Raw genomic sequence first — 57671 nt, 5'->3', positions numbered from 1 at the left:
AAATCTCCCTGGGGGTTGAGCAGAGGCTTGGACATGCGGTACAGCTCCGAAAGGCGAAGCCGATATTCTACGGGCAAAAAAAAGCCCCTGCACTTGGCAGGGGCTTTCTTTAGTCAGGCGTGGATCAACCCGCGACCTGAACCTTGTCTGCCTGCATGCCTTTTTGGCCTTGCACGGCTTCGAAGGTGACCTTCTGGCCTTCTTTCAGGCTCTTGAAGCCGTTACCTTCGATGGCGCGGAAGTGCACGAACAGATCCGGACCGCTCTCTGGGGTGATGAAGCCGTAACCTTTCTCGTCATTGAACCACTTGACGGTACCGTTCTGACGCTCAGCCATTTTCTTATTTCCTATGAAGCTTGATTTTGGTGACAGTTTCTTTCACATCGAATTGTAGGTGAAAGATTACTGGGCTGGGTTGCAGGAAAGTAAGAGACGTCGAACGGGTTGTAGCAGATTGCGGCTACTGGCCCAGGTCACGAACTGTTGCGACCCATGCAAACACAGTAGAGTGACTCTACGCTAACTCCTTCGGCAAAAACAAGCCCTGCGCAGCGCCTTGAATCAGGCTTTTTCAAGCCACCCCGCAAACGGGTGGAAACGGCATGGCGCCTGGCCTGGCGCCATGTTCAAAAGTTATTGCGCAGGTTCGAAATCGAATATGCCAATGGAGCCTGCGCACTCATTCAGCCACGGTAGTAACGCTGTGCCACGAAAGGCATTTTGCTGACTTTAAGGGCAACTTGCTTGCCGCGCACCACGGCAAACAGCGACGTATCCAGCGCCGCATGCTCGCTCTCGACATACCCCATCGCCACGGGCCCACCCAGTGTCGGGCCAAAGCCTCCGCTGCACACTTTGCCGACCGCCTTGCCGCTGGCATCGATGATGTCTGCGCCTTCGCGTACCGGCGTGCGTTCCTGAGGCAGCAGACCCACGCGTTTGCGTGGCACGCCCTGTTGCTGTTGGGCGAATACCTGTTGGGCGCCGGGGAAGCCGCCAGCGCGTGCACCGTCGGCACGCCGCACCTTGGAAATCGCCCACAGCAGGCTGGCCTCGATCGGCGTTGTGCCGCTGTCCATATCATGGCCATACAGGCACAGACCGGCTTCCAGGCGCAGCGAGTCGCGTGCGCCCAGGCCGATGGGCTGCACTTCGGGTTCGGCCAGCAGGCGGCGGGCCAGGGATTCTGCGGCGGCGGCCGGCACCGAGATCTCGTAGCCGTCCTCGCCGGTGTAGCCTGAGCGGCTGACGAAGCATTCCTGGCCCAGCAACTGCACCGGGCGCAACTGCATGAAGGTCATATGGGCGACTTCCGGTGCCAGGCGTTGCAGCACCTTGACCGCTGCCGGGCCTTGCAGGGCCAGCAGGGCGCGTTCCTCGAACAGGTCAAGGACCTCGCAGCGCGTACCGATGTGTTGGCGCAGGTGAGCCAGGTCCTGGTCCTTGCATGCGGCGTTGACCACCAGGAACAGCGTGTCGTCACCCAGGTTGGCGACCATCAGGTCGTCTAGGATGCCGCCCTGTTCGTTGGTGAACATCGCATAGCGCTGCATGCCCACCGGCAGGTCGACGATATCCACCGGCACCAAGGTTTCCAGGGCGCTGGCTGCGTCGCTGCCGCGCAGGAGGATCTGACCCATGTGCGAGACGTCGAACAGGCCTGCCTGGTCGCGGGTGTGCAGGTGTTCCTTGAGTACGCCCAGCGGGTACTGCACGGGCATGTCATAGCCTGCGAACGGCACCATGCGCGCGCCCAGTTCAAGATGCAGGGCGTGCAGTGGGGTCTTGTGCAGTGTTTCGGACATCGGGGACTCCTTGGTTTTGGTTCGGGTCAGCATTCGATGATGTTGACGGCCAGACCGCCTCGGGCGGTCTCCTTGTATTTGCTTTTCATATCGGCGCCGGTCTGGCGCATGGTACGGATGACCTTGTCGAGCGAGACGTAGTGTTGCCCGTCGCCGCGCAAGGCCATGCGCACCGCGTTGATCGCCTTGACCGAGCCCATGGCGTTGCGTTCGATGCAGGGCACCTGGACCAGACCGCCAATGGGATCGCAGGTCAGGCCCAGGTTGTGTTCCATGCCGATCTCGGCGGCGTTCTCGACCTGCTGGGGTGTACCGCCCATCACTTCGCAGAGCGCCCCGGCGGCCATCGAGCAGGCCACTCCCACTTCGCCCTGGCAGCCCACTTCGGCGCCGCTGATCGAGGCGTTTTCCTTGTAGAGAATGCCGATGGCGGCAGCGGTCAGCAGAAAACGCACCACGCCATCCTCGTTGGCGCCGGGGACGAAGCGTATGTAGTAGTGCAGTACCGCCGGCACGATGCCCGCCGCACCGTTGGTAGGGGCAGTGACCACACGTCCGCCATGGGCGTTTTCCTCGTTCACCGCCAAGGCGTAGAGGTTCACCCAGTCCAGGACCGACAACGCATCGCGCAGGTTGGCCTCGGGGTGGCGGCTGAGTTGTCGGTACAGGGCCGGGGCCCGGCGCTTGACCTTAAGCCCGCCGGGCAGGATGCCCTCGTGGCGACAGCCGGCCTCGACGCAGTCCTGCATCACCTGCCAGATCTGCAAGAGGCCCGCGCGGGTCTGGGCTTGCGGTCGCCAGGCCGCTTCGTTGGCCAGCATCACCTGGCTGAACGACAGTTGCTGGGCGACGCAGTGTTTGAGCAGTTGCTTGCCGGTCTTGAACGGGTAGGGCAGGACGGTGCTGTCTTCGACGATACGGTCTTGGCCAGCGGCGTCCTCGTCGACCACGAAGCCGCCGCCCACCGAGTAGTACTCGCGGCTGCGGATCTGCAGGCCGGCTGCGTCGAAGGCGCGAAAGATCATGCCGTTGGGATGGTACTCCAGCGGCTTGCGGATCATCGCCAGGTGCTGTTTTTCGATGAACGTGATGGGGTGCTCGCCAAGCAGGCGCAGTTGGCCGCTGTCGCGGATCGCTTGCAGGCGCGTGGGGATGGCATCGGTGTCGACGCTGTCGGGGTGCTCGCCTTCGAGGCCTAGTAGCACGGCCTTGTCACTGCCGTGGCCCTTGCCGGTGGCGCCGAGCGAGCCGTACAACTCGACCTTGACGCCCGCCGTACCGGCCAGCAGGCCGTCACGCCGCAAGCCTTCGGCGAAGCGCGCGGCGGCGCGCATCGGCCCAACCGTGTGGGAGCTGGAGGGGCCGATGCCAATCTTGAACAGGTCGAAGACGCTCAAAGACATGCTGACCTCCTGCCAGGTTGGTTGGGCAGATGCTGAACCCTGTGGGAGCGGGCTTGCCCGCGAATGCGTCGGTGTGGCTTACATCGCATTCGCGGGCAATCCCGCTCCCACAGAGGGACACACCTCAATCAGGGTGCGTGCCGCAGGCTATCAGACGTCCTGATAGCTCTCGATCGACGGGCACGCACAGACCAGGTTGCGGTCGCCGTACACGTTGTCGACGCGGCCGACCGGTGGCCAGTACTTGGCGTCCACCAGGCTCGGCAGCGGGTAAACCGCCTGCTCCCGGCTGTAGCCGTGGGTCCACTCGCCCGCCAGTTCCGCCGCGGTGTGCGGGGCGTTCTTCAGCGGGTTGTCGTCCTTGTCCAGGCTGCCGTTCTCCACCGCACGAATCTCTTGGCGGATCTGGATCATGGCGTCGCAGAAACGGTCCAGTTCCTCTTTCGACTCGCTTTCGGTCGGTTCGATCATCAGCGTGCCAGCCACCGGGAAAGACATGGTCGGGGCGTGGAAGCCGAAATCGATCAGACGCTTGGCCACGTCATCGACACTGATACCGCTGGTGTCCTTGAGCGGACGCAGGTCGAGGATGCACTCGTGGGCCACCAGTCCGTTGCCACCGGTGTACAGCACAGGATAGTGCTCTTCCAGGCGCCGGGCGATGTAGTTGGCGTTGAGGATCGCCATCTGCGACGCACGCTTGAGGCCCGCGCCACCCATCATGCGAATGTACATCCAGGTGATCGGCAGGATGCTGGCGCTGCCGAACGGTGCGGCGCATACCGCGCCAGCCGTATTCTCCAGTGCCGCGTGACCCGGCAGGAACGGCGCCAGGTGTGCCTTGACGCCGATCGGGCCGACGCCTGGGCCACCACCGCCATGCGGGATGCAGAAGGTCTTGTGCAGGTTCAGGTGCGACACGTCGCCGCCGAACTTGCCCGGTGCGCACAGGCCGACCATGGCGTTCATGTTGGCGCCGTCGATATATACCTGGCCGCCGTTGTCGTGGATGATCGCGCAGATCTCGCCAATCGCTTCCTCGAATACGCCGTGGGTCGATGGGTAAGTGATCATGATCGCCGCCAGGCGCTCGCGGTGCTCGATGGCCTTGGCGCGCAGGTCGTCGATATCGACGTTGCCACGTGCGTCACAGGCGGTGACCACCACGCGCATGCCGGCCATGTGCGCGGTCGCAGGGTTGGTGCCGTGCGCCGAAGATGGGATCAGGCAGATATCACGGTGGCTGTCACCACGGCTGCGGTGATAGGCGCGGATCGCCAGCAGACCTGCGTACTCGCCCTGGGAGCCGGCGTTGGGCTGCAGCGACACGGCGTCGTAGCCGGTGGCGGCGCAGAGCATGGCTTCCAGCTCCTGGGTCATCTGCAGGTAGCCTTGGCTTTGCGCCGCTGGGGCGAATGGGTGCAGGTTGCCGAATTCGGCCCAGGTCACCGGGATCATCTCGCTGGCGGCGTTGAGCTTCATGGTGCACGAGCCCAGTGGGATCATGCTGCGGTCCAGCGCCAGGTCCTTGTCGGCCAGGCGGCGCAGGTAGCGCATCAGTTCGGTTTCGCTGTGGTAGCGGTTGAATACCGGGTGTTGAAGGATCGCTGACTGACGTTGCAGTGCCGCGGGCAGTTGTACGCAGGTGGCGGCGGCGAGGTCTGCGAAATCCGGGGTGGCGTCGGCGAACAGCGCCCACAAGGTTTCGACATCTGCCTGGCTGCTGGTTTCGTCCAGCGACAGGCCCAGATGCGTGGCGTCGATCTGGCGCAGGTTGATGCCTTGCGCACGGGCCTTGTCGTGCAGGCTGGCAGTGGCGGCGCCGGTGGCCAGGGTGAGGGTGTCGAAGAACGCCTCGGTGACGACCTTGACGCCCTGTTGTTCAAGGCCAGCCTTGAGGATCGCGGTCAGCGCGTGGGTGCGCTGGGCGATGCGCTTGAGGCCGTCCGGGCCATGATAGACGGCGTACATGCTGGCGATGTTGGCCAGCAGTACCTGGGCGGTGCAGATGTTGCTGGTGGCCTTTTCGCGGCGGATATGCTGCTCGCGGGTCTGCATGGCCAGGCGCAGGGCACTCTTGCCGAAGCGGTCGATCGACACACCGACCAGGCGGCCCGGCATGTCGCGCTTGAACGCATCGCGGGTGGCGAAGTAGGCCGCGTGCGGGCCACCGAAGCCCAATGGCACGCCGAAGCGCTGCGCGCTGCCGATGGCGACATCGGCGTCGAATTCGCCGGGCGGGGTCAGCATGGTCAGCGCCAGCAAGTCGGCCGCCACCGCCACCAGGGCGTTGGCGGCGTGCAAGCGCTGGACCACTTCACGGTAGTCGAACACGTCACCGTTGCTAGCTGGGTATTGCAGCAGGGCGCCGAAGAATGCGCTGACATCGCTCAGTTCGCGCTCATCGCCGACCACCACATCGATGCCCAAGGGCTCGGCACGGGTGCGCAGCACGTCGAGGGTCTGTGGGTGGCAATGGACGGAGGCGAAGAACGCGTGGCTGGCTTTGTTTTTCGACAGGCGCTTGCAGAAGGTCATGGCCTCGGCGGCGGCGGTGGCTTCGTCCAGCAGCGAGGCGTTGGCGATCGGTAGGCCGGTGAGGTCGCTGATCAGGGTTTGGAAGTTCAGCAGCGCTTCCAGGCGGCCTTGGGAGATTTCTGGCTGGTAAGGGGTGTAGGCGGTGTACCAGGCCGGGTTTTCCAGCAGGTTGCGCAGGATCGGCGCCGGTGTGTGGGTGTTGTAGTAGCCCTGGCCGATGTAGTTCTTGAACAGTTGGTTCTTGCTGGCGATGGCTTTGAGCGCGGCGAGCGCGTCAGCCTCGCTCTGGCCGTCCTGGCTGCCGAGCACGCTGGTGCCTTTGATGCTGTCGGGGATGACGGCGGCGCTCATGGCTTCGAGCGAGTCGAAACCCAGGGTGGTGAGCATGGCCTCTTCATCAACGGCGCGCGGGCCGATGTGGCGGGCGATGAATTCGTTGGCGGTGCCGAGGTTGCTGGTCATCGGAAGGTTCCTCAGGCGTCGTCGTTGGCTTTGATCAGGCGGTCGTAGGCGTCCTGGTCGAGCAGGGCGGTCACTTCATTGGCATCGGCGGGGATGAAGCGGAAGAACCAACCTTCGCCCAGTGGGTCTTCGTTGACCTGCTCGGGGCTGTCGTTCAGGCCGTCGTTGACCGCGACCACTTCACCGTTCAGGGGCATGTAAACGCCGCTGGCGGCCTTGACCGACTCCACGGTGGAGGCTTCGGCGCCTTTGTCGTAATGCTGCAGTTCCGGCAGTTGCACGTAGACCACATCGCCCAAGGCGTTCTGGGCATAGGCGGTGATGCCCACGGTGACACTGCCGTCGGCTTCGACGCGCAGCCATTCGTGATCTTCGGTGAAACGCAACTCGCTCATGGGAAATCCTCGGGATGCAGGGCGTGTGGCGCGGTTGCGCCGCGCGCTTGGTTCGGATTTCTCTAGCAAGAACGTGGCCAGCCTTATTAATTCCTTTTAAATCAGACAGTTAACGTTTTTTTCGGGCGGGCGTGATTTTGTTTTGGAACGAAATCGCTACAGATGATGCAGGGACAAAAAAAGATGGGGGATCAAACCCTTGCGCAGGCGCCTGCATACGCGCATGTATTGATTTCGATACGGTGTATTTAAATCAATACATGTGCGAGGGCAAAACGCTCAGCCGTGAGTTAATTGGTTGAAAGAAATAGAGGCCGTTATCAGGAATAAAAAGGCAGGCTCACTCACGATCAGTGATCCTGCCCCAGGCTACTTCTGAATCGGTACCAAAAGGTCAAAGCTGAAACTTGGCCACCAGCAAGTTGAACGATGTGGCCAGACGCGAAAGCTCCTGACTCGATGCACTGGTCTGGTTGGCACCCGCTGCGCTTTGGGTCGAGAGGTCCTGGATGTTCAGCAGGTTACGGTCCACTTCGCGAGCTACCTGGGCCTGCTCTTCGGACGCCGAAGCAATCACCAGATTGCGCTCGTTGATGGTCGCGACACCCTCGGTAATCTTGACTAGCGCCGAACCTGCACGCTCTGCCTGCTCCTGAGTCTGGGTGGCCAGCAACAGGCTCTTGCCCATGGCCGCAACGGCATCGTCGGCACCGGCCTGGACAGAACCGATCATGTCTTCGACTTCTACAGTCGACGCCTGGGTACGATGGGCCAGGGCCCTTACCTCATCGGCCACCACGGCAAAACCGCGTCCCTGCTCACCAGCACGGGCCGCTTCAATGGCCGCGTTCAGCGCCAGCAGGTTGGTCTGTTCGGCGATGCTGCGTATCACTTCCAGCACCTTGCTGATATCCCGCACATTACCGGCCAGTTGCGCAACCGCCTCGGTCGACTGGGTTATCCCATCGACCATGGTCGTGATGCCCTTGACGGTCTGCTCCACCTGGCCACGACCTTGAACTGCATCGTTGGTAGCGGTTTTCGAGGCTTCGGAGGTCGAAACGGCATTGCGCGCGACTTCCTCCACCGCGGCGGTCATCTGATTGACGGCCGTGGCAGCCTGCTGGATCTCGTCATTCTGGCGCGTCAACCCGCGCGTGCTTTCGTCGGTGACAGCGCTCAGCTCCTCGGCAGCCGAAGCCAATTGTCCCGAAGCACTGGCGATTTCCTGAATGGTGTACTTGAGACCGCCCTGCATATCGGACAGCGCATTGAGCAGTTGGCCTGCTTCGTCAGCACGCTCGGAAACGATCGATTGAGTCAGGTCGCCCTTGGCGATGCGCTGGGCACTGGCCACAGCAATGGCCAGGGGACCGGTAATCATCCGGGTAATCAGGATGCCCAGGATGATGGCGACGATAAACGCGATAATCACGCCCGTTGCCAGTATCACAACGGAACTGGACTTGAGTTCGGCAGCTGCAATCGCGCCTTCCTTGATCTGGCGATTGTTGGAGTCGATCATGACCCGCAACAGGCTGCGGGCCTTGGCGAAGTCCTCGCTAGCGAGCAGGTTGAGGCGATTGCGTGCCTCGGTTAGATCACCTGCCGCCATGAGTTCTGCGACCTTGCTGGCACCTGCGATGTAGCCAGGAATGAGCTTCTCGAATTCATCTCCGGCAGCTCGCTCATCCTCCTCCAGAGGTGTTGCGCGATACGTTGCAAACACCTGCTGCATCCGCTCCAGGTCTGACGCGACTGCCAAGCTAAGCCGCTGCTTGTCTGCCTCCGAGACACCACCATCGCGTGCATCGAGCAATCGGTAAAGCCCGCGGTTGTGGGCCGTCAGGCTGGTCAGGGTTTCACTGGTGTTGGACACCGAAACCAGATTGTTGGAAAAGGTCAACGCCAGCGCATCGGCCAATCGACTGATGCCCACCATACCCAGGCTGCCTACAGCCAGGGTAATCAGGGCACAGAAGGTAAAAGCCGCCAGCAACTTGGTGGAAAACTTGGACTGATTCAGAATATTCATGTCGCGAACTCGCAGGCAAGGGAGGGACCCGGATGAAGAAAATTTCAGGAAGCGCTCCTGTGACATCAAATGGCCTTCATTAATTCGCAAAAATTTCACACATTCTGATTGCTTCAGCGTTTTCTGCCTGTGCTAGGTGGATCAGGCTGCGCCGAAGAGCGGTGAGGCAAGCGCGGCCAGGCCCCGCAGCTTGAGCGACATCAGTGCGATCGTCAGGAACAGCGACAGGCTGACATTGCTCAGTACCAAGACCTCGCGTTCGAACAAGTAGTACACGCCAAAGGCAGAAACGCCATTGCGCAGCACGACGCTGGCGGACAGCACGCAAACGAATGTCGGCAGTTCGAATGCAGGCCATTGAGCTGGGGCCCGAGCAATAGGCTGACGGCAATCAGCGCCAACGTTTCGATAAAGGAAAACGGCGTGATCAGCCGCTCAGCAGCCCCATCAGTGAATCCAGTTCCAGCGCCGTGGCTTGGCCGATGCCCATGGCGTTCTGCATCGGCAGCAGCTCGGTCACTGCGACCAGGAAGGTGAAGACCGCGCTCACGTCGATGGTGGCGAAGAAGGCCAGTACCAACTGGTATGTTTTTTTGTGCGGGTATTGTCAAATTTCAATAATCTTAAAGAATCAACTGGTTTCTGTGTAGGCTTTTTCTCTTTTCTGGATTAGTTATCCCTGTCTTAGCGCGATGTATATATTCTTGTCGTGTCAGTGTGCATGAGAAATCCTGCCATCTGGAGCGCCTTTATCTTCTTCGTTCAGAGTTCGAGTTGGCCGTGCGCATGCCCTGATTGGTGTTTGTATATTAGTGTTGGGCAAGCATTTAAGTTGCAAAATCAAGGCATGTCGCGCGAATCCATAAGTTGGACTTGAGGGGGAGTTTATGTCCAGGAAACGCCGGCAAGTATATCTGCCACCCACATATGTAGGTGCGCAACCTCCACCTGGTCCCGGCTCAGGCCCTGCTCTGGTCTGGCCTGCGGGTGATTTGGGGCCGAGAGAGCTTGACATGTTTTATATGAACTTGACCCGCGGACTGATCAGCATTCAGGGCGCGGCCTTGGACGAGTACAACAAGAAACTATCAACGCTGGGGGTAGATCTGGACTCGGAAATAGCGCGAATTCAAAAGCTGGAACTCAGCAGCTCGAAACCACTTGAGATGATGAAGTCGGGTGTGAGGGTACGCGCCCGCCTGATTGAGCTCAAACGATCGGACATGGACAAGCAGCGGGCGGAGGCAGCGCGCTTTTATGGGGTCAGCCCATTCGACAAAGAGCTGCGGCATTTCATCCCCTTCGTTAACAGCAAGAAATATAAAGGCACTGATCCACTACGAGAGTTCGGCACCTCTTGGCATGCCGCTTATCAGGTGAAGCTGAGAGAGGCTGAGATAGCAAGGCTTGAAGAGCAGATATCGGTGCTTGAGCAAAAAATCCAGCAGGCCGAGATCGAGTCACTTGAGGAGAACGCCCGGCAAGCCATTCGTGCTGCCAACACATACAGGCACGCCCTGTCTGTAGCCTCTATCGCACCACTGATCGTTGCCGCCGCAGGCGCATCGGTAGCGGTGCAGACGGCTGCGCTTAGGGGCTCGATCCGCGCAGGCATTGCGGGCTTGGGCGGTAGCTTGGCGGCACCTCTTGTCGCAGGTGTCGCGGCGCTGTTGTACCCATCCAGCCTTGGCAACGGTGAGCGGCAGGAAAAGTACCTGCTAAGCATGCCGCTGGCGGACCTGAAGCTTGAACTCGACGGCCCGGCTCAGGCTGCCGCTTTGGTCCGGGGAGCGGTTGACCTGCCGTTGCGGATGGGTTTCAGGAGCGAAGTCGATGGTCAGGCCGAGCTGTTCGTTACGCAGTTCGCCGGGTTCAGTCCGAGCGTAAGGGTATTGGCTGCGCAGTTCGATGCCGGGATTGGGGGCTACAGTGTAGCGGTCGGTGATGATGTTTCCAGTACTCTGGTGTGGACGCCGGCTGTCACGCCACCAGGCAATTCGACCACCTCGCCGGTAACGCCGCCTTCGCCGAGCGTTCTCGCAGGCCCGACGCTTGAGGCCATTGAAGGGCGGCTGGATGAGTATCCGGAGCTTGCGGATGTCGGGTTCGATGATTACGTCATCATCTTCCCGGCGGATTCGGGGTTGCCGCCGCTTTATGTGGTGTTCAAGAATCTCCGGTATTTACCGGGAGTTGGGAGTGGTAACGGCTCGGTAGTCGATGGCACATATTTAGTGGAGGGGAATGAAAAGGGGGCTGGCGTTCCTGTTCAAATTGCCAATAATTTGCGGGGGCGTAGATTCAGTAGTTTCAATTCGTTCAGAAAGGCATTTTGGCGATTGGTTGCTGAGGATCCAGTGCTGTCTCTTCAGTTTGATCGATTGGCGCTTGCGTCGATGAAGGCAGGGTTGGCACCGCCTGCGCCAAAGAGCGAATGGGTGGGGGAAAGAGGGAAGTATGAGATACATCATGAAGTAAGAATCTCAGACGGTGGTGCGGTCTATGATGTAGATAATCTAGTAATATTGTCTCCAAAATTCCATTTATTGAAACATAAAGGGAGCAAAGGCTTATGAGGTCTACGATATCAGATTATACTGAAGGGGAATTTCTGGAGTTTCTGAAAGGTATCTATTATGTGGATGCGCAGCTTTATCCGACGGAAAAGTTACACACCAGAGCACTGCTTGAATTTGAGCGCCTGGTGGAGCACCCGCTAGGGGCTGACTTGATCTGCTTTCCCACCAAAAATGGTATCAAGGATTCTCCAGAGGAATTCATCAGGGTCATCAAGGAATGGCGTGCCGAGCAAGGATTGCCGGGGTTTCGAAATGCCTGAAAAGTTTCTTTCTACCCTGGCGGGTGACGCATTGTTTAACCTGGAGTAAATCCAGCTGGTCTGAGTGAGAGGCCGTTTTTCAATTTGCCTGAAAATCCAGCCGGAGCAGTGTTTCATGTTAATCACTGCTCCGGTTCAGGTTGCATTTACATTCCAACCTACGAGGCCATCAGTCAACGGGTATCGTTCAGAGCGCGCCGAAGAACGGCAAGGCCAGGTACAGCTTGATCACGATGGCGTTGACGATGTCGATAAAGAACGCCCCGACCATTGGCACCACCAGAAAGGCGATCTGCGACGGCCCGTAGCGCTGGGTTACCGCCTGCATGTTGGCGATGGCCGTGGGGGTTGCGCCGAGCCCGAAGCCGCAGTGCCCGGCGGCCAGTACCGCCGCATCGTAGTTGCGGCCCATCACGCGGAAGGTCACGAACACCGCGAACAGCGCCATGATCAGCGTCTGCATCGCCAGCAGCATGAAGAACGGCACCGCCAGCGCGGCCAGGTCCCACAGCTTGAGCGACATCAGTGCGATTGCCAGGAACAGCGACAAGCTCACGTTGCCCAGCACAGACACCTCCCGTTCGAACACGTGATACACGCCGAAGGCGGAAAGGCCATTGCGCAGCAGCACGCCCACGAACAGGACGCAGACGAACGTCGGCAGCTCGAACGCGGTGCCTTTGAGCATGCCATTGAGCAGTGTGCCCAGCAGCAGGCTGACCGCGATCAGGGCCAAGGTCTCGATCAGCGAGAACGAGGTGATCAAACGCTCCTCGTTCGGCTGCTCGAAGCCTTTGGGCAATCTCTGCGCTGTTTGTTCGGTGATCGGTGCGTTGACGCGCTTGATCAGCAGGCGGGCGACCGGCCCGCCGATCAGCCCGCCCAGCACCAGGCCGAACGTCGCCGATGCCATCGCCAGTTCCGATGCCGAGGCCAGGCCGAACTTCTCGCTGAACGTCGCGCTCCACGCCGCCCCGGTGCCGTGGCCGCCGGCCAGCGTGATCGAGCCGGCGAGCAGGCCCATCAACGGATCGAGCCCCAGCGCCGTGGCCAGGCCGATGCCCATTGCGTTCTGCACCAGCAGCAGGCCGGTGACCACCAGCAGGAACAGGGCGACGATGCGCCCGCCTTGTTTCAGGCTGGTGAAGTCGGCGCTCAGGCCGATGGTGGCGAAGAACGCCAGCATCAGCGGTGTCTGTAGCGAGGTATCGAACTGCACCTGGAGGTCGAAGCCGCGCAGCGCCAGCAATGCCAGGGCGACCAGCAAGCCACCGGCGACGGGCTCGGGGATGTTGTAGGCACGCAGGAAACCAACGCGTGCGACCAGGCGACGGCCCAGCAGTAACACCAGGGACGCGGCGACCAGGGTCCCGTAGAAATCGAGTTCAAGCATCAGGTGGGCTCTTTGTTGTATCGGAAAAGCGGGCGCATACCCGTGCGTGCCGGGTATGCGAAAGAGGGCCATTCTATGAGGGGCTTGTTTCTCGAAGGATTCGGAAAATTCTGAAAGTTAGGCGTACGGCCTGGCGTTGTGCACGCAGGTCGCGACCTGGGGCAAACGCTCGGAGTGCCCAGGTCGCAGCGTAATCAGGCACCATTGACCAACTGATACGCCAGCTGGTTGTGCCGCTCCAGCACCCTGGGCAAGTCGACCGTGGTGATACGCCCTTCCTGCACCACCACCCGCCCGTTGATCACGCTGGTGTGCACGTGGGTCGGGGTGCAGAACACCAAGGCCGCGAGGGGATCATGCAGTGCTCCGGCGTAGGCTACCTGGCCTAAATCGAAGGCGACGAAGTCGGCCACCATGCCAGGTGCCAGGGCGCCGATATCGTTGCGGTTAAGCACCTTGGCGCCCCCCAGGGTCGCCATCTCCAGGGCTTCGCGCGCGGTCATGGCATCAGGGCCGAAGCCGACCCGCTGCAGCAGCAGGGCCTGGCGCACCTCGCCGATCATGCTCGCGCCGTCGTTGGAGGCCGAGCCATCGACGCCCAAGCCTACTGGCACACCCTGCTCACGCATCTTGCGCACCGGGGCGATGCCCGAAGCCAGGCGCATGTTTGAGCAAGGGCAGTGGGCGACGCCGGTGCCGGTACGCGCGAACAGCTCGATGCCGTGCTGGTCGAGCTGTACGCAATGGGCATGCCAGACATCGTGGCCGACCCAGCCCAGGTCTTCGGCGTACTCTGCCGGGGTCATGCCGAATTTCTCGCGGCTGTAGGCGATATCGTTGACGTTTTCGGCCAGGTGGGTGTGCAGCGAAACACCGTACTGGCGCGCCAGCACGGCGGCTTCACGCATCAGGTCACGGCTCACCGAGAACGGCGAACAAGGGGCCACGACCACGCGCAGCATCGAGCCGTGGCGGGCGTCATGGTAATCCTCGATCAGGCGCTGCGACTCTTTGAGGATGTCGCTCTCCTTTTCCACCACCGCGTCCGGTGGCAGGCCGCCCTGGCTGCGGCCGACGCTCATGCTGCCGCGAGCGGCATGAAAGCGCATGCCGATTTCCTCGGCGGCATGAATGCTGTCGTCGAGCTTGCAGCCGTTGGGGTAGATGTACAGGTGGTCGCTGGAGGTGGTGCAGCCGGACAGTATCAGTTCGGCCATGGCGGTCTGGGTCGACACCGCGATCATCTCCGGAGTCAGGCGCGACCAGATCGGATACAGGTGGGTCAGCCAGTTGAACAGCTCGCCGTCCTGCGCCGCTGGCACCACGCGGGTGAGGCTCTGGTACATGTGGTGGTGGGTGTTGACTAGGCCAGGAATGACCACCTTGCCGGCCATGTCGAGGACCACGTCGGCCTGTTGCGGCAGGGTGTCGCTGGGGCCGACCTGTTTGATCAGGTTGTCTTCGATGTACAGGCCTGCTTGGCGGATTTCACGGCGTTCACCGTCCATGGTAACCAGCAGTTCGGCGTTCTTGACCAGGAGTGTCTTGGGCATGGGTGTTCCTCGCCCCCCAGGGGGCTGAAAGTGGGCTCGATGTCGTGCAGGCGCGGAGCGCGTGGGCGGGCAGCGGGTGCGATCAGTTCGACGGCGGGCGTGGCCAGCCGGCGAGGGGCGTGCAGCGGGTTGGACGATGGCGGCAGGGGACTGGCAAAAGGGTTCGCGCAGCGGCGATGGGATAGGGGTATAGCATGGCTTCAGCCTGTCGCAATACGCAGCGGCGAATGCCGGTGTCGTAGGCGAGGGGGATAATGTAAGCAGGGTTTTGGGTTTTTGTATACAACCGGCATTGTGTGCTTGTCGGCTTGTCTGACCAGCGAGAAGCACGTGATGTGATGGATGGCACCGGCTGCGCCGGTGTTCGCGGCTGAAGCCGCTCTCACAGAACTGCACATAACTTGTTGATTTAGCAGGGACCTGTGGGAGCGTTGGATTCAGGCCTTGCGCAGTCCTGTGGTGGCTTGCCCGCGAAGGGCTGCCCACAGCATTGCCCGCTGGCAGAGCATGCTTTCAGGCCTTCGCGCCAATCCCGTACTTGCGCAAGCGTTGGGCGATGGCGGTGTGCGAGGTCTGTAGGCGCCCGGCCAGCAGGCGCGTGGACGGATAGCTGGCATACAACCGCTGCAACAGCTCGCGTTCGAAATCCCCCACCGCCTGCTCCAGGCTCGCCACCTCGCCGTCCTGGCCACGGGCCACCGAGGTGCCGGCGATGTCCAGGTCGCCGATGTCCACCAGGTTGCCCTCGCAGATCGCGGCGGCACGGAAGATCACGTTCTGCAACTGGCGCACGTTGCCCGGCCAGGGGTTGGCCAGCAGCGCCGAATGGGTTGCCGGGGTCAGTCGGCAGGCTGGGCGCTGGATTTGCGTGCAGGCTTGCTGCATGAAGTAGTGCGCCAGCATGAGGATGTCCTGGCCACGCTCGCGCAGCGGCGGCACCTGCAAGTTGAGCACGTTGAGGCGGTAGAACAGGTCTTCGCGGAACGTGCCTTCGGCGACCATGCGCTCCAGGTCGCGGTGGGTGGCGCTGATGATCCGCACATCGACCTTCACCTCACGGTCGCCACCGACTCGACGAAAGCTGCCGTCGCTCAGAAAACGCAGCAGCTTGGCTTGCAGGTAAGGCGACATTTCGCCGATTTCGTCGAGAAACACCGTGCCTTGGTTGGCCAGTTCCATCAGCCCCGGCTTACCGCCGCGCTGGGCACCGGTGAAGGCGCCGGGGGCGTAGCCGAACAGTTCGCTCTCGGCCAGGCTTTCGGGCAGGGCAGCGCAGTTCAGGGCCAGGAACGGTGCGCCCTGGCGGCTGCTGATGGCGTGGCAGGCGCGGGCCACCAGCTCCTTGCCGGTACCGGTTTCGCCGTGCACCAGCAGCGGCGCGTCGAGTGCTGCCACGCGCAGGGCGCGTGCCTTGAGGGTGCGAATCGCCGGGGAGTCGCCAAGCAGGGCATCGAAGCCTTCGGCATGGTCGTGGTGCAGCGCCGAGAGGCGTTCGCCCATGCGCTTGGGAGGGTACAGCGTCAGCAGGCCGCCGGCGTTGGTGATCGGCGTTGCGTCCAGCAGCAGGCTCTGGCCATTGAGCTGCATCTCACGCATGGGCAGGTGGAAGTTGTTGTCACGCAGGGTTTGCAGCAGTCCGGGGTCGCCGAACAGCTCATCGACCGAGCGCCCGGCCGACTCGCGTCCGCACAGGGCGATCAGCGCGGGGTTGGCCAGTAGCACCTTGCCAGCGCTGTCGACCGCCAGCACCGGGTCGCTCATGGCCGCCAGCAGGGCGTCGAGTTGCAGGTGACGGCGCTGCCCTGGGAGGATGTCGACGACCTCCACCGACTGCACGCCGCGCACCTCGAACAGCGCATCGTGCAGCTCTTCGAGCACGGCAGGGCTCAAGGTCGGGGCGTCGATGTAGACGTTCGGCGGCACCATTTCCACGGCATCGAGGTTGAGGTTGCGGGCACCGAGCAGCGCCAGGACTTCCTGGGTGATGCCGACGCGGTCGATGAAGCTGACGTGGATGCGCATGGACGAAGGCTATGGCCGTGAAGGTCGCCAGTATGCCTGGGTAGCGGTTCAAACCCAATCGCAGGACAAGACTGCCCCACGAGCGGCGTGAGCGCTGCGTGGGGTGCGCTGATCACTGCAGATGTTCAGGCTTGATCGGGTCGCCTGACTTGACGTCCAGCTTGCTTCGAATGTCTTCGAACATGTGGTCATACAGCTTGTGCGGCGAGGCCAGGCTCTCGAACTTCTTCGGTGGCGGCAGATAGGCCTGGGCCTTGCGGCTCAAGTGCATCAGAAAACTGGGCAACACCTGGTCCTTGGCCAGGAAGAAGTGTTCATCAACGTGCTTGCCCTCGATGCTGCCGTGCATGCGGAACTGGATGCCGCGGCCTTGCTGGGGGTCGGATGTGGCCTCGTACTCGATGTTCAGGTCGTAGCTGTGGTCGTGGTTGTTCAGCGCGGTGCGCATGATGTGGACATGCCCGGGATGATACTGGGCCATGGCGATTCCTCCGCAGGTTCAAAGGGCCGGTGTCGAGCACCGGCGATGCGCATTCAACGGTAGCTTATGCCGGGGTTGGCGGTGCTGACACGGGTGCCGGCAGTGCCCTTGACGATGTCCTGGATGTTCTCCAGCGAGCTGATCACCGCCACCTTGCCGGTGTGGCGGGCAAAGTCGCAGGCCGCTTGTACCTTCGGCCCCATGGAGCCAGCAGCGAAGCCGAGTTTTTCCAGTTCGTCAGGATGGGCCTGGGCGATGGCCTGTTGGGTCGGCTTGCCGAAGTCAATGTACGCGGCATCGACGTCAGTGGCGATTATCAGAAGGTCGGCATCGAGCTGTTCGGCCAGCAGGGCCGAGCACAGGTCTTTGTCGATCACTGCCTCGACACCCTTGAGCTTGCGGTTTTCGTCATACATCGTGGGGATGCCACCGCCACCTGCGCAAATCACGATGCTGCTTTTTTCCAGCAGCCACTGGATCGGGCGGATCTCGAAAATCCGCTTGGGTTTGGGGCTGGCCACCACGCGGCGGTACTTGGCGCCGTCGGGCTTGACCACCCAGCCTTTTTCCTTGGCCAGGCGCTCGGCTTCATCCTGGGTGTAGACCGGGCCGATGAATTTGCTCGGGTCCTTGAAGGCGGGATCGTTTGCGTCCACTTCCACTTGCGTCAGCAGGGTGGCGAAGGGCACCTCGAAGTCCAGCAGGTTGCCCAGTTCCTGTTCGATCATGTAGCCGATCATGCCTTCGGTTTCGGCGCCCAGCACATCCAGCGGATAGGCCTCGTCGGGCTTGTAGGCCAGGCCTTGGAGCGACAGCAGGCCGACCTGTGGGCCGTTGCCGTGGGCGATCACCAGCTCGTTGCCGGGGTGGATCTTGGCGATCTGTTCGGCGGCGGTGCGGATATTGGCGCGCTGGTTGGCGGCGGTCAGTGGTTCGCCGCGACGCAGCAGGGCGTTGCCGCCCAATGCAACAACGATACGCATGGGGAATGTCCTTGTTGGGGCAAGCTGCGAGCTGGAGGCTTCAAGCGTCGAGCTTCAAGCTTCAAGCAAGAGCAGGCCGGCGCAGGGCTCGCTTTTTCTTGCAGCTTGCAGCTCACAGCTCACAACTTGCCGCTTTCAGTTAAAGGTCAGCCAGCGTCGAAACCAGGATCGCCTTGATCGTGTGCATGCGGTTTTCCGCTTGCTCGAAAGCGATGCAGGCCGGCGACTCGAACACGTCGTCGGTCACCTCGATGCCGTTGGCCAGGTCCGGGTACTGCTCGGCGATCTGCTTGCCGACCTTGGTCTCGGCGTTGTGGAATGCCGGCAGGCAGTGCATGAACTTGGTGCGCGGGTTGCCGCTGGCCTTCATCAGCTCCTTGTTCACCTGATACGGCTTGAGCAGCTTGATGCGCTCGCCCCAGGCCTCGATCGGCTCGCCCATCGACACCCAGACATCGGTGTGGATGAAGTCCACACCCTTGACCGCTGCACGCGGATCCTCGGTCAGAGTGATGCGCGCGCCACTTTCCTCGGCGTATTTCTGGCAGCGTTGTACCAAGTCATCATGTGGCCACAGATCCTTGGGCGCGGCGATGCGCACGTCCATGCCCAGCTTGGCGCCGATCAGCAGCAGCGAATTGCCCATGTTGTTGCGTGCATCGCCCAGGTAGGCGTAGCTGATGTCGTGCAGCGGCTTGTCGCTGTGCTCGCGCATGGTCAGCACGTCAGCGATCATCTGCGTGGGGTGGTACTCGTCGGTCAGGCCGTTGAACACCGGCACCCCGGCGAACTTGGCCAACTCCTCTACGATCTCCTGCTTGAAGCCGCGATACTCGATGGCATCGTACATGCGCCCGAGCACCCGCGCGGTGTCCTTCATGCTCTCCTTGTGACCGATCTGCGAGGAGTTCGGGTCGATGTAGGTCACGTTGGCGCCCTGATCGTACGCGGCGACCTCGAAGGCGCAGCGGGTACGGGTGGAGGTCTTCTCGAAGATCAGCGCGATGTTGTTGCCTTTGAGGTGCTGCTGCTCGGTGCCGGTGTACTTGGCGCGCTTGAGGTCGCGGGACAGGTCCAGCAGGTACTTCAGCTCGCGGGTGCTGTGGTGTTCGAGGCTTAGCAGGTTGCGGTTGTGGATGTTGAACGCCATGACGGTTCTCCTTGGATTCGGTGAGGTGCCCGGCCGCTACCGGGTGGGTGCGGCCGGGGGACGATGGGCGTTGTTTTTAGTAGTCGATAGGGTCGCGTATGATCGGGCAGGTCATGCAGTGGCCGCCGCCCCGGCCCCGGCCCAGTTCGCCGGCGCTGATCGTGATGACCTCTATTCCGGCTTTGCGCAGCAGGGTGTTGGTGTAGGTGTTGCGGTCGTAGCCGATGACTACGCCGGGCTCCAGGGCTACCACGTTGTTGCCGTCATCCCATTGTTCGCGTTCGGCAGCGAAGCTGTTGCCGCCGGTCTCCACCACCCGCAGCTTGACCCCCAACTGCTCGCCCACCACGTCGATGAACGACTTGTTGATGCGGCGTACATCCATGCCGTAGGGCTTGCTTTCGTCCGGGCGGATGATGAACGGCACGATCTCGTTGACCACCTCGGGGAAGACCGTGACCAGGTCGCGGTCGCAGAAGCTGAACACAGTGTCCAGGTGCATCGCTGCACGGGATTTGGGCAGGCCGGCGACGATGACCTCCTTGACTGCCCCCTTGGCGAACAGGTTGCGCGCCAGCTGGCCGATGGCTTGGCGCGAGCTGCGCTCGCCCATGCCGATCAACACGATGCCATTGCCGATCGGCATCACGTCGCCGCCTTCGAGAGTGGACTGGCCATGCTCCTTGTCCGGGTCGCCGTACCACACCTGGAAGTCTGCTTCGGTGAACTGCTTGTGGAACCTGTAGATGGCCGTCGTCAGCAAGGTTTCCTGGCGGCGCGCCGGCCAGTACATCGGATTGAGCGTCACGCCGCCGTAGATCCAGCAGGTGGTGTCGCGGGTGAACTGGGTGTTGGGCAGCGGCGGTAGGATGAAGCTGGAGTGGCCCAGGTAGTCGTTGTACATCCTGACCACCTCGGCGCCTTCGCTCTGCGGCAGGTCCTGGCCGGCCACGCCGCCGACCAGGAACTCGGCCAGCTTGCGTGGTTCGAGGCCTTCGAGCCAGCTGCGCACTTCGTTTTTCAGGCCCACACCGACGGTGTCATCGGTGATCTTGCGGTCGAGGATCCACTTCAGGGCCTCGGGCTGCTGAACGATGTCGGTAAGGAGGTTGTGCATCTCCAGCACATCCACGCCGCGCTCGCGCATCTTGGTGACGAAGTCGAAGTGGTCGCGCTTGGCCTGGTCAACCCAGATCACATCGTCGAACAGCAGTTCGTCGCAGTTGCTTGGGGTCAGGCGTTTATGCGCAAGGCCTGGGGCGCATACCATCACTTTGCGCAGCTTGCCGGCTTCGGAGTGGACGCCGTATCGCGGTTTCTCAAGGGTCATGGTCGATTCCTCCAGTGAGCTTGGGTCAGAGGGTCAGGAAGCCGTCGTAGAGGCCATAGGCAGCCACCAGGGCGCCCACCACCACAGCGGCGAAGATCAGTTTTTCGAGGCGCGTGAAGATCGGCTTGCCGACTTCGCGCTTGGCTTTGGCGAACAGGATTGCGCCGGGGGCGTAGAGCAGCGCCGAGAGCAGCAGGTATTTCACGCCCCCCGCGTACAACAGCCAGATGGCGTAGAGCAGGGCGATGCCGCCGATGAGCAGGTCTTTCTTGCGCTCGGCCAAGGCTTGCTCGTACGTCTCGCTGCGCCAGGCGAGCAGGAAGGCATAGGCCGCCGACCACAGGTAGGGCACCAGAATCATCGAGGTGGCGAGGTAGATCAGCGACAGGTAGGTGCTGTTGGAGAACAGCGTGATCACCAGGAAAATCTGCACCATCGCGTTGGTCAGCCACAGCGCGTTGGCCGGCACCTGGTTGGCGTTCTCGCGGCGCAGGAACTCCGGCATGGTGTGGTCCTTGGCGGCGGCGAAGAGGATCTCGGCGCACAGCAGCACCCACGACAGCAGTGCCCCCAGCAGCGAGATGATCAGGCCTACGCTGATCAGCACTGCGCCCCAGTGACCCACCACATGTTCGAGCACCGCCGCCATCGAGGGGTTCTGCAGCTTGGCCAGCTCCGGTTGGGTCATGACCCCCAGCGACAGCACGTTGACCAGCACCAGGAACAGCAGCACGGTGATGAACCCGATGACCGTGGCCTTGCCCACGTCAGCGCGTTTTTCCGCCCGCGACGAGAATATGCTCGCACCCTCGATGCCGATGAACACCCAGACGGTGACCAGCATCATGTTGCGCACCTGATTCATCACGCTGCCCAGCTCCGGTGTGCCCAGCGCCCAGATGTCGGCGCTGAACACATCGAGCCTGAACGCGAACAGGCAGATCAGGGCGAACAGCAGCAGCGGCACGACCTTGGCCACGGTGGTCACCAGGTTGATGAACGCCGCTTCCTTGATACCGCGCAGTACCAGAACATGCACTGCCCACAGCAGCAGCGACGCGCCGATCACCGCAGCGGGCGTGTTGCCTTCGCCGAACACCGGGAAGAAGTAACCCAGGGTGCTGAACAGCAGGACGAAATACCCCACGTTGCCCAGCCACGCGCTGATCCAGTAGCCCCAGGCCGAGGAGAAGCCCATGTAGTCGCCGAAACCGGCCTTGGCGTAGGCGTACACCCCACCGTCCAGATCGGGCTTGCGGTTGGCCAGGGTCTGGAACACGAAGGCCAGGGTGAGCATGCCCACCGCAGTGATGGCCCAGCCGATCAGCACGGCGCCGACACCCGCACTGGCGGCCATGTTTTGTGGTAGCGAAAAGATCCCGCCACCAATCATCGAACCCACCACAAGTGCGACCAGCGCACCCAGTTTGAGTTTTCCGGGAGAATCAGACATTTATCGACTCCGTGCCAGGAGAAAGTTGACATCAGATTAAATCTGACGCCTTGTCCATTCGCTGATATGGATCAGTTCATGGCCATATGAAGGGGTGGAAATATCCCTTCACGACCCTCCTGGAGGATACCGACAGCTCTACCGCAGGCCTTGTGTGCTGGCACCTCCATGCCTTTCGGGGGCGGCCCCCGGATTGCCTGCGAACTCTCAAACTAGTCGCTTTTGAATATTTGGCAACTTTTTCGGTGCAATCCGCGAGCCGCACCACAGGTGCCGCATTTATTGGGTAATAATCGAAATTCTCGCGGTATTTGGATAGACGGCTCTGTTATGTACGGCGCAACTTTGAGCACCGCAATGAATATAAATAAACGGTTACATTCAAACGCTGTTGTGGCCTGTTTCGCCGTGGCGGGCATACCCACAGAGGAGGGGCGATGAGCGAACCCGGACAGAAACTGCGCCTTGGCGCGCTGGTTGCCTTGGTGGTGGGGTCGATGATCGGTGGCGGGATCTTTTCGTTGCCGCAGAACATGGCAGCGCGTGCCGAAGTCGGCGCCGTGCTGATCGGCTGGGCGATCACCGCCGTGGGTATGCTGGCGCTGGCCTTCGTGTTCCAGACCCTGGCCAATCGCAAACCTGAACTGGACTCTGGGGTGTACGCCTATGCCAAGGCAGGCTTCGGTGAGTACATGGGGTTTTCCTCGGCCTGGGGCTACTGGATCAGCGCCTGGATGGGCAACGTCGGGTATTTCGTGCTGCTGTTCAGCACCCTGGGGTTCTACTTCCCGGCATTTGGCCAAGGCAACACGCCGTTGGCCATCGGCTGTGCGTCGCTGCTGCTGTGGGCAGTGCACGTTCTGGTGCTGCGCGGCATCAAGGAGGCTGCGTTCATCAACCTAGTGACCACCGTGGCCAAGGTGGTGCCGCTGCTGATGTTCATCGTGATCGCCGCGTTCGCCTTTCGCGCCGACATCTTCACCCAGGATGTCTGGGGTTTCGCCAACCCACGGTTGGGCAGTGTGCTGGAGCAGGTACGCAACATGATGCTGGTGACGGTGTTCGTGTTCATCGGTATCGAGGGGGCCAGTGTGTATTCGGGCCGGGCGCAGCGCCGCGCGGATGTTGGCAAGGCCACGCTGATTGGTTTTCTCGGGGTGCTGGCGTTGTTGGTGTTGGTCAACGTGCTGTCGCTGGGCGTGATGACCCAGCTGCAACTGGCGGGTTTGCAGAATCCCTCGCTGGCCTCGGTGCTGGAGCATATCGTCGGGCCGTGGGGCGCTTTGCTGATCAGCCTGGGGCTTGCGGTGTCGTTGCTGGGGGCGTTGCTGTCGTGGGCGCTGCTGTGCGCCGAGATCCTGTTCGCCACGGCTCGCGACGGCACCATGCCGCGCTTCCTGGCTCGGGAAAACGCTAGGCATGTGCCGGCCAACGCGTTGTGGCTGACTAACACGATGATCCAGGCTTTCTTGCTGATTACGCTGTTTGCGGCAAGCACCTACACCAGCTTGATCTACCTAGCCTCGTCGATGATTCTGGTGCCGTACTTCTGGTCGGCGGCCTACGCGATGCTGCTGGCGCTGCGCGGTGAGACTTACCAGGGCCAGGCGGGCGTGCGGCGCAAGGACTTGCTGGTGGCGATGATTGCGCTGGTCTATGCGATCTGGCTGCTGTATGCCGGCGGACTCAAGTACGTGTTGCTGTCGGCATTGTTGTATGCGCCGGGGGTGATTTTGTTCGCGCGGGCCAAGCATGAGCAGGGGCAGCGGCTGTTCACGGGATGGGAGACGCTGATCTTCGCTGCCGTGCTGCTGGGCGCCGGGGTTGCGGCTTATGCCTTGCACGCGGGGATTTTGAGCCTCTGATCCCTAGGATTGCGCAAAACGTTGCCCCGTGTAGGAGCGGCCTTGCGCCGCGAATGGGCCGCTCCTACACAAGGCGGGTGTTACCAACTGGGCTTGCTTGAGCCCAGCTCGCAAGCCCCGTGGTCCCACGCCATCAGCGCCTCGCCGACCTTCAACGGCCCCTTGAGCCGATGTGCAGGGCCCCAGGGCGTATGTTCGAGCGACGGGTCGATGTCATCCGCCGACTCGGCGGCCAACGGCAGGTCTTCTTCCACCGTGCCGCGCTCGACCAGCAACCGCGCAGTGCGCGCCAGTGACAGCCGCGCTCGGCAGCTCTGGCCACTGCGCAGCCGCTCACCCAGCGCGCGGATCGCCTCGGCGGCCATCAGGTAGCCGGTGGCGTGATCCAGTGCCTGCACCGGCAGCGGTACGGGGCGCTCGGTTTGTTGCCAGCGCTGACCTGCGTGGGCGATACCGCTGCTCATCTGCACCAGGCTGTCGAAGCCGCGACGGTTCTGCCATGGGCCGCTCCAGCCATAGGCGTTCAGGCTGATATCGATCAGCCCAGGGTTGAGCAGGCGACGCTGCGCAGCGCCCAGCCCGAGGCGCTCCAGAGCGTCGGCGCGGTAGCCATGCACCAGTATGTCGGTGTCGGCGAGCAAAGCCTGGAAGATAGCCTGGCCTTCGCTACTGCGCAGGTCCAGGCGGGCGCAGCGTTTGCCCAGGGTGACTTCGGCGACGGCCGCGGGCTCGTTCCACTCGGGTGGGTCGATACGCAGCACCTGCGCTCCAAAGCCTGCCAGCAGGCGTGTGGCGATGGGGCCGGCGAGGATGCGGGTCAGGTCGAGTACCTTGATGCCGGCCAATGGCCGTGTCTCGCTGCCGTGCCAGGCCAGTGGCACGGCGGTAAACGTGTCGCGCAGCACCAGCGACTCGGCACCGACCGCCCGGCCTTGGGGGTGCTCGCACCAGTCCAGCTCGTTGCGCATACGTGCCGCGCAGCCGCCAGCGGCCACCACGGCGCTCTCCAAGGTATCGGCGTCCCACTGCGCGACCTGCTTTGCCACGCTTTCGCGCTGAGCCTGGCAGCCGAGTACCTGCAAGGCAGCGGCGCGGTGATGCGGTGCATTGGTGTGCAGGCGAATCCAGCCGTCGCGCGCGGCATAGTCACCTGCAATGGCGTCCCATACCGGCGGTGGCGCCCAGCCTTGTGGGCGCAGGCTGCTGGCGAACCAGCACGAGGCCAGGCGGCGGTCGACGCGTACCAGCGGACAGCGTTCCAGCGGGGCTTCGAGCAGGTGCGCCAGGGCCAGGCCACAGGCCGCGATGCTGGCCGCGGCAAGCTCGGTGACGGCGAACGCCGAGGGCAGCGCGCCGATACCTTGCCAGCGCACGGCGTCGGTATCGAGGTTCAGGGCCTGGGCGATGGGGGTGAGCAATGTCTGCATGCAGGATCCTCCTGGGTGGCTCCATTGCAGTACAGCTTCTTCGCGGGTGCAACCCTGGCGTCGTTGCCGTTCGACGTCACCCCAGTGCGCGGGCGCTCGGGGCGCGACCAGATCCACAGGTTGCCCAAGGTCATCCCGGCGATGGCCAGGAACACCGGCCAGTGGTGATCGAGGACGCTCAGCATCAGGCCTGCGCACAGCAGCATGCTGAGGGTCGCGCTGAGCTTGGCGCGGCGCTGGATCACCTTACCGTTACGCCAGTTGTGCAGGATCGGCCCGAACAATCGGTGCTGTTCGAGCCAGGCTGACAGGCGCGGCGAACTGCGGGTGGCTGCCCAGGCCGCGAGCAGGATGAACTCGGTGGTCGGCAGCCCTGGGATGACGATGGCCACCAGGCCAATGCCCAAACTCACGTAGGCGAGGATCGCGTAAAGTAGGCGGGACAGCTTGGAGCGGGCGATTTGGGTCATGGTCTCACTGCAAACGGTGCGGTCGCCCGCAGGCGACCGGGTAACGCGTGTCAGGCCAGCGCGGCGTCGGCCGCGTAGGCATGCTTGAGCAGTTCGGTGAAGCGCTCGAAGGCTGCGACTGCGCCGCGTTCGGCGGCGGCGTCTTCGGCCGGCGACAGCGCCAGGCTGTCGAGCATACGGGTGAACTGCTTCCAGCCTTCGGCACGGCCACCGGCCGGCTCGCCAAGGTGACGGGCGCCAAAGTTATCGGACAAGCCCAGGGCCACGGCGCGCTTGATCAGGAAGGCAGCACCCAGTTTGGAGCCTTCTGAGACGAAGATCCAGCCCAGCGCTTCACCCAGGCTCGGCGCTTGCAGTGCGCCGGGGATCGGCGCGGGTACTTCGGTGTCGAGGTCGCTCAGGTCCAGGCGGGCCTGTTCGGCGCGGCAGCGGGCGGCCAGGTCAGGCACCAGGGCGATCAGTTGCGGGTCGTTGTAAAGCGCTTGCAGCTCGGATTGGAACAGGTACTGGGCGACCACGAAACGAGCGAAGGCTTCGCGGCTGTCGAACGGTTTGTGGGATTTGACCAGGGCGTCCAGCGCGGTATGCGGGGCGTGGGTAACCTGGTTCAGGCGCTGGGAGCGCAGGGCTGGGCGATCGCTCATGAGAAGTCCTTGAGTGGTGAGGGCGTCTAGTGACAAGACGAAGAAGGCGGCGCAGGAGCGTAAAAAAACACCTGCGCCAGGCGCCGCATCGCGGGGCGAGGCCGCTCCCGCGAGGGCGCAAGCGTGATCGGATCAGATATCCCACACCACGTTGATGGCGAAGTTGCGCCCTGGCATGGTCAGGCGGTCCAGGTTGGCCGGCTGGGTGGCACCGGCTTCGCCGATGGCGTCGTAGCCGCGTACGTCATCCCACTGCCAGTATCGCTTGTCGGTCAGGTTGTACAGGCCAGCATTGACGGTGATGTCGTCGGTCACCTTGTAGAAGCCAGTCAGGTCCAGCACACCATAGCCTGGGGTCTTGAACTGCGAACTGGTGCCGTCGGGGGCAAAGAAGGTGGTGTCGTCGACACGGTTCTTGCGCTTGACCAGAGTCCAGCTCAGCAAACCGCCGTAGTGCTGCTGCTCGTAGCCCAGGCCGAGCACTGCGGTCAGCGGGTTGACGCTGTTCAACGGCTGCCCGTTGTCGTCGTTGCGACCGTGGGCATAGGCCAGCGAGCCCTGGGTGTACAAGCCTGGCGCAGCACCGAAGGCGTCGAGGTTCAGGCGACCCTTGAACTCGGCACCTTTGATGGTCGCGCGCTTGATGTTGCTGGCTTGGAAGGTCGAGGTCAGGTTGGCCGATTGCACGGCGTCTTCGTTGATGAAGTCGCGGTACTTGTTGTAGAACACCGCCACATCGAAGTTGCCGCTCTCGAAGTTGCCGCGCAGGCCGGTTTCGTAGCTCTTGCTCTTCTCCGGCTCAAGGCCTGGGTTGGGCTTGACGCTGTAGCCGACAGTGGAGTTCTCGAAGCGGCCGTACATCGACTTGGCGGTTGGCGTGCGGAAACCTTCGGCGTACTGGCCGTACCAGGTGTAGTGGTCGTTGAAGGCGTAGGTCACACCGAACTTGGGTGAGACGCGGTGCCACTTCTTGGCCGAATCATCCAGATCGTCCAGGGTGCCGCCGTTGGCTGCCGCGCCGCGCAGGAAGGCGTCGGTGAATGTCGGGTCGAGCTTGGTGTAGTCGTAGCGCGCGCCAGGCAGGAAGGTCCAGTTGTTCCAGCGGATCTCGTCCTGCACGAACAGGCTGTAGGTGTCGATGGTTGGATCGGGGAAGTCGCTGACCAGCGCCTGGCCATCGGTCGGCCGGTTGGCGCCCACACTCGGGCAGCCGATGCCCACGGCCAGGCACGTGCCGGTACCGCTGCGGGTGCCGGTGACCTTCTCATGCTTGACGGTGGTGCCATAGGTCAATGTGTGATCGGTGGCGCCGATGCTGAACGCTTTGTCGAACTGCGCGTCGAGCACCCATTGGCGATCCTTGTAGGTGGTATCGCGGGTGCGCAGTACGGTGCGAGTGAAGGGCGAATACACCTCTTCGGTGTACTGATCGGTCTTGGCGATCTGGTAGTTCAAGCTCCACTTCACGTGGTCGGCCACCGACGATTCCAGGCCGAATTCGTGGTTGATGCCGAAGCGCTCGCGGGTGACGCTGTCGTTGCCGCTGCGCGCCTTGTACATGCCCACGCCGACACCGTTGCCGAACGGCCCGCCGACAACGCTGAGCAGGTTCTGGTCGCGGTCATCCTTGTAGCGTTCGTAGGTGAAGCCCAGGCGGGCGTCGTCGGCGTAGTTCCAACCCAGCTTGGCCAGCACGTTGGTGGTGCGTACGTCCTCGGGGTTGGCCTGGGTGCGGGCAAGGCCGGTGCCGCCGGTTTCGCCGTACGACTCGGTCTCGTGGCCATTGCGCTGGCTCAGGTGCAGCAGGCCGTCGAAGTCGCCCTGGCGGCCGGCGACGGTGGCGGAGGTCAGCCAGCTTTCGTCGGCGGAGCTGTAGCCGGTCTTCAGGCGCGCGCCGACATCCTTGCCGGGCTTGATGATGTCCTCGGGGTCGAGGGTGAAGTAGCTGACCGCACCGCCAATGGCGTTGCTGCCGTACAGCACCGAGGCCGGGCCGCGCAGGATCTCGACGCGCTTGACGATTTCAGGGTCGACATAGTTGCGCTGGGTCTGGGCGAAGGGGCCGTAGAAGAAGCTATCCGGGATCGAAACCCCATCGACCTGGGTCAGGATGCGCTCGCCGTCGATACCGCGGATGTTGTAGCCATTCAGGCCACTACGCTGGCCTACACCGCCCACCGACACGCCTGGTTCGTAGCGCACCAGTTCCTTGATGCTGTTGACGTTCTGCCGGTCGAGCTGCTCGCGGCTTTGTACGCTGACGGTACTGGGTACCTGGCTGATGTCCTGGGCGTTGCGGGTGGCGCTGACGGTCATCTGTTGCAAGGCGATGGCGTTGCCAGCGGCTTGGCGCTCCAGCACCACGTTGCCATTACCGATCGTGCGATAGCGCAGCCCGGTGCCGTGCAGCAGGCGCTGTAGGGCGGCCTCCGCCGTCAGCGAACCTTGCACGCCCGGCGAGGCGATGCCCTCGGCCAGTTCGGCGCTGAAACCGACCTGCCAGCCGGTGACCTGACTGAACGCGTTGATGGCTTGCACCAGCGGCTGCTGGGCAATGGCGAAGCGGTAGTCGCCCATCCGCGGACTGCTCGCCTGGGCCGGTTCCATGGCCAGCGCCGGCAGGCTGCCGGCGCTGGCGAGTAGCGCCAGGGTCAGCAGGGACAAAGGGCCGCAACGGCGGGAAGAAATGGAGGGGCGGAAAGGACCTGAGGACATCGAAAGCGCTCCCTGTCGCGCAAGGTTATAGGCAGTGGCTGTTCTCGGTTTCGAAGTTTCGAACGAGAATCAATCGTATTGGCTATAACGAGACGGATGGGGTGTGCGATTCGCGTAAAAAAACTGTCGGTCAGTTCAGGATGACCAGGGCGGGGTACTCGTGTAGCTGCGCGGAGGTGATGTGCGCCAGCGCGCGTAGCGTCTCCAGGGGTTGATCCAGGCGGTAGTTACCGGTGACTGCAACCTGTTCGAGGGCGGTGTTGCGGTTGATGATCCAGCCGGGGTAGTAACGGCGGACTTCGGCCAGGACCTGGCTCAACGGGCAGTTCTCGAATACCAGGCGGCCGTCGATCCAGGCCAGGTCCTGGCGCAGGTCCGGGCGTTGACGTGGGCCAAAGCCCTTGGGGCCTAGGCTGATGCTCTCGCCTGCGCTGAGGCGGATGCGCTGGTCGGTGGCGGCCAGGACATCGACATCGCCGCGCTGCACCCGCACTTGTGCCTCGCCGTCCAGGTAGCGCACGGCAAAATCGGTGTCGCGCACGCTGGCGCGCAGGGGGCCGGCCTGGACCTCCAGCGGCGTGTGGTCGCTGCCAGCGACCTGGAAATACGCCTCGCCCTGCAGCAGCCGGGCAACCTGGTGCCCATCGCGCACATCGCTGGCGAACGCCGAGTTGGTGTTGAGCAGCACCTTGGCGCCGCTGTTCAGCTCCAGGCGCTGGCGCTCGCCGACCACGGTCAGGTGGTCGGCTTGCAGGCGCACCGGCAGGTTGCCGAAGGTGAACAGCCCGACCAGCAGCACGGCGGCGGTGGCCAGGGGTTTCCAGTGGCTGCGCAGGCGCCCGCCCAGGGAGCGGCGGCGGACCACGTGCAGGGTGCTGGCGGCATGGCGCAACGCTGCCCCGTTCCACAGCGCCTCGACTTCGATATACGCCTCGGCGTTTTGCGCAGCCGCGCCCAGCCATTGTTCGAAGGCTGCGGTGTCCTGCGCGCTGGCGCATTGCAGGCGGATCAGCCAGTCCATCGCCTCTTCGCGAGCACGAGCGCGGGCGTCAGGCTCGGCGGGTGTCGGGCGCGAGGAAGGCAGGTCGGTCACGGGGAGTCCTTGGGGCGATTTCTTGCGCATGATCAGCGCTGGCCCGGTGCAAGGCAAGGGCTTTGCGCGCCGTCGCGGCCAGTTGCCGAGTCACTGGTGACGATCGGCCACGCCCATGCAAATGGCCATGATCAGTTTCAATTCCTTTTGCACCGTGCTTGCCGAGACTTGCAGTTGTTCGGCGATTTCCAGGTAGCTGGCGCCGTGCAAGCGGCTCTGGATGAAGATGCGTTGCTGGCGTTCGGTCAACTGGCCAAGACTTGCGCTCAAGTGCCTGAGCAACTGCTCGGCGTGGGCTGCGTCCTCACTGTTGCCCACAGGCGCCGCGACGTTGTGCAGGACCTGCTCGGGTACATCGTCGACCAAGGTGCGCGCTTGCACCCGACGGGCGCGCAGATGGTCCAGGGCGAGGTTGCGTGCGGTCTGGAAAACGAACGGTTCGAGGTGCTCGATGGGGCGTTCGCCCAAGGCACGGGTGACCCGCAGGTAGGTCTCCTGCAACAGGTCCTCGGCGGTGCTCGGGTTGCCCACCATGCGCTGCAGCGTGCGCAGCAGGCTCAGGCGCTGGTTGAGGAAGACGGAATTGAACCGGGACTGACTCACGAAGAAACCTGGTGGACTGAGAAGAGAATGATAATGCTTATCATCAATGCTCAAGGTCAAGCGCGCAAATGTCACCGTCAGGTAAAGATTGGGCTGTGCAGAGGCTTGCCGGGACGCCGCAACGGGCCGCAGGGCGGCCCCGGCAATATTCAAGTCAGTCGCATGATGTTCAAGCGCCCTGTTACTTGGCGCGCAACAGTGCCAGGCAGCTGTCCAGCATGCGGTTGGAGAAGCCCCACTCGTTGTCGTACCAGGCCAGCACCTTGAGCATGCGCCCGTTGGCGCGGGTGTGGTTGGCGTCGAAGATCGACGACAGCGGATTGTGATTGAAGTCGCACGACACCAGTGGCAGGGCGTTGTAACCGAGCACCGGCGAGTGGCGGCTGGCCTCGAGGAACGCCTGGTTGACCGCCTCGGCGGACACCTCACGCTTGAGATTGACCGTCAGGTCCACCAGCGACACGTTGATCACCGGTACACGCACTGCCATGCCGGTCAGCTTGCCGGCCAGTTCCGGCAGCACCAGTCCCACCGCTTCGGCCGCGCCGGTCTTGCTGGGTATCATGGATTGGGTGGCCGAGCGGGCGCGGTAGGGGTCGCCGTGGTAGACGTCGGTAAGCACCTGGTCGTTGGTATAGGCGTGGATGGTGGTCATCAAGCCTTGTTCGATGCCGAACTCGCGGTGCAGCACCTGGGCCACGGGCGCCAGGCAGTTGGTGGTGCATGAGGCGTTGGAGATGACCTGATGCGAGGCGCGCAGCACGTCATGGTTGACCCCATACACCACCGTTGCGTCGGCGCCTTTGGCCGGTGCGCTGATGATCACCTTGCCCGCGCCTGCGCTCAGGTGTGCGGCTGCCTTGGCGCGCTCGGTGAACAAGCCCGTGCACTCGAACACCACATCGATCGCCAGGGCCTTCCAGGGCAGCTCGGCCGGGTTGCGAATGGCGCTGACGGCGATTCTATCGCCATTGACGGTGAGGCTTTCATGGTCGGCCTCGACGTTGGCGTCGAATATACCGTGGACGCTGTCGTACTTGAGCAAGTGGGCGTTCATCGTGCTGTCGCCCAGGTCGTTGATGGCGACGACCTGCAGGTCCTGACGATAGCCTTGCGTGTACAGTGCGCGCAGGACATTGCGCCCGATACGGCCGAATCCATTGATGGCGATGCGAAGGGTCATGGCGTTACCTCTGGCAGTCGGGTGAAGCCTGTGGCACAAAGAGCAGCTTCACTGAAACGGTTTTGTTATTGGAATTACAAGATTATTCACTGTCGGATAGAAAACAAGCCTTTTTAGTGGCAGTATTTTGTTAAATCTACAACGAGTGGTCGGAAAGCCGCTCCACGCTTGCCCTCAGCGCCCTTCACATGAGCCTAGGCCGCAATCGTTTGGAGGGGAAATGCCGCAAGCCACCCTTACCGTTAGCCTGGAGTCCAGTACATGCACCCGCGCATCCTTGAGGTCACCGAACGGCTGATCGCCCGCAGCCGCCGCACCCGTGAACGCTACCTTGAGCTGATCCGTGGCGCGGCCAGTGACGGCCCCATGCGCGCCAGCCTGCAATGCGCCAACTTCGCCCATGGCGTGGCCGGCTGCGGCGGCGAGGACAAGCAGACCTTGCGCCTGATGAACGCCGCCAACGTGGCCATCGTCTCGGCCTATAACGACATGCTCTCGGCGCACCAGCCCTATGTGCATTTCCCGGACCAGATCAAGCAGGCGCTGCGCGAAGTCGGCTCGGTCGGCCAGTTCGCCGGGGGCGTGCCAGCCATGTGCGACGGCGTGACCCAGGGCGAGCCGGGTATGGAGCTGGCCATCGCCAGCCGTGAAGTGATCGCCATGTCCACCGCCATCGCCCTGTCGCATAACATGTTCGACGGTGCGCTGATGCTCGGCATCTGCGACAAGATCGTCCCTGGCCTGATGATGGGCGCGCTGCGCTTTGGTCACCTGCCGACCGTGTTCGTGCCTGGCGGGCCGATGGTCTCGGGCATTTCCAACAAAGAGAAGGCCGACGTACGGCAGCGCTATGCCGAGGGCAAGGCCACCCGTGAGCAACTGCTCGAGTCGGAAATGAAGAGCTACCACAGCCCCGGCACCTGCACGTTCTACGGCACCGCCAACACCAACCAACTGGTGACCGAGGTGATGGGCCTGCATTTGCCGGGAGCCTCGTTCGTCAATCCGTACACACCGTTGCGTGATGCGCTGACCGCCGAAGCGGCGCGCCAAGTCACGCGCATGACCAAGGCCAGCGGCAGCTTCATGCCAATTGGCGAGATCGTCGACGAAAAAGCCTTGGTCAACGCCGTGGTCGCACTGCACGCCACGGGCGGTTCGACCAACCACACCCTGCACCTACCGGCCATCGCGCAGGCCGCCGGCATCCAGCTTACCTGGCAAGACATGGCCGACCTCTCCGAAGTGGTGCCGACACTGTCCCACGTCTACCCCAACGGCAAAGCCGACATCAACCACTTCCAGGCCTGCGGTGGCATGGCGTTGCTCATTCGCGAGCTGCTCGACGCCGGGCTGTTGCACGAGGACGTCAATACCGTGGCCGGCCCTGGGCTGCGCCGCTACACCCAGGAGCCGTTCCTCGACGACGGCCAGCTGGTATGGCGCGAAGGCCCGACCCAGAGCTTGGACGAAAACATCTTGCGCCCGGTGGCGCGGCCTTTCTCGGTCGAAGGTGGACTGCGGGTGATGGAAGGCAACCTGGGGCGCGGGGTGATGAAAGTGTCTGCCGTGGCACTGGAGCACCGAGTCGTAGAGGCCCCGGCACGGGTGTTCCACGACCAGCAGTCGCTGGCCGATGCGTTCAAGGCCGGCGAGCTGGAGCGCGACTTCGTTGCGGTGGTGCGCTTCCAGGGACCGCGCTGCAACGGTATGCCCGAGCTGCACAAGCTCACGCCGTTCCTCGGTGTGCTGCAAGACCGCGGTTTCAAGGTGGCGCTGGTCACCGACGGGCGCATGTCGGGTGCCTCGGGCAAGATCCCGGCGGCCATCCACGTCTGCCCGGAAGCTTTCGACGGTGGGCCGCTGGCACGTGTGCGCGATGGTGATATCGTGCGTGTCGATGGTGTCGAAGGCACGCTGCGGGTCATGGTCTCGGCCGAAGAGCTGGCCAGCCGTGAGCTGCCCACCCCGCCTACAGGGAACGACCTGGGGTGCGGGCGCGAGCTGTTCGGCTTCATGCGTGTGGCGTTCAGTCCGGCGGAAAAGGGCGCGAGCGCCTTCACCTCGGCGTTGGAGACCCTCGAATGAAGGCTTTGCTGGTCGGAGATATCGGCGGGACCAATGCCCGCTTCGCCCTTTGGCGGGACAACCGGCTGGAGGCGGTGCAGGTGTTCGCCACCGCCGACTACACCAGCCCCGAGCAGGCCATCGAGGCGTATCTGGCGGACCAGCACATCAGCCGCGGCGGCCTGGCGGCAGTATGCCTGGCGGTGGCGGGGCCGGTGGAGGGCGATGAGTTCCGTTTCACCAACAACCACTGGCGCCTGAGCCGCACGGCGTTCTGCCAGGCATTGCAGGTACAGCAGCTGCTGCTGATCAACGATTTCACCGCCATGGCCCTGGGCATGACCCGCCTGGACGCGGGCGAGTACCGCGAAGTGTGCCCAGGCCAGGCCGATCCGGCACGCCCGGCGCTGGTGATCGGCCCGGGCACCGGCTTGGGGGTGGGCAGCCTGCTGCGCCTGGGCGAACAACGCTGGATGGCGCTACCCGGCGAGGGCGGGCATGTTGACCTGCCGGTGGGTAATGCCCGCGAGGCCGCGATCCACCAGCACATTCATCGCCAGATCGGCCATGTCAGTGCCGAGACCGTGCTCAGCGGCGGCGGCTTGGTGCGCTTGTATCAGGCCCTGTGTGCGCTGGACGGTCATCACCCGATTCACAAGACCCCGGCGCAGATCACCGATGCGGCCCTGGCGAACGAGCCCCAGGCGCTGGCGGTGATCGAGCAGTTCTGCCGTTTCCTCGGGCGGGTGGCGGGCAACAATGTGCTCACCCTGGGCGCGCGCGGTGGGGTCTATATCGTCGGTGGGGTGATTCCGCGTTTTGCCGAACTGTTCCTCAGCAGCGGTTTTGCAGCAAGCTTCGCCGAAAAAGGCTGCATGAGTGGCTATTTTGCCGGGGTGCCGGTATGGCTGGTTACCGCTGAATTTTCCGGGTTGTTGGGGGCCGGGGTGGCGTTGCAGCAGGCGCTGGATCACTGATCGCCAGGGCTGCATGGCAGCCCTAGTACAGCAGGCATTAAGATCTGCGACAGACCAAAGGAAGGACCATTGTGAGCACTGCCGGTAAATCGATCCTGATGGTCGACGACGACCAGGATATTCGCGAACTTTTGCAGACCTACCTCAGCCGCTGTGGCCTGCACGTGCACGCCGAACCCGATGGCCAGGGGTTTCGCCGTGCTCTGGAAGCAGCACCTTACGACCTGGTGATCCTCGATGTGATGCTGCCTGACGAGGACGGCTTCAGCCTGTGCCGATGGGTGCGCCAGCATCCGCGTCAGGCGCAGGTGCCGATCATCATGCTCACCGCCAGCTCCGATGAAGCGGATCGGATCATCGGCCTTGAACTGGGCGCCGATGACTACCTCGGCAAACCCTTCAGCCCGCGCGAATTGCAGGCGCGGATCAAGGCGTTGCTACGTCGCGCCGATTTTACCCAGGTCGCATCTCCCAGTGCCGTGCTGGCCTTCGATGACTGGCGCCTGGACACGGTCAGCCACCGACTGTTCCACCGCGACGGTGAAGAGGTGATCCTGAGCGGTGCGGACTTTGCCTTGCTCAAGCTGTTCCTCGACCACCCTCAGCAGATTCTTGACCGTGACACCATCGGCAACGCCACCCGTGGGCGCGAGCCGATGCCGCTGGACCGCATCGTCGACATGGCGGTCAGCCGTCTGCGCCAGCGCCTGCGTGACACCGACAAACCGCCGCGGCTGATCCGTACCGTGCGTGGCAGCGGCTACCTGTTGGCGGCGCATGTCTGCCCGGTCTAGCGAGCGGCGCCGGCGTCTGCTGCCACGCTCGCTATTGGGGCGCATGCTGCTGCTCACCCTGCTGGTGGTGGTGTTGGCCCAAGGCCTGTCGAGCCTGATCTGGGTCGCGCAACTGCGTGCCAGCCAGTTGCAGGGCCTACGTGCCAGTGCCAGCAGCCTGGCCCACTCGATGAGCGCCAGCGTCAGCTACTTTCGCTCGCTGCCGGTCGCCTACCGGCCCATGGTGCTGGACCAGTTGCGCAGCATGGGCGGCACGCGGTTTTTCGTGTCGCTCAACGTCAAGCCCCTGGACATGCCGGTGTTGCCGGTCACCCCGCGCAAGCAGGCGGTGATCGCGGTGTTCGAGCAGGTGCTGCATGAGCGCTTGGGGTCACAGGTCGAGGTGGATGTGGCGTTCGTGCGGCCCGATGACCTGAGGATTTTCAATAGCGGCCTGAAGCTCGACGAACTGCCGCGTTCGTGGGCGCATTATTCGTTGACCCTGGAACCGCTCAACCCGCCGGTACTGGTTACCCAGATCCGCCTGGGCGAGGGCGAGTGGCTGTACATCGCTTCGCTGTTGCCCGAGCCCTACACCAGCCTGGAGACCGAGCGCCTGCCACGCCAGCAAATCGGCTTCATCGCCCTGACCACGGCGATGCTGCTGGTGTTCATCGGCCTGCTGGTGCACTGGCAGAGCCGGCCGCTCAAGCGCCTGGCCCGTGCGGCGCGAGAGATGTCGCTGGGCGCCAACGTGGCGCCGGTGGCCGAGGGCGGTGGCAGCGAGGTGGAGGATGTCGGGCGGGCTTTCAACAGCATGCGCGAGCGCATCAGCCGCTATCTCACCGAGCGCGCCCAGCTGTTCAGCGCGATTTCCCACGACTTGCGCACGCCGATCACGCGTCTGCGCCTGCGCGTCGAGCTGCTGGAGGATGAGCAGTTGCAAGCGCGTTTCAGCCGCGACCTCGACGAGTTGGAGTTGCTGGTCAAGGGTGCGCTGCAATGCGTGAAGGACACCGACATCCACGAAAACATCGAGCCGATCGACCTCAACCAGGTCCTGCACATGCTTGCCGAACCGTACCTGGAGGATGGCCGCATCACTGTCGAGGGCTCGGCGCTGGCGCCGTATCCGGGCAAGTCGCTAGCCCTGCGCCGCTGCATCGGCAACTTGATCGATAACGCCATCAAGTACGGCGAACGCGCGCGCTTGCGCATCATCGACAGCCCGCAGAGCTTCGTGCTGCAGGTCGACGATCAGGGGCCGGGAGTGCCGGAGCAGCGTCTTGAGCAGGTGTTCGAGCCGCATTTTCGTCTGGCCGGACAACAGCAGGGCTACGGGTTGGGGCTCGGTATCGCGCGTAACATCGCGCACAGCCACGGAGGCGAGGTGAGTTTGCTCAACCTGCGTGAAGGGGGCTTGCGGGTGACCCTGTACCTGCCGCGCACAGTGGAATAAGCGACGCCTGTAGGAGCGGCCTTGTGTCGCGAACGGGTCGCAAAGCGGCCCCAGGATTTCAGCCACGGCACATACCTTCGGGGCTGCTACGCAGCCCTTTCGCGGCACAAGGCCGCTCTCATAGAACTACACATAACTTGTTGATTTAGAAGGAATCTGTGGGAGCGGGCTTGCCCGCGAACACCGGCAAAGCCGGTGCCATCCACTGAGTCGCCTGCTTCGCGGGCAAGTCGGGGCGCCGAACCGCCGCTCCCACAGGGTACGCGGCGCGCTTGCGAAATCAGTTCTCTGCGCGACAGCGCGGCCCAAAGGGCTGGGTAATCTCCTACAGGGATTCATGTCACGGCTTGGTGACAATCCTGCCAGCCTTCGTGACATCCAGCCCAGGACGGCTGGCTAGACTCGGCTGACAACAACAAGGACGCCCACGCCCCATGACCCACCGTTGGCTCGACTCTCCCACGCATCACGCCTGGCTCACCCAAGAAGCCCTGCGCTTGCTGGCCTTCGCCCGTTCTGCGCGCTTGCCCGAAGGCTTTGGCAACCTCGATTACGAGGGCCGCCTGCCGCGTGGCGCCAGTGCCGAGACCCTGAACACGGCGCGCATGACCCACAGCTTCGCCCTGGCCCACCTGCACGGCATCCCCGGGTGCAAGGACCTGGTCGAGCATGGTGTGGCCGCCCTGCAAGGCCCGCTGCACGATGCCCAGCATGCAGGCTGGTACGCCCGACCCGGCGGGCGCGGCGAGGACGCCAAGACGGCCTATCTGCACGCCTTCGTCGCCCTGGCGGCCAGCTCGGCGGTGGTCGCCGGGGTGGACGAGGCGCGGGCGCTGCTGCGCGATGCCATCGAAGTCATCGACAGGCGCTTCTGGAGCGAAGAGGAGGGCGCCTTGCGCGAGGCCTTCAGTCGTGACTGGCACACCTGCGAGGCTTACCGGGGCGCGAACAGCAACATGCACGGTGTCGAGGCCTTTCTCGCCCTGGCCGATGTCACCGGCGATACGCGCTGGCTGGAGCGCTCGCTGCGTATCGTGCAGCGGCTGATCCTGGCTCAGGCAGCCGCTGATGGCTACCGCGTGACCGAGCATTTCAATGCGCATTGGCAAGCCCTGCCGGAGTACAACCACGACCAACGCGCGGACGGGTTTCGCCCCTACGGCACCACGCCTGGCCACGCCTTCGAGTGGGCGCGTCTGCTGTTGCACCTGGAGGCTGCGCTGCAACGCGCCGGCCTGGGCGCGCCTGGCGAGCTGTTGGTCGCTGCCCGCGGCCTGTTCGACAGTGCCTGCCGCCACGCCTGGCAGGTCGATGGTGCTCCAGGGTTGGTCTACACCCTCGACTGGCACAATCGTCCGGTGGTGCGCGAACGCCTGCACTGGGTTCATGCCGAGGCCTGCGCCAGCGCCGCGGCTTTGTTGCAGCGCACCGGCGAAGCGCAGTACGAGCGGTGGTATCGCGGCTTCTGGGATTTCATCGCCGAGCACCTGATCGATCATGCAGGCGGCAGTTGGCACCACGAACTTGACCCTGACAACTGCCCCAGTGCGCGCATCTGGGGCGGTAAGCCAGACCTCTACCACGCCTTGCAAGCGGTACTGGCACCTCGCTTGCCGCTGGCCCCGAGCTTCGCCTGCGCGTTGGTTATGTAACCAAGTGATGACATTCGCGCATCCGTTCGTTACCTGATCGGCTGCGCGGCTTACTTACACTCCATTGCAATGCAAGCGACAGTCTTGCCACGCATAACAACAAGAAAGGTATTTCCCATGTATTCGACGCTTCGTCTCGCCGCCGCGATTTCTCTCGCATCCATGTGTTCCCTCAGCGCCCATGCCGCCGATTCCAAAGGCAGCGTGGAAGTGGTCCATTGGTGGACCTCCGGTGGCGAAAAGGCTGCGGTCGAGGTGCTCAAGGCCCAAGTCGAAAAGGACGGCTTCACCTGGAAAGACGGTGCTGTGGCCGGTGGCGGCGGTGCCACCGCCATGACCGTCCTCAAAAGCCGCGCCGTGGCCGGTAACCCGCCAGGCGTCGCGCAGATCAAGGGCCCGGACATCCAGGACTGGGCGGCCACCGGCCTGCTCGACAGCGAGGTGCTCAAACCAGTCGCCGAGCAGGAGAAGTGGGACAGTCTGCTGGACAAGAAAGTCGCCGATACCGTCAAGTACGACGGCGACTACGTGGCAGTGCCGGTGAACATTCACCGCATCAACTGGCTGTGGATCAACCCGCAGGTGCTCCAGAAGGCCGGTATCGCCAAGGCGCCGACCACCCTCGATGAGTTCTACGCCGCCGCCGACAAGCTCAAGGCCGCAGGCTTCATCCCGCTGGCCCATGGCGGGCAGCCGTGGCAGGACAGTACGGTGTTCGAAAGCGTGGTGCTGTCGGTGATGGGGGCTGAGGGCTACAAGAAGGCCCTGGTCGATCTCGACCCGCAGGCCCTCACCGGCCCTGGCATGGTCAAGTCGCTCACCGAGCTGAAAAAGGTCGCCACCTACATGGACCCGGACGGCAAGGGCCAGGACTGGAACCTCGAAGCGGCCAAGGTCATCAACGGCAAGGCCGGCATGCAGATCATGGGCGACTGGGCCAAGAGCGAATGGACCCTGGCCAAGAAGACTGCTGGCACCGACTACCAGTGCGTGCCGTTCCCTGGCACCGAAAAAGCATTCCTCTACAACATCGACTCGCTGGTGGTGTTCAAGCAGAAGAACGAAGGCACAGCGGCTGGCCAACAGGACATCGCCCGGCAGGTGTTGGGTGAGAACTTCCAGAAGGTATTCAGCATCAACAAGGGCTCGATCCCGGTGCGTAACGACATGCTCGCGGACATGCGCAAATACGGCTTCGATGCCTGCGCCCAGACCGCTGCCAAGGACTTCCTGGCGGATGCCAAGTCCGGTGGCTTGCAGCCGAGCATGGCGCACAACATGGCGACCACGCTGGCTGTACAGGGCGCGTTCTTCGATGTGGTGACCAACTACATCAACGACCCGAAAGCGGATCCAGCGGATGCGGCCAAGAAGCTCGCCGCAGCGATCAACGCCGCCAAGTAGCCACTGGCGAGCCCGCCCCCGCAGGTGATGTGGGGGCCCTATCTTCGGGTATTCGAGCATGACCACACTGACCGCCCCTTTGCGGGCCTCCCCCCTGGACGCGCTCCAGCGCTGGCTACCCAAGCTGGTGTTGGCACCGAGCATGTTCATCGTACTGGTGGGGTTCTACGGCTATATCCTGTGGACGTTCGTCCTCTCCTTCACGACGTCCACCTTCCTGCCTACCTATAAATGGGCAGGGCTGGCGCAGTATGCGCGGCTATTCGACAACGACCGCTGGTGGGTGGCGAGCAAGAACCTGCTGGTGTTCGGCGGCCTGTTCATCGGCGTCAGTCTGGCCATTGGGGTGTTGCTGGCGGTGCTGCTGGATCAGCGTATCCGCCGCGAAGGGTTCATCCGCACGATCTACCTGTACCCGATGGCGCTGTCGATGATCGTCACCGGTACCGCCTGGAAGTGGCTGCTCAATCCCGGCATGGGCCTGGACAAGTTGCTGCGCGACTGGGGGTGGGAGGGCTTTCGCCTTGACTGGCTGATCGACCCTGACCGGGTTGTCTATTGCCTGGTGATCGCTGCCGTGTGGCAAGCCTCGGGCTTCATCATGGCGATGTTCCTGGCAGGCCTGCGCGGCGTCGATCAGTCGATCATTCGCGCCGCCCAACTCGACGGCGCCAGCCTGCCACGCATCTACTGGACGGTGGTACTGCCCAGCCTGCGCCCGGTGTTCTTCAGTTCGCTGATGATCCTTGCGCACATCGCCATCAAGAGCTTCGACCTGGTGGCGGCGATGACCGCTGGCGGCCCGGGCTATTCCTCCGACTTGCCGGCGATGTTCATGTACGCCTTCACCTTCAGCCGCGGGCAGATGGGCATGGGCTCGGCCAGCGCGGTCCTGATGCTTGGCGCGATCCTGGCGATCCTGGTCCCCTACCTGTACTCCGAACTGCGGGGCAAGCGCCATGACTAGCGTGACTGACAAACCTGCGCTGAATCTCAGCCGCATCGCCATCCATGCCGTGCTGCTGCTGGCGGTGTTGCTGTACCTGGTGCCACTGGTGGTGATGCTGCTGACCAGCTTCAAGACCCCTGAAGACATCGGTACCGGTAACCTGCTGAGCTGGCCGACCACGTTCACCACCCTTGGCTGGAGCAAAGCCTGGGCCACGGTCAATGGCTATTTCGTCAACTCGGTGCTGATCACCGTGCCGGCGGTGCTGATCAGTACCGCCATCGGTGCGCTGAACGGCTATGTGCTGTCGATGTGGCGTTTTCGCGGCTCGCAGCTGTTCTTCGGACTGTTGTTGTTCGGCTGCTTCCTGCCGTTCCAGACCGTGCTGCTGCCGGCTTCGTTCACCCTCGGCAAGCTGGGCCTGGCCAGCACTACCAGCGGCCTGGTGTTGGTCCATGTGGTGTATGGGCTGGCCTTCACCACGCTGTTCTTTCGCAACTACTACGTGAGCATTCCCGATGCGTTGGTCAAGGCGGCGCGGCTGGATGGCGCCGGCTTCTTCACCATCTTCGGGCGGATCATCCTGCCGATGTCCACGCCGATCATCATGGTCTGCCTGATCTGGCAGTTCACCCAGATCTGGAACGACTTCCTGTTCGGGGTGGTGTTTTCCAGCGGCGACTCGCAACCGATCACCGTGGCCCTGAACAACCTGGTCAACACCAGCACCGGGGCCAAGGAATACAACGTCGACATGGCCGCAGCGATGATCGCCGGGCTGCCGACGCTGCTGGTCTATGTGATTGCGGGCAAGTATTTCGTGCGCGGGCTGACCGCCGGCGCGGTCAAGGGGTAAGTCATGGCAACACTCGAACTACGCAATGTGCACAAGACCTATGGCACTGGCCTGCCTGACACGCTAAAGGATATTCAGCTGGCGATTAAGGATGGCGAGTTCCTGATCCTGGTAGGCCCCTCTGGGTGCGGCAAGTCCACGCTGATGAACTGCATCGCCGGTCTTGAGAGCATCAGTGGCGGCGCGATCCTCATCGATGATCAGGACGTCAGCGGCATGAGCCCGAAGGATCGCGACATCGCCATGGTGTTCCAGTCCTACGCGCTGTACCCGACTATGAATGTGCGTGACAACATCGCCTTCGGCTTGAAGATCCGCAAGCTGCCCCAGGCGGCCATCGATGAAGAAGTGGCGCGGGTGGCCAAGCTGTTGCAGATCGAGCACCTGCTGGGGCGCAAGCCGGGGCAACTGTCGGGCGGCCAACAGCAGCGCGTGGCCATGGGCCGGGCGCTGGCACGCCGGCCGAAGATCTATCTGTTCGATGAGCCGTTGTCGAACCTGGACGCCAAGCTGCGGGTGGAGATGCGCACCGAGATCAAGTTGATGCACCAGCGCCTGAAGACCACCACGGTGTACGTCACCCACGACCAGATTGAGGCCATGACCCTGGGCGACAAGGTGGCCGTAATGAAGGACGGCATCATCCAGCAGTTCGGCACCCCGCAGCAGATTTACAACGATCCGGCCAACTTGTTCGTCGCAAGTTTCATCGGCTCGCCACCGATGAACTTCATCCCGGTACGCCTGGCGCGCCAGGACGGACGCATGCTGGCCTTGCTCGACAGTGGCCAGGCCCGCTGCGAGCTGCCGTTGGGGGCGGCCAGCGATGCACTGGAGGGGCGCGAGATCATCCTGGGCATTCGCCCGGAGCAGATCAGCCTTGGCGCCGCCGAGGGCAATGGCCTGCCGGGCATTCGTGCCGAGGTGCAAGTCACCGAGCCCACCGGCCCCGACCTGCTGGTGTTCGTCACGCTCAACCAGACCAAGGTCTGCTGCCGCCTGGCGCCGGATGTGGCGTGCCGGGTCGGCGACAGCCTCAACCTACAGTTCGATCCGGCGCGAGTGCTGCTATTCGACGCCGCCAGCGGCGAGCGCCTTGATCAAGCTGCCACCACCGTGAAGGACAACGTGGCCCGCTTCAAAGGCCGTTAAACCCACGCGGTCTCTGTGTAGGAGCGGCCGCCGTCAAACCGTTCTGTCAATAACAAGAAAAGAGGATGCAAAGGAATGGAACAGCGCAATCGCATCAGAACGTTGGGCTCGCTGGCCTTGTTGGCCGCTGTGGGCAGCAGCGGCGTTCAAGCTGCCGAGGCTTTCTCGTCGGACTCGAAATGGATGACCGGCGACTGGGGCGGCACCCGCACCGAGCTGCTGGAGAAGGGCTACGACTTTACCCTCGACTACGTCGGCGAAGTTGCCGGCAACCTGCATGGGGGCTACAACGACGACAAGACGGCTCGCTACAGCGATCAGTTCGCCCTGGGCGCGCACCTGGACCTTGAGAAGATCTTCGGCTGGAAGGATACCGAGTTCAAGCTGGCGATCACCGAGCGCAGCGGGCGCAACCTGTCCAACGACCGCATCAGCGACCCGCGTGCCGGACAGTTCAGCTCGGTGCAGGAAGTGTGGGGGCGTGGCCAGACTTGGCGCCTTACCCAGATGTGGATCAAGCAGAAGTACTTCGACGGCGCACTGGACGTGAAGGTTGGGCGCTTCGGCGAGGGCGAGGACTTCAACAGCTTCCCCTGCGACTTCCAGAACCTGGCGTTCTGCGGCTCCCAGGTCGGCAACTGGGTCGGTGGCATCTGGTACAACTGGCCGGTCAGTCAGTGGGCGCTGCGGGTCAAGTACAACCTCAGCCCGGACTTCTTCGTGCAGGTGGGCGCCTACGAGCAGAACCCCTCCAACCTGGAAACCGGCAATGGCTTCAAGCTCAGCGGCAGCGGTACCAAGGGTGCGATCCTGCCGGTGGAGATGGTCTGGTCGCCCAAGGTCAATGGTCTGCCGGGCGAGTACCGGCTGGGCTACTACTACAGCACCGCCAAGGCCGACGATGTGTATGACGACGTCAATGGCAACCCGCAAGCGCTCACCGGGGCTGACTTCAAGTCGCACTCGAGCAAGCATGGCTGGTGGGTCGTGGCCCAGCAGCAGGTGACCGCGCATGCCAGCGACGCTAGCCGTGGCTTGAGCGTGTTCGCCAATTTTACCGTGCACGACAAAGCCACCAACGTGGTCGACAACTACCAGCAGGTAGGCCTGGTGTACAAAGGCGCCTTCGATGCACGGCCCAAGGACGACATCGGTTTCGGCATCGCGCGTATCCATGTCAATGACGATGTGAAAAAGCGTGCCGAACTGCTCAATGCCGCCAGTGGCATCAATGACTACGACAACCCAGGTTTCGTCCCGCTGCAACGTACCGAATACAACGCCGAGCTTTATTACGGCTTCCATGTCACCAATTGGCTGACCGTGCGACCGAACCTGCAATACATCAAGAGCCCAGGGGCGGTGGATCAAGTCGACAACGCGCTGGTCGCGGGCTTGAAGATTCAGTCGTCATTCTGAGAACAATTGTTGTAAATTTACGCCATCCATTTTCGGCCCTCCGCTAACCACTGGTCTGCAGTGGTTAGCGGGCAAGGGGCGAGACAGCGCTATCTCGAACAACAAAGAGCCTGGAACCATGCCTGAACATCCGCTACACCGCTTCTTCACGACGCAACGGCCACGGCCGACCTTCGAGTGGGAGCGTTACCAGCAGCGTGATGTCCTGATCATCGATCACCCACGTTGCCAGGCGGTGTTCAGCCGCCAGGGCGCGCAACTGCTGCATTTTCAGCCGGCCGGCGAGAAGCCCTGGCTGTGGTGCGCCGAACAGTGGCCGCAGGTGGGCGCGATCCGTGGTGGAGTGCCGGTGTGCTGGCCCTGGTATGGACGCCATCCCAGCGAAGACCTGTGGCCGGCCCACGGCTGGGCGCGCCTGTTGGACTGGAAACTGGTCGACAGCCTTGAAGACGAGCAGGGCGTGACACTCAAGTGGCGCCTGGACCTGTGCGACTGGCAGGTAGACTTGCACGCGCGCCTAGGCGCGAGCATGGAGCTGAGCTTGAGTACCGAACACCAGGACAGCGAACCGTGCCAACTGAGCCATGCGCTGCTGGCCTACTGGCGCATCAGTGACGTGTCGAAGGTAGCGCTGTCTGGGCTTGAAGATATCGAGGGCTACGACCGTCTGAATCGCCAGGCCTGCCGTGAAGATGGGGCGCTCAAGTTGCGTGGCGGTTGTCAGAAAGTCTTTCCGGGTACGCCCCGCGTACAACTGCAGGATCCTGCCTGGCAGCGCGAGCTGTGCATCGATACCGGCGACAGCGACGACACCGTGGTCTGGCACCCTGGCAGGCGGCCGCTGATGGGCGTGAGCGGGCGCGAGTGCCAGGGTTTCGTCTGCGTCGAGGCGGCCAGCGGCAGCGATGCCGGGCTGAGCCTGGCGCCGGGGGAGCGGGCGCACCTGCGTTTGCAGGCGCACCGGCTCAGTTGAGGTCGTCGTCCTCGATGGGGTAGCGGCTGGCGTTGAGGCTTTCCTTGATCTTGCGCAGGTGCGGCTGGAAGTCCACGCCACGGCGCAGGGTCATGCCGGTGGCCAGCACGTCGAGCACGGTTAGCTGGATGATCCGCGAGGTCATCGGCATGTAGATGTCGGTGTCCTCGGGCAGCGGGATGTGCAGGCTCAGGCTGCAAGCCTGGGCCAGCGGCGAGCCGGCTGCGGTCAGGCCGAGTACCGAGGCGCCGTTGTCCCGGGCCAGGCGTGCGACTTCCACCAGCTCGCGCGTGCGCCCGGTGTAGGAAATGATCACGAACAGGTCGCCAGTGTGGGCTACCGAGGCCAGCATGCGCTGCATCAGCACATCGGCGTGGGCCGACACGGCCAGGTTGAAGCGAAAGAACTTGTGCTGGGCATCGAGGGCCACGGGGGCTGAGGCTCCCAGGCCGAAGAAGTGGATCTGCCGGGCCTGGATCATCATGTCTACGGCGCGGCTGACCTGCTGTGGATCAAGCTGCTGGCAGGCGCTGTCCAGCGAGGCGATGGCACTGCCGAATATCTTCTGGGTGTAGGCGGCTGGATCATCGTCGGCCTCCACCGCACGGCTCACGTAGGCCGCGCCGCTGGCCAGGCTTTGCGCCAGTTGCAGCTTGAGTTCGGGATAGCCGCTGACGCCGAACGAGCGGCAGAAGCGGTTGACCGTGGGCTCGCTGACCTTGGCTGCCTGAGCCAGGGCGGCGATGCTGAAACGAGTGGCTTGTTGCGGGTTGAGCAGGATGACTTCGGCGACCTTGCGCTCGGCCTTGTTCAGCTCGTCCAGGCGACCCTGGATTTGTTCGAGGAGGTTTCGCACGCGGTCCATGGGGTGTCCTTGGGTCGTTGAGTCGGTGCTGGCAGACAGCCGGCTGGCGAAACAGCAGGCTTTTTGCAAAGTTGTCTATCGTACTGTCGCTGAGATTACCGCACCACTTGTCTGTAAGGTTTGTACATGATGTTGTTGTTTTTACTACATTGGCCCTTGAAAAACAGGGCTGAAACCGGTATTCCTAGCTTAACTTTATAAAAGAACCAACATTTATGGCCGCGATCAGTGTTGAACCTTGCACCTTTGCCCTGTTTGGCGCCCTTGGCGACCTGGCATTGCGCAAGCTGTTTCCGGCGCTCTACCAGCTCGACCGCGCCAATTTGTTGCACCCGGACACCCGCCTGCTGGCCCTGGCACGCGAAGCGGGCAGCGCCGAGCAGCACCTGGAGGCCATCGAGGCGCACTTGCGCCGCCACGTCCCTGAGAGCGAAATCGATCCACTGACGCTGCGCCGCTTCTTCGCCCGCCTTGGCTACCTGCACCTGGACTTCGTCCAGCCCGAGGGTTACCAGGCCCTGGCTGAGCAGGCCGCGCCAGAGCTGCCGCTGATCGCCTACTTCGCCACGGCGGCGGCGGTGTACGGTGCGATCTGCGAGAACCTCGACAAGGCCGGCCTGGCGCCACGCACCCGCGTGGTGCTTGAAAAACCCATCGGCCATGACCTGGAGTCCTCACGCCGGGTCAACGACGCCGTGGCGCGGTTCTTTCCGGAAAACCGGGTCTATCGCATCGACCACTACCTGGGCAAAGAGACGGTGCAGAACCTGATCGCCCTGCGCTTTGCCAACAGCCTGTTCGAAACCCAGTGGAACCAGAACTCTATCTCCCACGTGGAAATCACCGTGGCCGAGCAAGTCGGTATCGAAGGCCGCTGGGGTTACTTCGACAAGGCCGGGCAACTGCGCGACATGATCCAGAACCACCTGCTGCAACTGCTTTGCCTGATCGCCATGGACCCGCCCAGCGACTTGTCCGCCGACAGCATCCGCGATGAGAAGGTCAAGGTGCTCAAGGCCCTGGCACCGATCACCGGCGAGGGCCTGAGCACCCGCGTGGTGCGCGGCCAGTACATCGCCGGCTACAGCGAGGGCAAGCCGGTACCGGGTTATCTGGAAGAAGACAACGCCAACGCGCAGAGCGACACCGAAACCTTCGTCGCCCTGCGCGCCGACATTCGCAATTGGCGCTGGTCGGGGGTGCCGTTCTACCTGCGCACCGGCAAGCGCATGCCGCACAAGCTGTCGCAGATCGTCATCCATTTCAAGGAAACGCCGCACTACATCTTTGCGCCGGAACAGCGCTTGCAGATCGGCAACAAGCTGATCATCCGCCTACAGCCGGACGAAGGTATTTCGCTACGCGTGATGACCAAGGAACAGGGTCTGGACAAGGGCATGCAGCTACGCAGCGGCCCCCTGCAACTGAATTTCTCCGACGCCTGGCGCAGCGCGCGCATCCCGGATGCCTATGAGCGCTTGTTGCTAGAAGTGATGCGTGGCAACCAGAACCTGTTCGTGCGCAAGGATGAAATCGAATACGCCTGGACATGGTGCGACCAGCTGATCGCCGGCTGGAAGAACAGCGGCGACGCGCCCAAGCCTTACGCGGCGGGGTCGTGGGGGCCGATGAGTTCGATTGCACTGATTACACGAGATGGGAGGTCTTGGTATGGCGATATCTGAACTGCAACTGCCAGCGAGCGTGCACACCCACGCGCTGGCCGATGCCAACGCACTGGCCAAGGCCCTCGCCGAGGAGGTGGCCGAGCGCCTGCGTCAGGCTATCGCCAGCAAGGGCCAGGCCTGCGTAGTGCTGTCCGGCGGGCGTAGCCCGGTGCCGTTCCTCGAACAGCTTGCCCGGCAGGTGCTGGACTGGTCGAAGGTCACTGTGAGCCTGGCCGACGAGCGCTGGGTGCCGGTCGAGCACGAGGCCAGCAACGCCGGCCTGATCGCCCGACACCTGTTGCACGGCGCGGCAGCCAAGGCGCGTTTCATCGGCCTCTACCAACCCTCTCCGACCCTGGAAGCCGCTGCCGAGCTGGCCGATCAGCTCCTGGGCGAGCTGCCGCCGATCGATGTGCTGGTGCTGGGCATGGGCGACGACGGTCACACCGCTTCGCTGTTCCCGGCCAGTCCCAATCTGCGCCAGGGGCTGGCCAAGGTCAGCGAGCGCCGCTGCCTGGCGATGCTGGCGCCAGCGGTGCCGCACCAGCGCCTGAGCATGACCCGTGCATTGCTGGCAAGCGCAGGCTTTATCGCCCTGTCCGTGCAAGGCGCTGGCAAACTCGCTACGCTGCGCGCCGCGCTGGCGGCCGAAGACCCTACCGAAATGCCGATTCGCGCTTTTCTTCACGACCCCCTGGACATCTACTGGTGCCCATGAGCCAAGGATCCTCAGTCATGACCACCCTCGAACGCCCACAGCCTTTGCTCTCGATGGCCGAGAAAGCCGACCGGATCGATGCGATCTGCGGCGCGGCGCGCATCTTGCCGGTGATCACCATCGCCCGTGAGGAAGACATTCTGCCGCTGGCCGACGCGCTGGCCAGCGGTGGCATCCGCACCCTGGAGGTGACGTTGCGCTCCAAGCATGGCCTGAAGGCCATCGAAGTGCTGCGAGCGCAGCGCCCGGAGTTGTGCGTCGGTGCCGGCACCGTGCTCGACCGCAGCATGTTCGCCGCGGTCGAAGCCGCAGGTGCGCAGTTCGTCGTCACGCCAGGCATCACCCAGGACATTCTTGAAGCGGGCGTACAAAGCGATATCCCGCTGCTGCCTGGCATCAGCACACCGTCGGAAATCATGCAGGGCTACGCCCTAGGCTACCGGCGCTTCAAGCTGTTTCCGGCCGAGATCAGCGGTGGGGTGGCGGCGATCAAGGCCTTCGCCGGCCCGTTCGGTGACATTCGCTTCTGCCCAACGGGCGGTGTGAATCCTGCCAACGTGCGCAACTACATGGCGCTGCCCAACGTGATGTGTGTCGGCGGCACCTGGATGCTCGACAGCAGCTGGATCAAGAACGGTGACTGGGCGCGCATCGAGGCGTGCAGCGCCGAGGCGATGGCACTGCTGGACTGACAGATTTCGTTGTGTGCTGCACGGTTATTAGGGCGCTTGGTCAGCGCCCTTTTTTTGTGCGCCGGATCAGAAGCTGGCGGTGATGTACTGGCTGGCTTCGGCTGGGTTGTCGAAGCGACCGCCACGCTGGACGCGTTTGTCGAACACGCGCTTGAGGCTGTAGGCCTGCTTGCTGCCGATCGCCGGGTTGTCGATCTGGCCGCTGGCCTGCTTGGCCTGCTGTGCCTTGAGGTACTCGGCACGGCTGACCTGTACGCCGTATACCTCGGCAAGGGCTATTTTGCCGGTGGCGGGATCGACCATCGGCATCGTCACCCGTTGTCCTTGTGCATTGCGTGCCTGGAATGTCAGGAACCACGCCTTGCCGTCTTCCGTACCGGCCTGGCACGCGGCCTGGGTGCAGCGCTCGTAGCCAGACATCTGGTCGGCGCCGGGGACTTCCAGGTGTAGCGCCGAGGCGGTGTAGTCGCTATACACCTGTAGCTCATGCAGCGCCTCATCGGCCTTGGCCGGAGCATGTTCACTCACCACGTTGCCTAGGGTGTGAGCCCACGGCAGCAGCTTGGCGCGCACGTCCTCCGGCAGCGGCATGGCCTCGAGCTTGCCGATTAACTGCCGGTACTGTTCCAGGCGGGCGTACTGCTCGGCTGGGGCCTGGGGCGCTGCTGGCGGCGTTGCCGCCAGGTGCCCAGCGTTGCTCGGAACAGAGGGTGCACGGGGCGTGTCCAGGTACTTCGCGAGCAGGCCGCCCCCGCACAGCAGGACCAGTGCCAGCAGGTAAGGCAGAATGGCGCGATGGAAGCATACGTCTGCCAGCCAGCGCTGCCACCAGGGCAGGACAGGGGCCTCGAAGACCAGGCGGCGGGCGAAGAACGCGCGCACCCCCTGGTCGATCAACGCATCGTCGCAGGTCGTACCTTGGTGGCGGTAGTGGTCGCGGATGCGCGCGGCGACCTCGGCACGGCGCTGCGGCAGGTCCAGATGTTCCTGCAATTGACGTTGTTGCAGGCGCAACGCGTCGACGATGGCGATGGCCCCCATCTGTTCGCTGAGCGAGCCTGGTCTCATTGTGCGGCTTTGGTCAGCAATGCGGAGAACGCGCGTTTGGCCTCTTCCACCGCCTCGGAAATTTCCTGGGCCGCCTTGGTCGACTCGGCGCGGTAAGTGGCAGTCAGGCCTTTCATGTCGCTCTGGAAGTCCAGGGTAGCCTGGGCCAGGGCGCGTACCGATTCGACGCGAAGGGTCGAGCCGTAGCTGGCTTTCATCGCAGCACCGAGCTGCTTGTTGCCCAGCTCGCCGAGCGCTTCGAGGCCCTTGTTGATGCCTGCGGTTGTTGCGTTGAGCGTGTGGGTGGCTTCGGCCATGCCTTGATTGGCGGTGAACGATACCGCCAGGCTGGTGAGCACGACTTCGTTGGTGGCGAAGAACGACACCATGCGCTGGTACTGGCGCTCCTTGACCACGTGCACCTGGCTGATGCGTGCGAAGACCATTTCCGCAGTGTTGTAGCCGACCCGCAGGTCGTCGGCGATATCCTTGACGATCTGGTAGCTCTTGTCTTCGTTCTGCAGTGCACGCACGGCCTCATCGCGGCTCAACTCCAACGCAGCCAGGCGTGCCGGCTCTTCGTGCCCGGCAGCCGCGACGCTGGCATTGGCGGCATCCAGAGCCTGGGTGCGTTGTTGCAGGGTCTGGCCGGCCAGGCTCAGCACTTGCTGGGCATCCACTTCGGCGGTCTTCATGGCCAGGCGGAAGTCCATGTACGACTCGAGGATCAGGCTCTCGCGGCTGATTTGGTCACTGGCGGCTGCGCACACCTCCAGGTAGTGCTTGCGGATATCTTCGAAGCGGCTTGGGATGGAGCCGCGCATCATGTGCATCCAGGCCAGTTTCAGGCGTTCGAGCGTGTCCAGGCGACCGTCGTCCATCCATGTCGCCATGGCGGCGGCATCCTCGCGGATCGAGGTGAACCGATCGGTGATGTTCATGTAGCGGTCGGAGATGTCCATGCCGGCGATCTGCTCGCGCACGGTCTGGTTGAACAGGCTGGCCTGTTGTAGCACGGCGGCAATACCGGTGATGCGCCGGTTATCGTAGTGCGCGACCTTGTCCAGCAGCATCAGTACCGGTGCCGGCTGGGCCGGTTGGCCGAAGGAGATGCCGAGTTTGCGCAGGCCTTCGAGGGCGCGTTCGAGGTATTGGCTCATGGGAGTCCTTGCATGAGTGGGGCTGGTAAAGGGAACGGGTCAGAAGCTGCTGGAGGTCGTGAAGCCCCCGCCACCGGAACTGCTGGAGGTGCTGAAGCCACCGCCGCCGATGCTGCCGGTGCTGGAGAAGCCACCTGGGGTGTGGCTCGAAGACGTACCCCAACTGTGGTTCCTGGGGTCGTCACGTCGGTGCAACGGCACGAACTGACGGCCTTCGTCGAGCAATCGCTGCACGCCCTGCTGGTCGAGCAGGCCGTTCATGTAGTCATCAAGGATCTGCTCGATCGGTTGGCGCAGTTCGTACCCATGGCTCGGATCTTTGTAATGGTCATCGCGCAGGGCGTATTCGAGGGTCTTGGCGCGGTCGTACAGGCGGCGCTTGTCGCTGGCCTCGAGCTGTACGCCCTTCATGCGCTGCTGGAGTTCTCGCAAACGTGCATGCAGCAGTTGCAGGTCGCTCACCAGCAGGTCGTCGTGGGGCGACGGGGTCTTCGCCGCCTCGACGATCAGCTCGGCCAGCGGGCGTGCCTTGAGTCGGTCCGCGATGCCTTGGCGAATCTGGTGCAGGTGAGGGTCGCGCTGCTGGGCAAAAGCGCTCAGTTGTGCATTCAAGCTGCTGGCATGCGCCTTGGACTGCGCCAGCAGGGTATCCAGGTTCGCTTGCTCGTCCTTCAGGGCCTTTAGCTCGGCAGTGGAGCCGATGTTATCCAGGCATTGCTGGTGTTGTGCCTGCAACTGCGCCAGCGCCTCACCGAGGGCCTGGCGCTGGCTCTCGTTACGCGCCTGCATGGCCAGGAGGACCTGTTCGTTGGCGTGGTTGCGCTCGAAGTTCACGACCATGGCCAGGTAACGGTCCATGGCACGCGACAGCAGGATCCCGCGGTACTGCTCGGTGCCGTAGTGACGGTCCTTGAGGAAGCGGTACAGCCGGTTGCTGCGGTAGCCTTGCAGCTTGGTGGCGCACTCTTCGCGAATTTCCTCGTAGCCTGCATGGGCTTGCTGCTCGGCTTGCTGTGTCGCTTCCAGTTGCTCCAGCAACTGGCGATACGATGGGTCTTGTTCCAGCCGGTCTCGCGCCTGGGCGGCCTGGCCTTGGAGTGCCAGGTGCAGCTGCTGGCGCCTATCCAGGCGCTCGGCGATCAACTGCTCTACGGTCTGGAGTTCCTGTTCCAGGGCGGCACGGGCACGTTCGCGCTGCTCCAGCAAGGCATGAGCCTGTTGGCTATGCGAGGGGTCGAGCGTCAGTTGCAGGCTGGCGATTTCAGTCAGTTTCGAGCTGATCAGGTGTTCGAGCCGGGTTTCCTGTTCGGACTCGACGCACAGCGCCTGCTCGGCTTCGCGTAGCCGGCGCTCGGCCTGGCGCGAGTTATGTTCGAGCGCGTTGACGAGGGCGGTCGGTGTCATGGCGTTACCACTCAAGGATCATGTCGGGGTTGGCGCTGGTGCGTTGGCTGAAGCGTAGTTCCAAGCTATTGGCGGCTTTTTCGCCGATGTAGCGCTGGCTGATGTGGCCATCGTCGAGCTTGTCCTGGCGTACCCGCCGATATTCGTCGCGGCTGACCCGCACGCCAAACACCTTGGTCCAGCGCGCCTGGTTGTCTTCCACGCTGGTAACCGGCACGTAGACGGGGTTGCCGGCGCTGTCCAAGGCTTCGACGATCAGGTACCAGCTCTTGCCGCGGCTGCTGCCTTTGCTACAGCCGCTGGGCTCGTAGCAGCGCTCTACGCCGGATTGGGTGCCGGGACGGTCGACCAGCGCAAGGGTCAGGGGTTGGCTTGCGTAATTCAGGTAACTTTCCACATTTTTCAGGGTTTTGTCCGCCTTTTCCAGGCGCAGCGAGGCGATCTGCTCGCCTGCCTTGTCGATCCAGTCCGCCATTTCCTGGTGTTCGGGGGACGCCAGGTGCATGCCCAGCAGGCGTGCGAGCAGTTGTTGCTGTTGTCCGAGGCTGGCGTACAGGTGGTCGATACGGTTAAGCCGTTTGCGCACACTGTCGAGGTTCTGACGAGTGTTGCTCAGGGTGATCTGGGCTCTGGCCAGTTGCGCCTTGAAGGCATCGCGGTCGGCGAAGTCGGCCGGGTTCAAGTTCACCGCAGGTGCGGCGCTGGGCAGCAGAGGTTCGGCCTTGGCCAGCAAGCGCTCGACCGTGGCGTTGGGCTGGCGTTTGAGGCGCAGCTTGGTGCAGGCGTTGCGTCGCGATTGCATCTTGCAGGGTTTGGCTGTCGGCCATGAGCCGTTCAGCCTTTGCATCGACCTTGGTTTCCATTTGCCAATGGGCGAACAGTGCCATGAACAGGCTCACCAGGGCGGCGGCGGTATAGTTGACCAGCTTGGCACGGCCCATGAAGAGGCGGGACAGCACGCGCTGAGGGCGGCTCAGGGCGGGTGCTTCGAATTGCAGGCGGCGCGAGAAGAACTGCCGTACGCCTTCATCGATGACCGCGTCGTCGAAGATGATGCCGTTGTTCTGGTAGTACGCGCGGATGCGCTCGGCCACCTCGATGCGGCGCCGGGGGAGGTCCAGGTGCTCCTGGATTTCCATCTCGCGATGGCGAAGCTGGTCGACCAGTGTCATGGCCCCCATCTGTTCGTTCAGCGAGACACTCATCGCTTCTGATCCGTGGCAGGGCTGCGCAGTTCGCGCTCCGGGCGATGGCTCATGTGAGTCCTTGCATGAGTGACTGGGCGTTGCAGTATATCCAGAGTTGCAGGCGAAATGATGGCTCGACTTTGTGCCCGAGAAAAATAAAGGGCCGCCCTGCGGCCCATCGCCAGTTGCTCGGCGATGGACCGCAGGGCGGCCCTCAGGTCAGCGCTGGACGACTCAGGCGGCTTTGGCCTGCTGCTGGCTCAGCGAGCGGTTGAGCGCGCTGAACAGCGCCTTGAAGCTGGCGGTGGTGATGTTCTCGTCGATACCTACGCCGTGCACCGGGCGGCCACCGGCCACGCGCAGTTCGATGTAGGCCGCTGCCTTGGCGTTGGTGCCGGCACCGATGGCGTGCTCGTTGTAGTCCATGATCTCGACCGCGACTGGCAGGCCGGCGACCAGGGCTTCCAGGGCGCCATTGCCCTTGCCACGCCAGTGCAGGTTGGTTTCGCCTTCACCGGCGACTTCCACTTCCACATTGCTGTGGCCGTTTTCTTCTTGCAGGCGGTGGCTGACCAGCGCGTACGGCGCGTTGGCTTGCAGGTATTCCTTGTGCAGCAGCTTGTAGATCTGCTGGGCGGTCATTTCCAGGCCCAGGCGGTCGGTTTCGCCCTGAACCACCTGGCTGAACTCGATCTGCATGCGGCGCGGCAGGCTGATGCCGTATTCCTGCTCGAGCAGGTAGGTGATGCCGCCCTTGCCAGACTGGCTGTTGACGCGGATCACCGCCTCGTAGCTACGCCCGATATCGGCCGGGTCGATCGGCAGGTAAGGCACTTCCCACAGCTCGCCTTCCTGTTGCTTGGCGAAGCCCTTGCGGATCGCATCCTGGTGCGAGCCGGAGAAGGCGGTGTGCACCAGGTCGCCCACATACGGGTGACGTGGGTGCACCGGCAGCTGGTTGCACTCCTCGACCACCTTGCGTACGCCGTCAATGTCGGAGAAGTCCAGTTGCGGGTCGATGCCTTGGGTGTAGAGGTTCAGCGCGAGGGTGACCAGGTCGACGTTGCCGGTACGCTCGCCGTTGCCGAACAGGCAGCCTTCGGCGCGGTCGGCGCCGGCCATCAGGCCCAGCTCGGTGGCAGCGATGCCCGTGCCACGGTCGTTGTGGCAATGCAGGCTGATGATCACGCTGTCGCGGCGGTTGACGTTACGGCAGAACCATTCGATCTGGTCGGCGTAAATGTTCGGCGTGGCGACTTCGACAGTGGCCGGCAGGTTGAGGATGATCTTGTGCTCAGGCGTCGGGTTCCACACCTCGATCACCGCATCACACACCTCTTTGGCGAACTCAAGCTCAGTGGCGCTGAAGGTTTCCGGCGAGTACTGGAAGGTCCACTGGGTTTCCGGCTGCTGCGCGGCATATTTGACGAACAGTTTGGCGGCGTTGACGGCGATGTCCTTCACGCCCTGCTTGTCCTGGTTGAAGACGATGCGGCGGAAGGCCGGGCAGGTGGCGTTGTACAGGTGGACGATGGCCTTCTTGGCCCCGCGCAGCGACTCGAAGGTGCGCGCGATCAGGTCTTCACGGGCCTGGGTGAGCACCTGGATGGTGGTGTCGTCCGGGATGTGGCCGTCTTCGATGAGCATGCGCACGAAGTCGAAGTCGGTTTGCGAGGCCGATGGGAACGAGGCTTCGATCTCCTTGACGCCGACTTGCACCAGGGTCTTCCAGAAACGCAGCTTCTTCTCCGAATCCATTGGCTCGATCAAGGACTGGTTGCCATCACGCAGGTCCGAGCTGCACCAGATCGGTGCTTGGGTGATGGTCTTCGACGGCCAGGTACGGTCAGGCAGGTCGATGGTCGGGAAGGCGCGGTACTTCTTCGAAGGGTCTTTGAGCATGGTCATGGAAGCAATCCTTTTGTGTGCGGCCGAAATCGGGCCTGCCGGGCAATAACGAGATGAAAGGGCGAGGCGGCGGGATTCAGCCTGGTAGTCGGGCGCTGACCAGGCAGAGGCTGCGATGTTGTCGGAGCAAAATGAGGGTACTGAAGGTTTTCATGTGCTCAACCCTAACCAGTGGGGTGGGGGATGGCAAGCACTGCGAAAAAATTGAGAGGAATGCTTAAAAATTGCTTTGGGGCGAGATTTTATGTCTGACCTTTTGGGTTTTTGCTAAAAACTTTGCGCGGTATTTAGCGTGGGCGCAACCCGGTGAAAGCGATGTCACGCGCTGCGCCGCTTCGCGGTGGTTTGGCATTCCGGCAAGCCCGCTCCACAAGTGCTGCGCCGCGAATCAGGCGGCGCGCGCTCAGGGCTGGAACGCGCCGATGAAGATTGCCGGGTCCACGCGAGCATCGTTGAGGCTGACGTTCCAGTGCATGTGCGGCCCGGTCGCGCGTCCGGTCGAGCCGACGCGCCCGACTACCTCGCCACGGCGCAGCGCCTGGCCGACCTTCACATCGATCTTGGACATGTGGCAGAACATGCTGATGAAGCCTTGCCCATGGTCGACGAACACCGTGCGGCCATTGAAGAAGTAGTCGCCGACCAGAATCACCTTGCCGTTGGCTGGGGTCTTGATCGGCGTACCGGCCGGCACGGCGAAGTCCAGGCCGGCGTGGGGGTTGCGTTCTTCGCCGTTGAAGAAGCGGCGCACGCCGAACTTGCTCGACAGTGGGCCATTGACCGGCTTGTCGAGGATCAGGTTGCTCGGCAGGGTCGGGCTGAAGCTGCGGTACGCCTTGATCTGCTCGGCCAGTTCGCGGTCGATGCGCTTGAGGTCGTCCGGGTTGGGGTTGACCTGACGGGTGTTCTTCAAGGTGATGTGCTGCTCGGGGTATTTCTTGCTGCCCACGTTGAAGGGCAGGTTGCGCCCACCTTGGCTCAGCACTGCGCTGCCGGGTTTTTGGGTGAGCGGGATACCGACGATTGCCAGCCAGGTGTCCTGCTCCTTCACTACCAGCACCGGCTTGCCATCGAACCGCGCACTGGGGGCGCTGGCCGCGGGCCCCAGGTCGATCACCGCCACGCCGCCGGGCACGGGTTTGTTAAGGGCACGGGTGATGTAGCTGGCCTGGGCGGCAGTGATCGGCAGCAGCAGGGCGAGGGCGAGCAGGGGCGCGAGCAGGCGGGGCATGTGTCAGTCCAGTAGCGAGAGGGTGACCGGGGTCTGGTGGTTGTCTTCGACCCGCACTTTCAGCTCGCCCTCGTTGAGGCGGGCGGTCAGGCGCTGGCCGTTGTGGGTCTGCGCGGCGCTGCGCACGGCCTGGCCGCGTTCGTCGAGCAGGATGCTGTAGCCGCGTGCCAGGGTGGCCAGCGGGCTGACCACCTGAAGCGTCTGCAATTGCGCCTGGAAGCGCTGGCGGCGGTCCTTGAGGACCTCGCGCATTGCCCGTGGCAGGCGC

Annotated in this window: 45 protein-coding genes and 5 pseudogenes (2 of these 50 only partly in view); 17 read left to right on the top strand and 33 right to left on the bottom strand. The window is 63.1% G+C overall.

Annotated features, from left to right (window positions below):
• From ACNFIC_RS06260 to ACNFIC_RS06220, 9 genes and pseudogenes are all read right to left on the bottom strand, one after another.
• Positions 1–35: the start of an RDD family protein gene (locus tag ACNFIC_RS06260; RefSeq protein ID WP_416780376.1), read on the bottom strand. The gene continues 454 nt to the left of window position 1, outside the view; only the first 35 of its 489 coding nucleotides appear in the window; it begins with the start codon at positions 33–35; its stop codon lies off the left edge, out of view.
• Between the two features lie 89 nt (positions 36–124).
• Entirely contained in the window at positions 125–337 is a 213-nt protein-coding gene (locus ACNFIC_RS06255) for a cold-shock protein (protein ID WP_003257941.1), read from the bottom strand.
• A 347-nt stretch (positions 338–684) separates the two neighbouring features.
• Positions 685–1806 carry a glycine cleavage system aminomethyltransferase GcvT gene (gene gcvT / locus ACNFIC_RS06250; RefSeq protein WP_138218810.1) on the bottom strand — a complete coding sequence of 374 codons (1122 nt, stop codon included), beginning with the start codon at positions 1804–1806 and terminating at the stop codon, positions 685–687.
• Between the two features lie 26 nt (positions 1807–1832).
• Positions 1833–3209: an L-serine ammonia-lyase gene (locus ACNFIC_RS06245; RefSeq protein ID WP_416780373.1), complete on the bottom strand. Its 1377-nt coding sequence runs from the start codon at positions 3207–3209 to the stop codon at positions 1833–1835.
• A gap of 150 nt (positions 3210–3359) precedes the next feature.
• Positions 3360–6209 (bottom strand): aminomethyl-transferring glycine dehydrogenase, encoded by a 2850-nt coding sequence (gcvP, locus tag ACNFIC_RS06240; RefSeq protein ID WP_416780371.1) that lies wholly within the window; start codon positions 6207–6209, stop codon positions 3360–3362.
• Between the two features lie 11 nt (positions 6210–6220).
• Positions 6221–6604: a glycine cleavage system protein GcvH gene (gcvH, locus tag ACNFIC_RS06235; protein WP_138218807.1), complete on the bottom strand. Its 384-nt coding sequence runs from the start codon at positions 6602–6604 to the stop codon at positions 6221–6223.
• Positions 6605–6998: 394 nt separating this feature from the next.
• A pseudogene (locus ACNFIC_RS06230) lies at positions 6999–7598 on the bottom strand (methyl-accepting chemotaxis protein); the annotation flags it as partial.
• A gap of 261 nt (positions 7599–7859) precedes the next feature.
• Positions 7860–8639, bottom strand: a pseudogene (locus ACNFIC_RS06225) (MCP four helix bundle domain-containing protein); the annotation flags it as partial.
• A 153-nt stretch (positions 8640–8792) separates the two neighbouring features.
• Positions 8793–9219, bottom strand: a pseudogene (locus ACNFIC_RS06220) (sodium/glutamate symporter); the annotation flags it as partial.
• 433 nt (positions 9220–9652) lie between these two features.
• Here ACNFIC_RS06220 and ACNFIC_RS06215 point away from each other — a divergent pair.
• Positions 9653–11215: an S-type pyocin domain-containing protein gene (locus tag ACNFIC_RS06215; protein ID WP_416780368.1), complete on the top strand. Its 1563-nt coding sequence runs from the start codon at positions 9653–9655 to the stop codon at positions 11213–11215.
• Entirely contained in the window at positions 11212–11478 is a 267-nt protein-coding gene (locus ACNFIC_RS06210; protein WP_138218805.1) for a bacteriocin immunity protein, read from the top strand. The genes ACNFIC_RS06215 and ACNFIC_RS06210 overlap by 4 nt, the downstream gene beginning before the upstream one ends.
• Positions 11479–11665: 187 nt before the next feature.
• Here ACNFIC_RS06210 and gltS read toward each other — a convergent pair whose 3' ends face one another.
• The 8 genes from gltS to arcD (ACNFIC_RS06170) form a co-directional block, all read right to left on the bottom strand.
• The gene (gene gltS, locus ACNFIC_RS06205; RefSeq protein ID WP_138218804.1) at positions 11666–12871 is read right to left on the bottom strand and encodes a sodium/glutamate symporter; all 1206 of its coding nucleotides are present in this window, start codon (positions 12869–12871) and stop codon (positions 11666–11668) included.
• 194 nt (positions 12872–13065) lie between these two features.
• Positions 13066–14424 (bottom strand): 8-oxoguanine deaminase, encoded by a 1359-nt coding sequence (locus ACNFIC_RS06200; RefSeq protein WP_138218803.1) that lies wholly within the window; start codon positions 14422–14424, stop codon positions 13066–13068.
• A gap of 513 nt (positions 14425–14937) precedes the next feature.
• Positions 14938–16446 carry a sigma-54-dependent transcriptional regulator gene (locus ACNFIC_RS06195; protein WP_138218802.1) on the bottom strand — a complete coding sequence of 503 codons (1509 nt, stop codon included), beginning with the start codon at positions 16444–16446 and terminating at the stop codon, positions 14938–14940.
• Between the two features lie 112 nt (positions 16447–16558).
• Positions 16559–16927, bottom strand: coding sequence for a DUF5064 family protein (locus ACNFIC_RS06190; protein ID WP_138218801.1), 369 nt, complete (start codon positions 16925–16927; stop codon positions 16559–16561).
• A 53-nt stretch (positions 16928–16980) separates the two neighbouring features.
• Positions 16981–17910 (bottom strand): carbamate kinase, encoded by a 930-nt coding sequence (arcC, locus tag ACNFIC_RS06185; RefSeq protein ID WP_138218800.1) that lies wholly within the window; start codon positions 17908–17910, stop codon positions 16981–16983.
• 139 nt (positions 17911–18049) lie between these two features.
• Entirely contained in the window at positions 18050–19060 is a 1011-nt protein-coding gene (locus ACNFIC_RS06180) for an ornithine carbamoyltransferase (RefSeq protein WP_138218799.1), read from the bottom strand.
• A 76-nt stretch (positions 19061–19136) separates the two neighbouring features.
• Positions 19137–20390 (bottom strand): arginine deiminase, encoded by a 1254-nt coding sequence (gene arcA, locus ACNFIC_RS06175; protein WP_416780363.1) that lies wholly within the window; start codon positions 20388–20390, stop codon positions 19137–19139.
• Between the two features lie 25 nt (positions 20391–20415).
• The gene (arcD, locus tag ACNFIC_RS06170) at positions 20416–21843 is read right to left on the bottom strand and encodes an arginine-ornithine antiporter (RefSeq protein WP_138218797.1); all 1428 of its coding nucleotides are present in this window, start codon (positions 21841–21843) and stop codon (positions 20416–20418) included.
• A gap of 437 nt (positions 21844–22280) precedes the next feature.
• Between arcD (ACNFIC_RS06170) and arcD (ACNFIC_RS06165) the strand changes: the two genes are divergently transcribed.
• Positions 22281–23708 carry an arginine-ornithine antiporter gene (gene arcD, locus ACNFIC_RS06165; RefSeq protein WP_138218796.1) on the top strand — a complete coding sequence of 476 codons (1428 nt, stop codon included), beginning with the start codon at positions 22281–22283 and terminating at the stop codon, positions 23706–23708.
• 80 nt (positions 23709–23788) lie between these two features.
• On the opposite strand, the gene ACNFIC_RS06160 is transcribed toward arcD (ACNFIC_RS06165), so the two are convergent.
• The 7 genes and pseudogenes from ACNFIC_RS06160 to gap form a co-directional block, all read right to left on the bottom strand.
• A complete protein-coding gene (locus tag ACNFIC_RS06160) occupies positions 23789–25135 on the bottom strand; it encodes a CoA transferase (protein WP_416780360.1) in 1347 nt (448 codons plus the stop codon).
• Between the two features lie 74 nt (positions 25136–25209).
• Positions 25210–25605, bottom strand: a pseudogene (locus ACNFIC_RS06155) (YbaN family protein); the annotation flags it as partial.
• Positions 25606–25655: 50 nt separating this feature from the next.
• Positions 25656–26249, bottom strand: a complete 594-nt coding sequence (locus tag ACNFIC_RS06150) for a biliverdin-producing heme oxygenase (protein ID WP_138218794.1) — start codon at positions 26247–26249, stop codon at positions 25656–25658.
• A 132-nt stretch (positions 26250–26381) separates the two neighbouring features.
• Positions 26382–28964: a TonB-dependent receptor gene (locus ACNFIC_RS06145; protein ID WP_416780358.1), complete on the bottom strand. Its 2583-nt coding sequence runs from the start codon at positions 28962–28964 to the stop codon at positions 26382–26384.
• Between the two features lie 130 nt (positions 28965–29094).
• Positions 29095–30057, bottom strand: coding sequence for a FecR family protein (locus ACNFIC_RS06140; RefSeq protein ID WP_416780356.1), 963 nt, complete (start codon positions 30055–30057; stop codon positions 29095–29097).
• A gap of 90 nt (positions 30058–30147) precedes the next feature.
• Positions 30148–30660 (bottom strand): RNA polymerase sigma factor, encoded by a 513-nt coding sequence (locus ACNFIC_RS06135; RefSeq protein ID WP_138218791.1) that lies wholly within the window; start codon positions 30658–30660, stop codon positions 30148–30150.
• A 181-nt stretch (positions 30661–30841) separates the two neighbouring features.
• On the bottom strand, positions 30842–31843 hold the full coding sequence (gap, locus tag ACNFIC_RS06130) for a type I glyceraldehyde-3-phosphate dehydrogenase (protein WP_138218790.1): 1002 nt from the start codon (positions 31841–31843) through the stop codon (positions 30842–30844).
• Positions 31844–32104: 261 nt separating this feature from the next.
• Between gap and edd the strand changes: the two genes are divergently transcribed.
• The 11 genes from edd (at position 32105) to ACNFIC_RS06075 (ending at position 45524) form a co-directional block, all read left to right on the top strand.
• Positions 32105–33931, top strand: coding sequence for a phosphogluconate dehydratase (edd, locus tag ACNFIC_RS06125; protein WP_138218789.1), 1827 nt, complete (start codon positions 32105–32107; stop codon positions 33929–33931).
• Positions 33928–34887, top strand: a complete 960-nt coding sequence (locus tag ACNFIC_RS06120) for a glucokinase (RefSeq protein WP_138218788.1) — start codon at positions 33928–33930, stop codon at positions 34885–34887. Before edd ends, ACNFIC_RS06120 begins: the two co-directional genes overlap by 4 nt.
• A gap of 71 nt (positions 34888–34958) precedes the next feature.
• Positions 34959–35681 carry a response regulator gene (locus ACNFIC_RS06115; RefSeq protein ID WP_138218787.1) on the top strand — a complete coding sequence of 241 codons (723 nt, stop codon included), beginning with the start codon at positions 34959–34961 and terminating at the stop codon, positions 35679–35681.
• Complete coding sequence (locus ACNFIC_RS06110; protein WP_416780353.1) at positions 35665–37119, top strand: ATP-binding protein; 1455 nt, start codon at positions 35665–35667, stop codon at positions 37117–37119. The genes ACNFIC_RS06115 and ACNFIC_RS06110 overlap by 17 nt, the downstream gene beginning before the upstream one ends.
• 434 nt (positions 37120–37553) lie before the next feature.
• Entirely contained in the window at positions 37554–38771 is a 1218-nt protein-coding gene (locus ACNFIC_RS06105; RefSeq protein ID WP_138218785.1) for an AGE family epimerase/isomerase, read from the top strand.
• Positions 38772–38888: 117 nt separating this feature from the next.
• Positions 38889–40175, top strand: coding sequence for an ABC transporter substrate-binding protein (locus tag ACNFIC_RS06100; RefSeq protein ID WP_416780350.1), 1287 nt, complete (start codon positions 38889–38891; stop codon positions 40173–40175).
• 58 nt (positions 40176–40233) lie between these two features.
• Complete coding sequence (locus tag ACNFIC_RS06095; RefSeq protein ID WP_416780347.1) at positions 40234–41142, top strand: carbohydrate ABC transporter permease; 909 nt, start codon at positions 40234–40236, stop codon at positions 41140–41142.
• Positions 41135–41980, top strand: a complete 846-nt coding sequence (locus ACNFIC_RS06090) for a carbohydrate ABC transporter permease (protein ID WP_138218782.1) — start codon at positions 41135–41137, stop codon at positions 41978–41980. The genes ACNFIC_RS06095 and ACNFIC_RS06090 overlap by 8 nt, the downstream gene beginning before the upstream one ends.
• 3 nt (positions 41981–41983) lie before the next feature.
• On the top strand, positions 41984–43132 hold the full coding sequence (locus ACNFIC_RS06085; protein WP_138218781.1) for an ABC transporter ATP-binding protein: 1149 nt from the start codon (positions 41984–41986) through the stop codon (positions 43130–43132).
• Between the two features lie 75 nt (positions 43133–43207).
• Positions 43208–44551, top strand: coding sequence for a carbohydrate porin (locus ACNFIC_RS06080; RefSeq protein ID WP_138218780.1), 1344 nt, complete (start codon positions 43208–43210; stop codon positions 44549–44551).
• A gap of 118 nt (positions 44552–44669) precedes the next feature.
• Positions 44670–45524 (top strand): D-hexose-6-phosphate mutarotase, encoded by an 855-nt coding sequence (locus tag ACNFIC_RS06075; RefSeq protein ID WP_138218779.1) that lies wholly within the window; start codon positions 44670–44672, stop codon positions 45522–45524.
• On the opposite strand, the gene hexR is transcribed toward ACNFIC_RS06075, so the two are convergent.
• Positions 45517–46380: a DNA-binding transcriptional regulator HexR gene (hexR, locus tag ACNFIC_RS06070; protein WP_171030927.1), complete on the bottom strand. Its 864-nt coding sequence runs from the start codon at positions 46378–46380 to the stop codon at positions 45517–45519. The two genes, ACNFIC_RS06075 and hexR, sit on opposite strands and share 8 nt — an antisense overlap.
• Before the next feature lie 224 nt (positions 46381–46604).
• Between hexR and zwf the strand changes: the two genes are divergently transcribed.
• The 3 genes from zwf to ACNFIC_RS06055 are packed head-to-tail and all read left to right on the top strand — an operon-like array spanning position 46605 to position 49466.
• The gene (gene zwf / locus ACNFIC_RS06065) at positions 46605–48074 is read left to right on the top strand and encodes a glucose-6-phosphate dehydrogenase (protein ID WP_416780344.1); all 1470 of its coding nucleotides are present in this window, start codon (positions 46605–46607) and stop codon (positions 48072–48074) included.
• The gene (pgl, locus tag ACNFIC_RS06060) at positions 48061–48774 is read left to right on the top strand and encodes a 6-phosphogluconolactonase (protein WP_138218776.1); all 714 of its coding nucleotides are present in this window, start codon (positions 48061–48063) and stop codon (positions 48772–48774) included. Before zwf ends, pgl begins: the two co-directional genes overlap by 14 nt.
• Positions 48775–48791: 17 nt before the next feature.
• Positions 48792–49466: a bifunctional 4-hydroxy-2-oxoglutarate aldolase/2-dehydro-3-deoxy-phosphogluconate aldolase gene (locus ACNFIC_RS06055; protein WP_138218775.1), complete on the top strand. Its 675-nt coding sequence runs from the start codon at positions 48792–48794 to the stop codon at positions 49464–49466.
• Between the two features lie 66 nt (positions 49467–49532).
• On the opposite strand, the gene ACNFIC_RS06050 is transcribed toward ACNFIC_RS06055, so the two are convergent.
• From ACNFIC_RS06050 to xseA, 8 genes and pseudogenes are all read right to left on the bottom strand, one after another.
• The gene (locus ACNFIC_RS06050) at positions 49533–50534 is read right to left on the bottom strand and encodes a DUF6384 family protein (protein ID WP_416780341.1); all 1002 of its coding nucleotides are present in this window, start codon (positions 50532–50534) and stop codon (positions 49533–49535) included.
• The gene (locus tag ACNFIC_RS06045) at positions 50531–51673 is read right to left on the bottom strand and encodes a merozoite surface protein 3b (RefSeq protein WP_416780340.1); all 1143 of its coding nucleotides are present in this window, start codon (positions 51671–51673) and stop codon (positions 50531–50533) included. Before ACNFIC_RS06045 ends, ACNFIC_RS06050 begins: the two co-directional genes overlap by 4 nt.
• Before the next feature lie 39 nt (positions 51674–51712).
• Positions 51713–53077: a hypothetical protein gene (locus ACNFIC_RS06040; protein WP_416780338.1), complete on the bottom strand. Its 1365-nt coding sequence runs from the start codon at positions 53075–53077 to the stop codon at positions 51713–51715.
• A gap of 4 nt (positions 53078–53081) precedes the next feature.
• Positions 53082–53879, bottom strand: coding sequence for a DUF6384 family protein (locus tag ACNFIC_RS06035; protein WP_416780336.1), 798 nt, complete (start codon positions 53877–53879; stop codon positions 53082–53084).
• Positions 53880–53892: 13 nt separating this feature from the next.
• Positions 53893–54249 (bottom strand): annotated as a pseudogene (locus ACNFIC_RS06030) (DUF6384 family protein); the annotation flags it as partial.
• Positions 54250–54498: 249 nt separating this feature from the next.
• Positions 54499–56172: a 2-isopropylmalate synthase gene (gene leuA, locus ACNFIC_RS06025; RefSeq protein ID WP_138218770.1), complete on the bottom strand. Its 1674-nt coding sequence runs from the start codon at positions 56170–56172 to the stop codon at positions 54499–54501.
• A gap of 403 nt (positions 56173–56575) precedes the next feature.
• A complete protein-coding gene (locus tag ACNFIC_RS06020; protein ID WP_138218769.1) occupies positions 56576–57403 on the bottom strand; it encodes a M23 family metallopeptidase in 828 nt (275 codons plus the stop codon).
• A 3-nt stretch (positions 57404–57406) separates the two neighbouring features.
• Positions 57407–57671, bottom strand: partial view of an exodeoxyribonuclease VII large subunit gene (gene xseA, locus ACNFIC_RS06015; protein WP_138218767.1) — the end only. The gene runs 1115 nt beyond the window's last position; 265 of the gene's 1380 nt are visible here — the last part of the coding sequence; its start codon lies off the right edge, out of view; it ends in the stop codon at positions 57407–57409.

The sequence above is a fragment of the Pseudomonas sp. NY15463 genome (assembly GCF_048068415.1).
GTDB lineage: Bacteria > Pseudomonadota > Gammaproteobacteria > Pseudomonadales > Pseudomonadaceae > Aquipseudomonas > Aquipseudomonas mosselii_C.
This window is presented reverse-complemented; position numbering and strand designations above follow the sequence as displayed.

Excerpts from the sequence above, each read along its gene's own strand:
- ACNFIC_RS06255 (WP_003257941.1), bottom strand. The coding sequence starts at position 337 with ATGGCTGAGCGTCAGAACGGTACCGTCAAGTGGTTCAATGACGAGAAA.
- gcvT (WP_138218810.1), bottom strand. The coding sequence starts at position 1,806 with ATGTCCGAAACACTGCACAAGACCCCACTGCACGCCCTGCATCTTGAA.
- ACNFIC_RS06245 (WP_416780373.1), bottom strand. The coding sequence starts at position 3,209 with ATGTCTTTGAGCGTCTTCGACCTGTTCAAGATTGGCATCGGCCCCTCC.
- gcvP (WP_416780371.1), bottom strand. The coding sequence starts at position 6,209 with ATGACCAGCAACCTCGGCACCGCCAACGAATTCATCGCCCGCCACATC.
- gcvH (WP_138218807.1), bottom strand. The coding sequence starts at position 6,604 with ATGAGCGAGTTGCGTTTCACCGAAGATCACGAATGGCTGCGCGTCGAA.
- ACNFIC_RS06215 (WP_416780368.1), top strand. The coding sequence starts at position 9,653 with ATGTTTTATATGAACTTGACCCGCGGACTGATCAGCATTCAGGGCGCG.
- ACNFIC_RS06210 (WP_138218805.1), top strand. The coding sequence starts at position 11,212 with ATGAGGTCTACGATATCAGATTATACTGAAGGGGAATTTCTGGAGTTT.
- gltS (WP_138218804.1), bottom strand. The coding sequence starts at position 12,871 with ATGCTTGAACTCGATTTCTACGGGACCCTGGTCGCCGCGTCCCTGGTG.
- ACNFIC_RS06200 (WP_138218803.1), bottom strand. The coding sequence starts at position 14,424 with ATGCCCAAGACACTCCTGGTCAAGAACGCCGAACTGCTGGTTACCATG.
- ACNFIC_RS06195 (WP_138218802.1), bottom strand. The coding sequence starts at position 16,446 with ATGCGCATCCACGTCAGCTTCATCGACCGCGTCGGCATCACCCAGGAA.
- ACNFIC_RS06190 (WP_138218801.1), bottom strand. The coding sequence starts at position 16,927 with ATGGCCCAGTATCATCCCGGGCATGTCCACATCATGCGCACCGCGCTG.
- arcC (WP_138218800.1), bottom strand. The coding sequence starts at position 17,910 with ATGCGTATCGTTGTTGCATTGGGCGGCAACGCCCTGCTGCGTCGCGGC.
- ACNFIC_RS06180 (WP_138218799.1), bottom strand. The coding sequence starts at position 19,060 with ATGGCGTTCAACATCCACAACCGCAACCTGCTAAGCCTCGAACACCAC.
- arcA (WP_416780363.1), bottom strand. The coding sequence starts at position 20,390 with ATGACCCTTGAGAAACCGCGATACGGCGTCCACTCCGAAGCCGGCAAG.
- arcD (WP_138218797.1), bottom strand. The coding sequence starts at position 21,843 with ATGTCTGATTCTCCCGGAAAACTCAAACTGGGTGCGCTGGTCGCACTT.
- arcD (WP_138218796.1), top strand. The coding sequence starts at position 22,281 with ATGAGCGAACCCGGACAGAAACTGCGCCTTGGCGCGCTGGTTGCCTTG.
- ACNFIC_RS06160 (WP_416780360.1), bottom strand. The coding sequence starts at position 25,135 with ATGCAGACATTGCTCACCCCCATCGCCCAGGCCCTGAACCTCGATACC.
- ACNFIC_RS06150 (WP_138218794.1), bottom strand. The coding sequence starts at position 26,249 with ATGAGCGATCGCCCAGCCCTGCGCTCCCAGCGCCTGAACCAGGTTACC.
- ACNFIC_RS06145 (WP_416780358.1), bottom strand. The coding sequence starts at position 28,964 with ATGTCCTCAGGTCCTTTCCGCCCCTCCATTTCTTCCCGCCGTTGCGGC.
- gap (WP_138218790.1), bottom strand. The coding sequence starts at position 31,843 with ATGACCCTTCGCATCGCCATCAATGGATTCGGCCGTATCGGGCGCAAT.
- edd (WP_138218789.1), top strand. The coding sequence starts at position 32,105 with ATGCACCCGCGCATCCTTGAGGTCACCGAACGGCTGATCGCCCGCAGC.
- ACNFIC_RS06120 (WP_138218788.1), top strand. The coding sequence starts at position 33,928 with ATGAAGGCTTTGCTGGTCGGAGATATCGGCGGGACCAATGCCCGCTTC.
- ACNFIC_RS06110 (WP_416780353.1), top strand. The coding sequence starts at position 35,665 with ATGTCTGCCCGGTCTAGCGAGCGGCGCCGGCGTCTGCTGCCACGCTCG.
- ACNFIC_RS06105 (WP_138218785.1), top strand. The coding sequence starts at position 37,554 with ATGACCCACCGTTGGCTCGACTCTCCCACGCATCACGCCTGGCTCACC.
- ACNFIC_RS06100 (WP_416780350.1), top strand. The coding sequence starts at position 38,889 with ATGTATTCGACGCTTCGTCTCGCCGCCGCGATTTCTCTCGCATCCATG.
- ACNFIC_RS06095 (WP_416780347.1), top strand. The coding sequence starts at position 40,234 with ATGACCACACTGACCGCCCCTTTGCGGGCCTCCCCCCTGGACGCGCTC.
- ACNFIC_RS06090 (WP_138218782.1), top strand. The coding sequence starts at position 41,135 with ATGACTAGCGTGACTGACAAACCTGCGCTGAATCTCAGCCGCATCGCC.
- ACNFIC_RS06085 (WP_138218781.1), top strand. The coding sequence starts at position 41,984 with ATGGCAACACTCGAACTACGCAATGTGCACAAGACCTATGGCACTGGC.
- ACNFIC_RS06080 (WP_138218780.1), top strand. The coding sequence starts at position 43,208 with ATGGAACAGCGCAATCGCATCAGAACGTTGGGCTCGCTGGCCTTGTTG.
- ACNFIC_RS06075 (WP_138218779.1), top strand. The coding sequence starts at position 44,670 with ATGCCTGAACATCCGCTACACCGCTTCTTCACGACGCAACGGCCACGG.
- zwf (WP_416780344.1), top strand. The coding sequence starts at position 46,605 with ATGGCCGCGATCAGTGTTGAACCTTGCACCTTTGCCCTGTTTGGCGCC.
- pgl (WP_138218776.1), top strand. The coding sequence starts at position 48,061 with ATGGCGATATCTGAACTGCAACTGCCAGCGAGCGTGCACACCCACGCG.
- ACNFIC_RS06055 (WP_138218775.1), top strand. The coding sequence starts at position 48,792 with ATGACCACCCTCGAACGCCCACAGCCTTTGCTCTCGATGGCCGAGAAA.
- ACNFIC_RS06050 (WP_416780341.1), bottom strand. The coding sequence starts at position 50,534 with ATGAGACCAGGCTCGCTCAGCGAACAGATGGGGGCCATCGCCATCGTC.
- ACNFIC_RS06045 (WP_416780340.1), bottom strand. The coding sequence starts at position 51,673 with ATGAGCCAATACCTCGAACGCGCCCTCGAAGGCCTGCGCAAACTCGGC.
- ACNFIC_RS06040 (WP_416780338.1), bottom strand. The coding sequence starts at position 53,077 with ATGACACCGACCGCCCTCGTCAACGCGCTCGAACATAACTCGCGCCAG.
- ACNFIC_RS06035 (WP_416780336.1), bottom strand. The coding sequence starts at position 53,879 with ATGCAATCGCGACGCAACGCCTGCACCAAGCTGCGCCTCAAACGCCAG.
- leuA (WP_138218770.1), bottom strand. The coding sequence starts at position 56,172 with ATGACCATGCTCAAAGACCCTTCGAAGAAGTACCGCGCCTTCCCGACC.
- ACNFIC_RS06020 (WP_138218769.1), bottom strand. The coding sequence starts at position 57,403 with ATGCCCCGCCTGCTCGCGCCCCTGCTCGCCCTCGCCCTGCTGCTGCCG.